This is a genomic window from Micromonospora sp. DT44, assembly GCF_049841635.1.
GTDB lineage: Bacteria > Actinomycetota > Actinomycetes > Mycobacteriales > Micromonosporaceae > Micromonospora.
Genome location: NZ_JBNCKS010000001.1, coordinates 131443 through 188355, shown reverse-complemented (window position 1 = coordinate 188355; position 56913 = coordinate 131443). Strand labels below are relative to the sequence as shown.

The window sequence follows — 56913 nt, the reverse complement described above, 5'->3', positions numbered from 1 at the left end:
CGCAGGGTCACCAGCACGTACGCCTCCTCCTCGGGCCCGCGGCGTCGGACGGCGCGACGACGACGCCCGCGACGGCCCGGCAGGACCGCACCGAGGCACCCTACCGGGTCACTCCCGGGTGAACCGGGCGGCCGTTGTTAACCTTCCGCTTCGCGGGTGTTCAGGGATTTCACCATCCGCGGCCACGTGTGGTTCCGGGGCTGGCCATCCGCGTCGTCGAAGGTGGCGACGTGGTCAATGAGCCGACGCACGCGCCGCTGCTGAGCATCGTCGTGCCCGTCTACGGCGTCGAGGCTTACCTGTACCAGTGCCTCGAGTCGGTCCGGGCGGACATCCCGGCGGGCGAGTCGGAGGCGGTCGAGCTGATCGCCGTGGACGACGCCTCGCCGGACGGCTGCGGCGCGATGCTGCGGTCCTACGCCACCGGGCACGACAACGTGCGCGTCGTACACCTGGAAGAGAACGTGGGTCTGGGCCTGGCCCGCAACGCGGGCCTCGACGTGGCGACCGGCCGGTACGTGTGGTTCGTCGACAGCGACGACTGGCTGCCGCCGGGCACGATCGCGGCGGTGCTGGACCGGCTACGTGAGCACCAGCCCGACGTCCTCATGCTGGACCACCTGCGCGTACACGAGGACGGCCGGCGGGAGGTCGACGCGAGCAGCCACCTGCTGCGCGGGGTGCCGGGCGTGGCCCGCCTGGCCGACCAGCCCCACCTGCTGCGGGTGCAGCACACGGCGTGGAACAAGGTGGTACGCCGGGCCTTCCTCGACGAGTTGGAGCTGCGCTTCTTCCCCGGCTGGTACGAGGACATCCCGTTCAGCCACCCACTGCTGATCGGCGCGGAGAAGATCTCGGTGCTGGACCGGGTCTGCTACCTGTACCGGCAGGGCCGCCAGGGCGCGATCACCTCCACCCGCAGTGGACGGCACTTCGACGCGTTCGGCCAGTACGAGCGGCTGATGGACTGGGTCGCCCGCCGGCACCCGGACGAGGGCCTGCGGGCCGAGCTGTTCGAGCTGATGATCAGCCACTACCTGGTGGTGGTCGGGAACGACGACCGGTTGCACCCACACCTGCGGCGCGCCTTCTTCCACCGGGTCGCCGAGCACTACCGCCGATACCTGCCCCCCGAGGGCTACCCGATGCCGTCGGGGGTCACCGGGCTCAAGCACCGCCTGGTGGGGCGGGGTGACTGGCTGGCGTACTCGGCGCTGCGGCAGGCGCACCGGGCCACCGGCCGGTGGCGACGGTCCGGCCCGACCGCTGGCGCCGACTCGTCGTCGACCGACGACCCCTCCCGAGCGGCGCGGTCGGCGAGCAGGTCGGACGGCGGGCACGCCGCCGGTATGCCGGGACGGTCGGACGCGCTGGCCGGTGGCCGCCTGCCGTGACATGTTCGGCGGGTGCCGGCGTTTTTCAGGTCGTCCACCCGGTCGGGGGACGACGACAGCACCACCGCACGTCGGTGCGGGCGTAAGGGAACAGAGGTCGGAATGACGGCGACAATCAAGATCGGACCGCACGCGGTCGGTGCCGGGGAGCGGCCCTTCGTGGTCGCCGAGATGTCCGGTAACCACAACGGCGACCTGGACCGGGCGCTGGCCATCGTGGACGCGGTCGCCGAGAGCGGCGCGCACGCGCTCAAGCTGCAGACGTACCGGCCGGACACGATCACGATCGACGTCGACACCCCGGCCTTCCGCATCTCCGGCGGACACGAGCTGTGGGGCGGGGAGAACCTGTACCGCCTCTACGAGCGGGCGCACACCCCGTACGAGTGGCACGCCCCGATCTTCGCGCGGGCCCGCGAGCGCGGGCTGACGGTCTTCTCGTCACCGTTCGACGCGACCGCCGTGGAGCTGTTGGAGTCGTTGGACGCCCCGGCGTACAAGATCGCGTCCTCGGAGCTGGTGGACCTGCCGCTGATCCGGTTGGTGGCCAGCACCGGTAAGCCGTTGGTGATCTCGACCGGGATGGCGACGGTCGCCGAGATCGACGCCGCCGTACGGACCGCGCGCGACGAAGGCGCGGCGGGCATCGTCCTGCTGGCCTGCACCGCGTCCTACCCGGCACCTCCCGCCGACAGCAACCTGCGCCGCCTGCCGGTGCTGGCCGGCGCGTTCGACGTGCCGGTCGGGCTCTCCGACCACACGCCCGGTATCGGCGTGGCGGTCGCCTCGGTGGCGCTGGGCGCCTGCTTCATCGAGAAGCACGTGACCCTGGACCGGGCCGATGGCGGCGTGGACTCGGACTTCTCGCTGAACCCGGCGGAGTTGACGGCGCTCGTCGAGGAGTCGGGCCGCGCCTTCGCGGCGCTGGGCGGCACCGCGATCGGCCCGACGCCGGCCGAGCGGGAAGGGCTGCGGTTCCGCCGTTCGCTGTTCGTGGTCGAGGACGTCCGGGCCGGCGACCCGGTGACGGCGCAGAACGTCCGGTCGATTCGCCCGGCCGGCGGCCTGGCCCCGATCGAGATCGACAGGGTGTTGGGCCGCACCTTCACCGCCGACGTCCCGCGCGGCACCCCGTTGAGCTGGGACCTGATCTGACCGCTGTGCGGCCGGGCACCCCGCGCCGGTAGAGCGCCGCGGGGCGCCCGGCTCTCCGGCCGGCAGCGCCCTGTGCGCCTCCTGTCGAGCTGCCCCGAAAATGGGGCGCGTGCCGTGGGTGCCATCCCGCCCCACCGATGGGGCAGCTCGACAGGCACCGCCGACGCCAGCAGGCACCCCCGACAACAGCGGCACCCTGGCGTCAGTCGCGGTCGATCAGCCCGGCGCCCTGCCCGGGGGCGAAGCCGACGGTGACCACCAGGTCGGCGACCCGCAGGGTGCGCCAGAGGATGGCGCCGTTCTCCCCAGTGCCCAGCCCGTGCCGGCGCCACCAGGTCGCGATCGGCACATCGACCAACTTGCAGCGGCACTCGGCCCGGGTCCATCGGGCCCAGAAGTCACCGGTACCGAAGCGGCGGGCCAGTGCCGGGGGCACCGGGGCGTTCGCGCGCTCCGCGTCGACGGCCACTCGCCATCCCGGCACCGGCGGACCGTACCAGCCGACGCAGCGCCCGTCGCCGACGTGACTGCGGGTCGTCGCCGAGGCCAGGTCGGCGGGCGTACCGATCCGTAGGTGCCGTTCGGCGGCGGCGAGCAGTCCCGGCACCGGCCGCAGGTCAGATGGAGGCGGCACCGTCCACCACGATGACCTGGCCGTTGATGTTGGTGTGCTCGCGCAGCAGCATCCGCACCACCGGTACGACCTCCTCCGGCTCGGTCAGGTGGCCGGTCGGGGTACGGCGCACGATCTGGTCGAGCTGGGTCGGACCGAGCACGGCGGACATCTCCGAGGCGAAGAAGCCGGGCGCGACCGCGTTGACCAGCATCCGACCGCCGAGTTCCCGGGCGAGCGAGCGGGTGGCGGCGTCCATGCCGCCCTTGGTGGCCGAGTACGCGACCAGGCCCGGGAAGCCGCGCTGCGCGCAGATTGAGGTGATGTTGACGACGCGGCCCCGCAGCCCCTTGCCGAGCATCCGACGGATCACCAGCCGGGTCAGGTGCAGCGGCGCGGTCAGGTTGGTCTCGATGATCCGGGCGATGTCGTCGGTGGCGGTGTGCACGTGCAGGGAGTCCTGCCCGACGGCGGCGTTGTTGACGATGCCGTCGATCGGGCCGAGGCGCTGCTCCACCTCGCGGACGAAGCCCTGCGCGGCGCGCAGGTCGGTGACGTCGACCGAACCGACGTGCACCCGGTCGGGGTGCTCGGCGGCGAGCTTCTCCAGCTCGGGGGTGACGGTACGGGCGAACGCGGCCACCCGTACGCCCGCGTCGAGCAGGTCGGTGACGACGGCCAGGCCCAGCCCCCGGGAACCGCCGGAGACGAGGACCACGGAGCTGGGGGGAACGAGGTTGGTATCGACGGGGTCAGACATCGCTCTTCAGGGTCTCCTTGACGGGAATCTCGGTCAGCACACGGATCCGGCGGGGCACGGCGTGCTCGGGCAGCCGCTCGGCGCACCAGCGGACCAGCGCGGCCTCGTCGGGCAGCGGGGCGTCCGCGTGCTCGGCGGGTGCGAGGACCACGTCGGCGACGACCATCCGGCCGAGCACCGGGGCGCGGCGTCCGGTGACGCGGGCCCAGGCCACGCCGGGATGCTGGGTCAGCACGCCACGGACCACACCGGCGGAGACCTTGCTTCCACCCACGTTGATCTCGTCGGTGTCCAACCGACCCGTGATCAGCACCCGCCCGTCGACCACCTGCACCCGGTCTCCGGTGCGGACCGGGCCGGACAGTCCGACCCCGTGGTACGGGGAGGTGACGACCAGCTCGTCGGCACGCACCGACAGGGTGGGTCGGCCCTCGGTTTCCCGGTCCAGCCACTCGGCGGGGAACCCGGCCCGCCCGTCGTGCACCACAATGGACGCGCCGACCTCCGAGGACGCGTAGATCCAGGAGATCCGCGCGGCGGGGAAGACCTCGCGCAGCTGGTCCAGGATCGCCTGGTCCACCGGCTCGCCGCCGAGGGTGATCTGACGCAGCGGCACTCGGGCCAACGCGGCGGCGTCCCGGTAGAGGGTGCGCCGCCAGAAGGTGGGCGTGCCGGACGCGGCGTCGACCCCGTGCGCGGCGGCGACCGCCGGCCAATCGTCCAGTTCGTCCGGCTCGATGACCACCAGGTGCTGACCGGGCTGGGTGAGCGACAGGGTCACGACCTGCCACCAGGCGTACGTGCCGGGGGCGTAGGGGCACAGCCAGGTCCGGTCCGGTTGGTCGGCCCGCACCGTGGTCAACGTGTCGAGGGTGTGCCCGACCCGCTTGGGACGGCCCGTCGACCCGGACGTCAGCAGCCACAGCCGGCCGGGTTCGGCGACGCGCGGGCGAGCGGGCGCGCTGGGGTGCGCGCCGTCGTCATCGAGGAGGGTCACGGTGAAGCCGGCGTCGTCCAGCTCCGCGCGCATCGCCGCGTCCACCCGGCTCGCGGTGCTGAGCAGCAGCTCGGTGCCGTGCACGGCGTGCTGCCGCGCGGCGGCGAGCGCGTGCCGGGCGGAGTGCGCCAGCACCGCGGCGGGGTCGGGCAGCTCCGGCGTCGGCAACGTCCGCCACGTCAGCGCAGCGCCGCCCACGACGATCCGGTTGTCGACGCCGGCCGCTTCCGGGCCCGCGGTGGCCGGATGGGGGGTCGCGACGGTCACTGCTGCTGTAGCTCGACGAGGAAGTCGAGGACGTCGCCGATGGTGGCGATGCGGCGCAGGCCGGGAGCGTCGAAGTTGAGCTCCTCCCCCGTCTCGTCCTCCACCCGCAGGGCCAGCTCGGAGAAGTCCAGCGAGCGGAAACCGATGTCCCGCAGCTGGGCCGCGTCATCGGCGGGCAGCTCCTTGTCCTGGTTCTTGAGCACCTGCGCCATGAGGTCGCGGATCTGCGCGCGACTCAATTCGTTCATGCGCCGGAGTCTACAACCCAAGGAATGGATAACTGCTTTCCCGGTGGGCCCGGGTAAGGTGCCGGGACCGGTTGTGTACAGACAGGAAAGCGGGAGCACGTGCTACGCGAAGCGACGGCGGACGACGTTCATCTGATGTTGTCCTGGCGTAATCAGGAAACCAACCGTCAGGTCAGCAAGACCAGCCACGAGATCACCCCCGAGGAGCACGCCCGGTGGTGGTCGGCGGTGCGCGACGACCCGACGCGGCGCGTCCTGACGTACGTCCACGACGACCGGCCCTGCGGTGTCGTCACCTTCTTCGACCTGCGGCTGGACGCCCCGCGTACCGGGGCGTGGGGCTTCTACCTGGACGCCGACGGGCTGGCCGGGCGGGGCGAGACGCTGCCGGCCTGGCTGGGGGTGATGCGGCAGGCCGTGGAGTACGCCTTCGACGGGTTGCACCTGACGCGACTCGACGGCGAGGTGCTGGCGCACAACACCGTCGTGCGGCAGATGAACCGGCGTTTTCGATTCGTCGAGGGCACGCCACGGCAGGAACTGTCCGACGGGCGGGAAATCACCGTCATTCCGATTTCCCTGGCGCGCGAGGATCGTCGCCAGCGCTGATTACCGCCGCTATTTTGCACGCTGGCCGATAAGCATTAACCCGGTGGACATCCGCCGTTCACGTAATTGCGGTGTCCACCGGGCGGAACGAATATCGGATCAGGCGCGTCGCCAGGCCGCCCAGTGCTGCTGCTCGTTGCCGCCGAGCCGGACGAAGCCGTACCTCGCGCCGTCCCAGTCGTCCGGCTGGCCGGGCGCCCAGCGGGCGAACACCACCTGCGCGGCGGCGGGTGGCTGTTCGCGGAACCACCGCACGTCGGTCCAGGTCACCTGGTGGCTCAGGTTGAACCGCAGGATGTAGTGCACGCCGGTGGAGGCCCAGACCCGCTCGCCGGGGCGTACGCCGACGTCGGCGACCCGGGGGGTCGGCGCGGTGCTCGCCGCCATCGGCCGCACCAGCCGTTGGTCGATCACCTGCATGGTGAGCAGGTTGACCACGACGAGGACGCCGAGCACCGGCAGCCGCAGCCGGGGTACCCCGACCGCGGCCACCAGCAGCACGCACGCGCCGATGCCGATCAGCGACCCGAGCACCGGACGCATCTCGCGCCAACCGTTGGTCAACGCCATCAGGTCCGGCGCGCCGAAGCCGCCGTAGCGCAGCGAGTGCCCCCGGCTTGCCACGTACGCGAGGCGACCGGCGACCAGCGCGCCGCCGGCGACCAGCAGGCCCACCGCGACCGCCGCCCGGCGCAGCGCCACCCGGCGCTCCTCGGTGAGCAGCACCCCGAGCCCGACCAGCAGCCAGAACGGGGCGAGCATCTGCACGTAGCGGCCGTAGATCGCGTCCAACGGCTTGCCGGTGATGCCGGCCAGGATCACCGACGCGCCGCTGGCGACCCCGACGCTCACGACCAGCGCCACACCCATCGTCCAGCGGGTGGCGTCACCGTGGCGTGGACGCCACAGCTCCTTGACGGCGGCGGCCCAGGCGATCCCGGCCAGTCCGAACGTGATCACCACGAGGTACCAGAGCTGGGTGGTGACGGCCGCCCCGACGCGGACCACCCCCTGGGCGGAGGCGACGGCGGCGACCGTGCCGCCGCCCGGGGTGCTGCCCAGCAGGTAGACCTTGTCCCCGAGGAAGCGGATGCCGGCCTCGTTGACCAGCGCCAGGGCCAGCACCGGCAGCAGCGCCGCGAGCACCGCGACGGGGGTGATCCGGCGGCGCACGAACAGCAGCAGGACCAGGCCGGCGTGCACGGCCACGATCACCAGACCGCGCGAGTGCAGCAGGTGGAACGCCCCCACCGCCAGGCCCACGGTAGCCGCGGCGAGCGGCCCGGGGCGTTCGATCCAGCGGTGTACGGCGAGCAGCCAGGCGACCACGAGCGGCGCCATCACCGTGTCGATCATCGCGACGCCGGCGTAGAAGGCGGTGGCCGGCAGCGTGGCCGCCGCCACCGCCGCGAGCAGCGCCGACGCGCGGGGCAGCCGGAGCACCCGCCGGCCCAGGAGGTACGCCAGCGGCAGCAGCGTCGAGTTGACCATCGCGTTGATCAGCTGGACAAGGCGGTAACTGTCGGCGAAGTCGTGGTGGCCGAGGAACGCGGGCGAGATGAGCATGGGGTACCCGACCCGGCGCAGCAGATCGTTCTCGCTGCTGAAGCCGCCCGGACCGCCGGCGAGGGCGCGGGCGGTGTTCAGATAGCTGTCCTCGTCGGTGTGGGCGATCGGCAGCGCGATGTGCCGCGACAGCCACATGCGCCAGGCGACGCTCAGCACCCAACCGACGAGCAGCAGCAGCGGCACCAGCCAGCGGCGTGCGGGTCTCGCGGGCGGTGTCCCGGCCGGGACCGCCGGCCGTTCGATCACGTCGCTGCCGGTTGCCATCAACGCCTCCTGAACCGCCGGCCGGACCGGCGCTGGGCACGCCGGACAGGCTGGTGACGCTCGGGGATGATCCGCTCGCACCGAGGCGGTGCGGATGTCGGGTGAACGCGGCAACCACGACGCGCTCAAGGCTGCCGGGTCGCTCGCGCGGCCACTGTAGCGACCGGATCTCCCCTGGTCAGCCCACTTCCGGGACGGTCGGAAATGTTCGCCTGCGCGGTGCCCGCCATTCACGACGGCAGGGGAAGCGGTTAACCCGCGAGCGCCGGTGCGTTAACCCGCCGCCGTTAGCGTCTCACCCCGGTCGGCCGGCCGAGGGCCGCCGGTTCATCCACGATCACGGGAGCACCAAATTGAGTGAGTTGAATGGATCGTCCATTCTGATCACCGGGGGAACGGGTTCCTTCGGCAGGACCTTCCTCCGGCACATCCTCACCGAGGCCGACCCCGCCCGGGTGGTGGTCTTCTCCCGCGACGAGCTCAAGCAGTACGAGTTGCGCCAGCAGCTCGGCGACGACCCGCGCCTGCGCTGGTTCATCGGCGACATTCGGGACCGGCACCGCCTCACGCGGGCGATGCACGGCGTGGACCACGTGGTGCACGCCGCCGCCCTGAAGCAGGTGGACACCGCGGAGTACAACCCGTCGGAGTTCATCGCCACCAACATCACCGGCTCGCAGCACGTGGTCGACGCGGCGATCGAGGCGGGCGTCAAGAAGGTCATCGCGCTCTCGACCGACAAGGCGTCCAGCCCGATCAACCTGTACGGCGCCACCAAGCTGGTCGGCGACAAGCTGTTCGTCTCGGCCAACCACTACGCCGCGCACCACCCGACCCGGTTCGCCGTCGTGCGCTACGGCAACGTAGTCGGCAGCCGTGGTTCGGTCGTCCCGCTGTTCCACCGGCTGGCCGCCGAGGGCAAGAGCCTGCCGATCACCGACAAGCGGATGACCCGCTTCTGGATCACCCTCGAGCAGGCCGTGCAGTTCGTCATGGACTCGTTCGACCAGATGCAGGGCGGCGAGCTGTTCGTGCCTCGCATCCCCAGCATGCGGATCCTCGACCTGGTCGAGGCCGTCGCCCCGGACGCCACCACCCACGAGATCGGCATCCGGCCCGGCGAGAAGCTGCACGAAGAGATGATCGCCCCGGACGACAGCCGGCGGACGCTGCGCGCCAAGGACCGCTACATCGTCCAGCCGACCATCGCCGGTTGGGGCTACCAGCCGCCGGTCGACTGCGAGCCGGTGCCGGACGGCTTCGCCTACCAGTCGGACACGAACGACGAGTGGCTCACCGTCGAGCAGCTACGCGAGATGCTCGGCCTGACCGCATGACAGGGATGCTCCCGTACGGCCGGCAGTCGATCTCCGAGGACGACGTCGCGGCCGTTGCCGGCGTGCTGCGCGGCGACTGGCTCACCACCGGGCCGCAGGTCGACGCGTTCGAGGCCGACCTGGCCCGGGTGACCGGCGCGGCAGGTGTCGCCGCCGTCTCCAACGGCACCGCCGCGCTGCACGTGGCGTACGCGGCGGCCGTTGTCGGACCCGGCGACGAGGTGGTGGTGCCGCCCATGACGTTCGTGGCGACCGCCAGCAGCGCTGTCGCCCTCGGCGCGAAGATCGTCTTCGCGGACGTCGATGAGGAGACCTTCTGCCTCGACCCGGCTGCCGCCGCGGCGGCGGTCACCTCGCGTACCAAGGCGGTTACCGCCGTCGACTACGCCGGCCACCCGGCCGACTACGACGCGCTGCGCAAGGCCGTCGAGGGCACCGACGCCCTGCTGCTCGCCGACGCGGCGCACTCCATCGGCGGGACTTACCACGGTCGGCCGGTCGGATCACTCGCCGACCTGACCACGTTCTCGTTCTTCCCGACGAAGAACCTCACCACCGCCGAGGGCGGCGGGGTCGCCGCGCTCGATCCGGGAATCCTGGAGCGGGCCCGCCGCTTCCGTGGCGTGGGCATGGTCCGCGAGCGCGACGACCTGCGCCGCCCCGACGAGGGCGGCTGGTTCTACGAGGTCCCCGAGTTCGGACTGAACTACCGCCTGCCCGACGTGCTCTGCGCCCTGGGCCGCAGCCAACTGCGCCGCCTCGGCGAGTTCGTGGCCCGCCGGGCCGCGCTCGTCGCCCGCTACAACGAGGCGCTCGCCGACCTGGACGGGGTACGCCTGCCCGTCCAGCAGCCGTGGGCCGAGCCGGCCTGGCACCTCTACCCGATCCGGGTGCTCGACGGCCGTCGCCGCGAGGTCTACGACCGGATGCGCGCGGCCGGCATCGGCGTACAGGTTAACTACATCCCGGTGCACTGGCACCCGGCCTTCGCCGACCTGGGTTACCGGCGCGGGTCGTGCCCGGTGGCCGAGTCGTTCTACGCCCAGCAGCTGTCGCTGCCGCTGTACCCGGGACTCAGCGACGCCGACCAGGACCGCGTCATCGACGCGCTGACCGCGATCCTGCGGGGCAGCGCGGTGCGTTCCGCCGCCTGATGGGAAGCTGATGCACCACGCGAACCACTTCTACGGCCACGCCCACGTGCTGGCCCGTTACGCCGGTCTCGGCGACCGGCATCCGCCACGGATCAACGGGTACGTGCAGCACGGCTGGAACATCGGCGACGGCCTCGCACCGGGTCACCCGTACGCCGACCGCACGCCCAGCCTGCTCTGGTCCGAGCAGACCCGCCGCCGGGCCTGGTCGGTGGGGCGGCGCAACGTCGTCGTGATCGGCGCCCCGTTCACCTACCTGCTGGCCATGCGTCCGGAGGACCCGCCGGAGCAGGAGCGGGAGGGCACCATCTGGTACCCGTTCCACGGCTGGGAGGGCCAGCACGTCAAGGGCGACCACCGGGAGCTGATCGCCCGCATCCGCGACACCGAGCCCGGCCCGGTGACGGTCTGCCTGTACTGGCACGAGTACGGCATGCGCCACGTCCGGCGGCTGTACGAGCGCGCCGGTTTCCGGGTGATCTGCCACGGCTACCGGGGACACTGGTGGAAGGACACCGACCCGGAGTTCCTCGACAAGCAACTGACCGAGCTGCGCCGGCACCGCCGGGTAGCATCCAACCGGCTGACCAGCGCGATCTTCTACGGCATCGCGGCCGGCTGCGAACCGGCGGTCTACGGCGACCCGATGATCCTGTCCAACGAGGACCCGACCTTCGGCGGCACCGCCCGCATCCGTCGGCAGTGGCCGGAGCTGCACGGCACCGCGGTCGACCTGCCCACCGCCGTCTCGATCGCCCGCGCGGAGCTGGGCGTCGACCACCGCTGCACCCCTGCCGAGCTGCGTGAGCTGCTGGGTTGGGCGAACCTTGGGGAAGAAGAGGACGACAGTGACGACTGAGACCGCACCCGCCGGCCGGATCAGCCTGCCCGGCGGCGAGATGCCGGCCTGGTCCGACCTGCCGAAGGAGCGGTCGGCCGACGGTGGGCCGCTCGCCGCGCTGGCCGCCCGCGTCGTGCCGTCCGGCGCGCGTGTCCTGCTGGCCGGCCCGCACGACCCGGCGCTGCTCGACCGGCTCGCCCACGCCGAGGTGACCTGCCTGCTGCGCAGTCACCCGGACGCGGTGGTACTCGCCCAGCGGGCCACCCGCGTCATCGTGGGCGGCCCCGCCGGCCTGCCCGACGACGAGACGTACGACGTGGTGATCGCCGCCGCCGGCCTGGACCCGATCGAGTCGGTGGAGGGCACCCGGCTCGGCTGGGACGGCGTGCTGGCCCGGCTGGTCGCGGCGGTACGCCCCGGTGGCGCGCTGCTGCTGCGCCTGGACAACCCGCTCGGGCTGCACCGGCTGGTCGCCACCACCCCCTGGTACGCCGCCCGCGACGACTCCGCCTGGGTCATCGGCGGCGTGCTCGACCCGGCCCACCCCGCCAACCGGGATCAGCTCCGGCAGCGGATCGCCGACAGCGGGCTCCGCCCGAGCGCCTGCTGGGCCGCGTACCCCGATGGTGCGACGGCGACGGCCCTGCTCGACGCCGACCAGCTCGACCGCGGCGCGGATCGAGGGCTGTTCGACGCGGTGCTGCACGGCGCCTGCGCCGGCGCCTTCGCTCCCGCCACGGTACTCCAGGACCCGGCCCGGCTGGCGGTGGACGCCCTGCACGCCGGGCGGGCCGCCGACCTCGCGCCGGCCTGGCTGATGCTGGCCCACCGGCCCGGTGGGCCCACGGACTCCCCCGCCGGCCGGGAGCTGCCGGTGGCGCTGGTGCAGACCGGCTCGTCCGGCCAGCCCGGAATCGGTGTGCTGGAGGTGCGCGACGGTCCGTCCGGCTGGCGGTGGGGGCACGTCGCCACCGCCGACACGAGCGCGCCGAGCGCGCCGTTCGCCAGCCGCGAGGCCGCGTACCGGGACCCCGACGCGCTGACCGGGCCGGTGCCGTCCGGGCGGCTGCTGCACACCCTGCTGCTCGACGCCGCGCTGCGCCGCGACCTGACCACGGTGCGCGCGCTGCTGCACGGGTACGCGGGCTGGCTCGCCGACCAGGCCGACGCTGACGGACGGCTCGTCGGCGCCGCCGCCCTGGCCAGCGCCGACAACATGGTGGTCGACGGGGAACGCTTCGCGGTACTCGACCCGAGCTGGCGGGCGGCCGACCGGCTTCCCGGCGACGTGGTGCTGGCCCGCGGGCTGTGGCGCTTCGCGGCGGCCCTGCTCACCGGCGGGTACGCCCACCCGTGGTCGTCCACCCTCGACGTCGCCGGCCTCACCGTCGTCCTCGGCGGGCTCGCCGGCCACGACCTGGACCGGACGACGGTGGCCGAGGCGGTCCAGGCCGAAGCGGCGATCACGGCCAGCCTGCACGGCCTGGACGCCGAGCACCGCACGGCCCTCGCCACCGACCTGCAGGCGGTCGAACCGACCGACCCACCGGTCGGGGCGCACAGCTACCAGCAGTTGCGCGAGGCGTGGCTGCGCCAACGCGAGGAGATCAGCCGGCTGGCGGCCCTGACCCGGTGGACCGACGAGCTGCTCACCTCCCGGGAGCGGGCGCTGCGCCGGGCCGAGGCGAAGATCGGCCTGCTCAGCGGGTCCATCAGCTACCGCGTCGGCCGGCTCGCCATCACCCCCGCCCGGCTGGCGAAGCGGGGTGCGCGTGCCGCGAAGCGGCGTGCCCGCGCGGCGCTCGCCCCGAAGCAGCTCGTCACGGAGCAGGAGGAGCAGCAGTGACCGACGGCGGCGGCGCTCCCGCGACGGCCGACCGACCCGATCCGGGCACCACCGTCGCGCCACGGATCGTCGGAATCGTGCAGGCCCGGATGGGCTCGTCCCGGCTGCCCGGCAAGGTGCTGCGCCCACTCGCCGGGCGGTCCGTGCTCGGCCGGGTCGTCCGCGCCGCCCGCGACAGCGGCGTCCTCGCCGACCTGGTGGTCGCCACGAGCACCGACACGGGCGACGACGCGGTGGTCGACGAGTGCCGGCGACTCGACGTGCCGTGCCATCGCGGCCCCGTCGACGACGTGCTGGGCCGGTTCGTGGGCGCGCTCGCCGCCCACCCGGGCGACGCGGTCATGCGGTTCACCGCCGACTGCCCGCTGCTCGATCCGGAGATCATCACGCTGGTGGCCTCGGTGTACCGGGCCGTACCCGGGTTGGACTACGCGAGCACGTCGATCGCGCGCACCCTGCCCCGAGGGCTGGACGTCGAGATCATCCGCGCGGACGCCCTGCGCACCCTGGACCGGCTCGCCACCGGCCACCACCGCGTCCACGTGACCTCGTACGCGTACACCCATCCGGAGCTGTTCCGGGTGCTCGGGGTGACCCTCACCCCGGACCGTTCGGCGCTGCGGCTGACCCTCGACACCGAGCAGGACTGGGCGCTGGTGAGCGCCGTCGCCGACCACTTCGGCGACGTCAGCGTGCCACTGGCCAAGCTCGCCGACTGGCTCGACGGGCAACCCCGGCTGCGCGCGCTCAACGCCGACGTACGCCAGAAGCGGCTGGAGGAGTCCTGAGCACGCTACGGGTCGGGCTGCGCTGCGACGCCGGGCCACGGCGCGGCGTCGGGCACCTCGTCCGCTGCCTGGCCCTCGCCGAGGAGTTCCTGGCCCGAGGCGCCCACGTCGCGGTGTTCGGCACGGTCGAGCGCGTCGGCTGGGCCAGCGCCGAACTGGCCGCGCGCGGCATCGAGCTGCACCCCGGTCCCGAGTCACCGAGCGAGCTGGTCGAGGCGGCCCGACGACACGACCTCGACGTGGTGGTCCTCGACTCGTACGAACTGGACCCGGCCGCCGCCGGTGCCCTGCGCGCAGCCGGCGTCCTCACCCTCGCCATCATCGACGGGGACAGCCGGGGCCAGGACGCCGACCTCTACCTCGACCAGAACTTCGGGGCGCGGCTTCCGGAGCTACCGGGACGGCTGCTCGCCGGCAGCGGGTACGCCCTGCTGCGCGACTCGGTCGTGACCGCCCGCCCGGCGACGCCCCGGCCCGCCACGACGGTCGGCCGGCCACGGGTGCTCGCCTTCTTCGGTGGCACCGACGCGGTCGGCGCGGCACCGGCGCTGACCCGGGTACTGCTGGCCACCGGCCACCCGATGGACCTCACGGTCGTCGTCGGGCGACCCGAGATCGAGGCCGAGCTGGAGGCGATCAGCCCCGGGCGGGGGCAGGTCGTGCGTCCCGTCCCGCCCACCGGCTCGCTGCCCACCCTGATCACCGAGGCGGACCTGGTGGTCAGCGCCGCCGGCACCTCCACCTGGGAACTGGGCTGCCTCGGCGCGCCTGCGGCGCTGGTCTGTGTGGTCGACAACCAGCGCGAGTCGTACACCCGGGTGGTGCGCCACGGCCTGGCCGCCGGCCTCGGCGAACTGCCGGAGTTGACCGCCGCCGGGCTGCCCGGGCGGACCGCCCGCGCGACGGCGGCGCGAACGCTGAACGGGCTGCTCAGCTCGCCGCGACGCCGGGCCGCGCTGGCCGCCCGAGCCTGGGCCGCCGTGGACGGCCAGGGCCGCGCCCGCGTCGTGGACGCCGTGCTGGAGGCCCTAACGCCAACCCCCGCCACCCCCTGATCCCCGCCCCCCGCTCCCCGCTCCCCGCTCCCCGCTCCCCGCTCCCCGCTCCCCGCGATCTTGCACTTACTGTGGCGACACAAGGGGTACCTACTCCCATATCGACAACCGAAACTGCAAGATCGGCGCGGCGTGGGGCGTGCGGCGTGACACTCGCACGGGTGTTCTAAAGTGCTGCTAGGGTGGCTGCATGGAGGTCGTCTACCAGCCGTCGATGCTCGATCTGACCGACGCGGAGCCGACCCTGGGGCCGCTGCCCGGCGCGATCCGGCGGCACGATCTCACCCGGGGCGCCTGGGTCGACCACCTCCCCGGCTGGGTACGCGGCTCGGACGCGGTCCTCGACACCCTGCTCGCCGAGGTGCCCTGGCGCGCGGAGCGCCGGACCATGTACGACAGCGAGGTCGACGTGCCCCGCCTGCTCTGCTGGTATGACGCCGACCGGCAACTGCCGCACCCCGTGCTCACGGCCGCACGCACGGCCCTGACCCGGCACTACGCACCCGAGCTCGGCGAACCTTTTGTCACCGCCGGAATGTGCCTCTACCGCTCCGGCCGCGACAGCGTCGCCTGGCACGGCGATACCATCGGCCGCTCCGCGCACACGGACACGGTCGTCGCGATCGTCTCGTTCGGCTCACCCCGACCGCTGCTGCTACGCCCGCGCGGCGGCGGCGACAGCCTGCGCTTCCCCGTGGGCCACGGCGATCTGATCGTCATGGGCGGCTCCTGCCAGCGCACCTGGGAACACGCCATCCCCAAGACCACCCGCCCAGTAGGCCCCCGGGTGAGCGTCCAGTTCCGCCCCATCAACGTCGCCTAACCCCACACCACCCCACCCCACCCCACCCGGCCCCCACCCCCGCAGGGTTGATCATGAAGTTATTGCCACGACACGCCGACGACGGTGGCAATAACTTCATGATCAACGGGGATCAGCGGGCCGGGGGGCCGGGACGGATCCGGGTGGGTGGGTTAGTCGCGTTCGATTAGGTGGCCTACTACCGTTGGGCCGAGCATCACGGCGAAGCCACTGCCGTCGCGGCGGGGGTCCGCCGCCGGCAGTTCGACCGGCTCGCCGGTGGCGGTCGCGCCGACCGGGCGCGGCCCCACCCAGGCCACGGCGACGTCCGTCTCACCCTTGAGGAACCGGTGGGCACGCACGCCGCCGGTCGCCCGGCCCTTCGCCGGGTACGCCTGGAACGGCGTGACCTTGACCGTCGCTCCGGTGGAGGTGACCACCATCGGCTCGCCGTGACCCGGATCGTCGGTGCGTACCGCGCCGAAGAAGACCACCCGCGCCCCGGCCGGCAGGTTGATGCCGGCCATGCCACCGCCCTTGAGGCCCTGCGGGCGCACCACTGAAGCCGCGAAGCGCAGCAACGACGCCTCCGAGGTCACGAACGTCAGCGTCTCGGTGTTGTCGGTCAGCCAGGTCGCCCCGACCACCTCGTCACCGTCCCGCAGGCCGATCACCTCGAACTCGTCGGAACGCACCGGCCACTCCGGGGAGCAGATCTTGACCACGCCCTGCCGGGTGCCCAGTGCCAGCCCGGCCGAGGCGTCGGCGGCGCCTCCGAGCGGGGCCAGACCGACCACGGTCTCCCCCGCCTCCAGCGGCACCAGCTCGGCCGCGGACATCCCGCCGCGCAGCGACACCGTGCCGGCCTGCTCGGGCAGCACCGGCAGCGGCAGCACGTCGATCTTGAAGGCGCGACCGGCGCTGGTGAGCAGTAGCACCCGACCACGGGCCGTGGAGTGCGCGATCGCGCGTACCGTGTCGTGCTTGACGCGGCCGTTGCGCCGACGCCCCTCGGCGCTCTCCTCCGACTCGGCCGCGGTCCGGGCGACCAGCCCGGTCGCCGAGAGGATCACCTGGCACGGGTCGTCCGCGACCTCCAGAGGGCCGGCCGGCGCGGACGCCGCCAGCACCTCCTTCAGGTCACCGTCGACAAGGGTCGTACGCCGTTCCGTGCTGAACTGCTTGACCACGGCCGCCAGCTCGTCGGAGACCAGCTTCTTGAGCACCCGCTCGTCGTCGAGGATCGTGGACAGCTCGGCGATCTCGGCGCGCAGCCGCTCCTGCTCGGCCTCCAGCTCGATCCGGTCGAATTTCGTGAGGCGGCGCAGCGGCGTGTCCAGGATGTAGGTGGCCTGGATGTCGGAGAGGCCGAACTGGCTCATCAGCCCGTCCTTGGCCGCCTGCGCGTCGTCGCTGCCACGGATCAGACGGACCACCCGGTCGATGTCGAGCAGCGCGATCAGCAGACCGTCGACCAGGTGGAGCCGCTCCTCGCGCTTACGGCGACGGTAGGAGCTGCGCCGGGTGACCACCTCGTACCGGTGGGCGAGGAAAACCTCCAGAAGGGCCTTCAACCCGAGGGTACGGGGCTGACCGTCGACCAGCACGAGGTTGTTGACGCCGAAGGACTGCTCCAACGGGGTCAACCGGTACAGGTCCGCGAGCAGGGCCTGCGGGTTGACGCCCACCTTGCACTCGACCACGAGACGGGTGCCGCTCTCCCGGTCGGTGAGGTCCTTGACGTCCGCGATGCCGGTCAGCCGCTTGGTCTTGGTGACCTCGTTGGTGATCGCCGCGATGACCTTCTCCGCGCCGACGCCGTAGGGCAGCTCGACCACGGTGATGGCCTGGCGACCCCGGCTGCCCTCGATCGGGCCGATCTCCGCCTTGCCGCGCATCCGCACCACGCCGCGCCCGGTCTCGTACGCCCGGCGCACCTCGTCGAGGCCGAGCAGCACGCCACCGGTGGGCAGGTCGGGGCCGGGGACGAACTCCATGAGCTTGTCCAGGGTGGCGTCCGGGTGGTTGATCAGCCAGCGGGCCGCCGAGACGACCTCGGCGAGGTTGTGCGGGATCATGTTGGTGGCCATCCCGACCGCGATCCCGGACGCGCCGTTGACCAGCAGGTTCGGAAAGGCCGCCGGCAGCACGGTCGGCTGCGTCAACGATCCGTCGTAGTTGGGCTCGACGTCGACGGTGTCCTCGCCCAGCTCACCGACGAGCAGCATGGCCTCGCGGGACATCCGCGCTTCGGTGTAGCGCGAGGCGGCCGGGCCGTCGTCCGGGGAGCCGAAGTTGCCGTGCCCGTCGATGAGCGGCACGTTGAGCGAGAAGTCCTGGGCTAGGCGGACCATCGCGTCGTAGATCGCCGTATCGCCGTGCGGATGGTACTTACCCATTGTATCCCCGACAATTCGGGCAGACTTCACGTGCCCTCGGTCGGGGCGATAGCCCTGCTCGTACATCGACCAGAGGATCCGTCGGTGCACGGGCTTGAGGCCGTCGCGGGCGTCCGGCAGGGCACGGGAGTGGATGACCGAGAAGGCGTACTCCAGATAGGAGTCGGAGACCTCGGTGACCAGCGGATTGTCGAAGACCCGCGCGCCGGCCTGGTCGAACGAGGAGAGGTCGACCTTGTTGTCCTTGCGGCGTGCCATGACTCAGCTCTCCACTCGAATGAAACGTCGGCTCATGCGTCGATCGCTTCCCGGTCGACCCGGTCGGCGGAGTCGATCAGCCAGTTGCGGCGCGGCTCGACCTTCTCGCCCATCAGCAGTTCGAGGATGCGCTCGGCGGCGTCCACGTCGTCGAGGGTGATCCGGCGGACCGCGCGGGTGGCCGGGTTCATCGTGGTGTCCCACAGCTCGTCGGCGTCCATCTCACCGAGGCCCTTGAAGCGCGGGATGGGCGTGACGATCTGCTTGCCGGCCTTCTCCAGCTTGCGGACCGTCGTCTCCATCTCGGCCTGGGTGTAGGTGTAGACGGTCTGCGGGTTCCGCCCCTTGGTGGTGATCTTGTGCAGGGGTGGCATCGCGGCGTAGAGCCGGCCGGCCTCGATCAACGGCCGCATGTAGCGGGCGAACAGGGTGATCAGCAGCGTACGGATGTGCGCGCCGTCCACGTCGGCGTCGGCCATGATCAGTACGCGGCCGTAGCGCAGAGCGGACAGGTCGAACGTCCGCCCCGAACCCGCACCGAGCACCTGGACGATCGCCGCGCACTCGGCATTGTCCAGAACCTGCTGGAGGTTGGCCTTCTGCACGTTGAGGATCTTGCCGCGGATCGGCAGCAGCGCCTGATATTCCGACGAACGGGCCATCCGGCTCGTGCCGAGGGCGCTGTCCCCCTCCACGATGAACAGCTCGCTGCGGTCGATGCCCGTCGCGCGGCAGTCGACCAGCTTCGGCGGCATGGACGCGCCCTCCAGGGCGGTCTTGCGCCGGGCGGCGTCCTTCTGCTGCTTCTGGGTGAGCCGCACCCGTGCCGCGTCGACGATCTTCTGAAGGACGACGCGCGCCTCGGCCTTGGTGCGCCGGTCTTCCAGCCAGGCCTTGACGTGCGCGTCGATCAAGGTCTGGATGACCTTGGTGATGCCGGTGGTGGACAGCTCGTCCTTGGTCTGGGAGGTGAACTGCGGCTCGGGGATCCGCACGTGCACCACGGCCGTCATCCCCTCCAGGACGTCGTCCAGGGTGGGTGGCTCCTCCTTGGCCTTGAGCAGGCCGCGGGTATTGCGGACGGCGTCGGCGAGCGTGCGCACCAGGGCCCGCTCGAAGCCCTTGCGGTGGGTGCCGCCGTGGGCGTTGCGGATGGTGTTGGTGAAGCACTCGACGGTGCGCTCGTAGCCGGTGCCCCAGCGGAACGCCACCTCGACCTCGGCGCGCCGCTGCACGTTGGACTGCATGACGCCGTTGGCGTCGGCGGCGTTCTCGCGGTACGTCCCCTCGCCGTTGACCAGCAGGATGCCGGAGACCGGACGGTCGCCGGCCGGCGCGAGGAACTCGACCATGTCGCTGAGCCCGTTGGGGTAGTGGAACCGCTCCTCGACGGGCGCCTCACCGGTCAGGTCACGCAGCAGGTACGTCACGCCGGGGACCAGGAACGCGGTGTTGCGCAGCTTCATCCGGACCGCGTCGACGTCCAGCGCCGCGCCGGTCTCGAAATAGCGCGCGTCGTGCCACCAGCGGATGGAGGTGCCGGTACGCTGGCCGCGCTTCACCGCGCCGACGACCTGGAGCCCGGGGCCGGCGGTGAAGGGCGCGTCCGGCCCGGCGCCGTCGAAGATCCCCGGCACGCCGTGCCGGAACGACATGGCGTGGATCTTGCCGGCGCGGCGGACGGTCACGTCGAACCGGCGGGACAGGGCGTTGACCGCCGAGGCGCCAACGCCGTGCAGGCCGCCGGAGGTCTTGTAGCCGGAGCCGCCGAACTTGCCGCCCGCGTGCAGGCGGGTCAGCACCAACTCGACGCCGGAGATGCCGGATTTGGCGTGCACGTCGGTGGGGATGCCCCGGCCGTCGTCGTCGACCTGGACCGAGCCGTCGGGGTGCAGGATCACCTCGACGTGGCTGGCGTGACCGGCGACGCCCTCGTCGGTGGAGTTGTCGAGGATCTCGTTGACGAGGTGACCCACGCCACGGCTGTCGGTGGAACCGATGTACATGCCGGGCCGCTTGCGAACGGCGTCCAGCCCCTCAAGGTGGGTGAGGTCATCGGCCCCGTACAGGGTGTCAGGCTCTGCGGTCAACTGGTTCGTACTCCCCGGTCTCGCGGTTGTGGTGCGGCGTCCCAACTGTCGGTCGGCCGGCGCGCGCCGCAGCGAGCCTAGCCCGAGACTGAGACAACTCCCGGAGCACCTACGCGACCCGCCGTGCTCGACTCGACGAACGTGAGCCACCGAACAGCCGAACGACAGCCGCACGGTGAGCAGGGAACCACGCAGAGATACCCACGCCGGTACGATTCCTCACTTGGGGGACGACGGACGCGGGGAGGCGGCCGGGGTGGACGACACGACACGCGATGCCCTGCGGCGCTCCCTCGGTACGCGTGCCCGGCGTTGGCTGCTCGCGGGCACCCTCCTGGCGGGGCTGCTCACCGCCGTGGCGCTCGTCGCGGCGGCGGCGCCCGCCGAACGTACGTTCGTCGATTTGTCGGGTGCGGTCCAGAGTGTGATGTCGGTGGCGACGCCACTGTTCGGCATCCTGCTCGTGCACGATTCGCGCCGGGAGTCCGCCGGTGTGGTCCCGACGGTGCCCGGAGTGCTGCTGCCGGCCGTCGTGATCGGGGTGGCCGGTGTGGTGATCTGCGCGGCGACGCTGGCGCTGAGCCCGGCCGACGGGGCGGCTGACCCGTGGCGGCACGCCGGCACGGTCGCGGTGGGCAGCGTGCTGGTGCAGGTGGTCGCCGGTCTGGTCGGCACCGGACTCGGTCTGCTGCTGCGCTCGCGGGTGGTCGCGTTCCTCGCCACGATCGTCCTCCCGCTGGGCCTGTTCGGGCTGTTGGACGCCGTGGACGCGCTGCGTCCGGCGCAGCCGTGGCTCACCCCGCTCGGCAGCGTCCGCAACCTGCTCTCCGGGGAGATGAGCATGCTGCGGTGGGCGCAGTGGCTGTCCGTACTCCTGATCTGGGGTGTTGGTCTGAACGCGCTCGGCGCGGCCGTGCGCGGCCGGCGTCACCCCTGACGTAGTCGACGATCCGGCGTTCATCCCCCATCCACAGTGGGCGCACACTGCTGCGCCGACATCCACGTGTCGATCGTCGAAAGATTCTGTTACGGGCCATTGACGCCCGTTGCACGGGGGTGATCTGATCGCGCTCTCAGAGAATCTTTCATCTTTCGATGGATGGGAGCCCCATGCCCAGGTTCCGCCGTACCGCGCTCGCCGCGGCACTCACGATCGTCACGGCCGCGCTGTCGACCGCCATCGCGCTGCCCGCCCCCGCGACCGCCGCGCTGCCCACCGCAGCCGTGGCGCTCGGTGACAGCTTCATCAGCGGGGAGGGCGCCGGCGCGTACACGCCGGTGGTCGACGCCAACGGCGTCACCCAGGGCTTCCCCGGCTGGACCGCCCCGAACAACAACGCGTACTTCTGCCACCGGTCGGCCAACGCCTCGCTGAACCAGGCGAACCTGCTGGGCATCCAGAACCGGTTCAACCTGGCCTGCTCCGGCGGCCAGCCGCACGACATCGCGACCGCCTCGCAGGCCCGGACCAACGGCCGCACGGTCTCGGCCCAGCTCGACCAGCTCCGTGCCGTCGCGCAGACCCAGGACATCGACCTGGTGCTGATCGGCCTTGGTTCCAACAACAGCTCGTTCACCTTCGGCAGCGTCGCGGAGACGTGCGCCAACCGGTTCATCGCCGATGCCTGGACCGGCTGGTGGGAGTTCTGGGCGTACCTGAACGGGCCGGTCGAGCAGAAGCCGTGCAGCGACGCCGACCTGGCCACCGCCGCGCAGCTCAGCGCCGCGACCGCGGAGACCACCGCCGCCGTACGCCAGATCCTCACCACCCTCGACCAGGTGGACGCGGACGGACAGCACCGGGTGGTGTTCCAGGACTACACCAACCCGCTGCCGCAGGAGCTGAACGCGGCGTTCCACGAGGAGGACGGCCGCGACGACACCCGGGACAAGTTCCGTGACCTCGGCGCCGAGCGGTACGCGGCCGGCTGCCCGATCCACCGGGCCAGCCTCGCCCCCGGGCACCGCTTCTCCCAGGGCCTCGGCGGCATCGTGAAGTCCACCCGGGACACCCTGGCCGCCGAGTTCCCCAACGACGACCTGGTCTACCTGAACGTGCAGCGGGCCTTCGACGGCGCGCGGTTGTGCGAGTCGACGTCCAGCCCGACCGGCGCGCTGGCCACCCCGATCCGGTTGCAGGACGGCGCGACGGGCACCTTCGTGACCAGCCTCGCCGGTAAGGACAAGATCGCCATTCAGCGGATCGCCAACACCTGCGTCAGCTACTTCCAGACGTGCCAGGAGTCGTGGCACCCCAACGCCACCGGACACCAGGTGCTCGGCCAGTGCCTCGCCGGCGCCGCCGTCACCGCCGCCCGCGCGGTGTCGTGTGTCCGCGCGAGCAACGGGGCGATCTCCGTCTCCTGACCGGTTTCGCCACCGGAGGCCCCGTCATCCGACGGGGCCTCCGTCGTGTCGACTCAGTCCTCCTGCTCCACCGGCGTCCGTTCGCCGTCGCGCTCCACCTCGATCGGCGCGTGGTCCTTTCGCGGCGCGACCTCGGCGGTGGTGCGGTGCGGATCGTTGTCCGGGTGCATGAGCACCGCGTCGGTCTTGGGGGTCTTCTCGCGGACCTCGTCCGGCTGCGACATGCCGTTCCCCTCTCCGTCGGCGTCCGCCTGACCTACCCACCGCCGCGCCGACGACTCCTCCCGAAGACGGTTCGGGCCCCCGAAGCCCGGGATGTCCCCGTCGCGGGGATCGACCGGCGGACGACGGGGTTAGCCGTCCGGGCGACGGGTAAGCCGCCTCGCCCGACACGGCGGAAGGGGATCACACATGTCCGAACGACACACCGCACTGCGCTCGATGCACGATCTGGGTCTGGCGGCCTGGTTCGGCGGCTCCCTCATGGGTGCCTTCGGCGTCAACGGCGCAGCAGCGAAGATCAATGACTCGACCCAGCGGCTCCCGGTCGCCTCGGCCGGATGGTCCAAGTGGACACCGGTCAACGCGGCCGCGATCGGCGCGCACCTCGCCGGCGCGGTCGGCGAACTGGTCACCGAGAGCCCGCGGGTGGCGGCCCAGCGTGGAGTTGGCCGGGCCAGCGCCATCAAGACGGCGCTGACGATCGGCGCACTGGCCGTCACCGGTTACAGCCGGTTGGTCGGTATGCGGTTGGAGAAGGCGGGCGGACCGCCGGTGAGCGGCCCCACCGAGCCCAACCACCAGACACCGGCCAGCGTCGCCTCCTCGCAGCGGCAGATGAAGCTGCTCCAGTGGGCGATCCCGGCGCTGACCGGATCGCTGGTCGTGGTCACCGCGTACATGGGTGAGCAGCAGAAGCCCGGTCAGGTGCTGCGGGGCCTCATGAGCCGCGCCGGCGGCATGCGCAGCGCCCCGATGGGCCTGGCGAAGATCGGCATGAGCGTCGGCGGCAAGCGCCAGATGGCGATGGCCGGACGCTGAGGGTCGGGCCGGCCGGGGCCCCGCCGGACCGTCGACGGCGGGACGCCGGCCGGCCCTGCGCCGCGCGGCACTTCTGGGTGGGCAGGGGTCGCACCGGCACCGGCCCACCCCGCGCCCACGTCCGGTGGACAGGACCGGGAGGGGCAACCCGTCCGTCGACAGCGGCGGACCGACCGAAGAGGTGGCCATGACGGCACACGAGGGACGCGGCGGTGACCGGCTCGAACCGGAGGCGACCAACCCGTGGGGAACCAGCGACGGCTTCGACGCCGACGCGCCCTGGGGCGCGGGCGACGACTCCCCGATGGACGAGGGCAGCGAGGAGACGGCGGTGCCCGAGGGGCGGCGTGGTGAACGGCGGGCCGGCGCGCCGGCCGGGCCGAGCGGCCCGGCCGGACGGCACGGCTTCGGCTCGGTCGAGCCCACCCGCACCACGGTGGCGGGGCCGGGCGCGCCGCCCGATCCCGCGCCCAGCGGGCGGACGTTCCCCGACGAGGCCGAGGTCACCGAGCGGTCCCAGGACGCGCTGCGCAGCCGGGGTCGCCGCTCCTGAGCAGCGGCCCCGTCGCGTGCCGGACGTGGGCACGCGCGACGGGGCCGGTCAGCCAGACGACGCCGCGACGGCCGGACCGTCGGACGTCCGACGCGGCCCGACGGGCACCGGCGTCCCGCCGAGCATGGTCTCGGCGAGCAGCTGCGCCAGCCGGGTCGCGTCCCGCTGGGCCTGCCCGGCGCAGCAGTTGTTGAACAGCACGTGCAGGTCGTCGACGTCCCCGGCCAACCCGGCCAGCCGTTCCGCCCAGGCGCGTAGCTCCTGCTCGGCGTACGCGTAGCGGAACTTTTCCTGCTTGTCGCCGTCGCGCCACGCGTCGCTGTGGCCGTGGAAACGGACGATCGCCGGCTCCGTCGTACGCGCCAGGATCGGCGGCACCGACGACGGGTGCCCCTGCGGCATGTCGACGCAGACCAGTGAGAGGTCGTGCGCGCGCAGCAGGTCCAGGGTCGCGGTCGTGGCCGCACCGTCGAACCAGGACCCGTGCCGCAGCTCCACCGCCACGCGCCACGGCCGGCACCGCTGCGCCAGCTCCACGATGCGCCGTTCGGCGGCGGCGCCACGGGCCAGCCAGGGCGGAAACTGCAGGAGGACAGTGCCCAACTTGCCGGCGGCCGCGATCGGGGCCAGTGCCTCCCGGAAGCGGGCCCACAACTCCTCGTACGCCTGCTCGGGCAGGTCGCGGCGACGGACCCGGCCCGAGCCGGCGGTCGGCCGCAGGTCGCGCGGCAGCGCGGCCACCGGCGTGGGATGCCCGGTGAAGAGGCTGAACGCCTTGACGTCGAAGGTGAAGTCGTCAGGCGTGGCGTCGACCCAGCCCTGTGTCGTCTCCGGGACCGGGACGGCGTAGTAGGAGGTGTCCACCTCGACCAGCGGGAACCGGCCCGCATAGAAGGCCAGCCGGCCGGCCGGCGTGTTGGCCGAACGGGGATACCAGCCCGAGCGCAGCAACGACTGGTCTGCCCAGGACGACGTGCCCACCTTGATGACACCCATGTCATTCAGTGGACAGTCCCGCGCGCCGATCGGCAACCGCTGGCAGCCGATGTCCCTCGACGTGTCGGTGCCCGGTCCTAGGCTGGCGCACGACGGACTTCGAGGAAAGGGCGACACCATGACCAGCACCGCGCAGCTCACCGGGGAACGGGCCGACCTGTTGCAGACGCTGCGCCGGCACCGGGGCTTCCTCCTGCAGACCGTCGACGGTCTGACCGACGAGCAGGCCGCCACCCGCAGCACCGTGAGCGAGCTCTGCCCCGGCGGGCTGATCAAGCACGTCGCGACCACCGAGGAGCGGTGGATGCTGTTCGCCGTGGGGGGCGCCGAGGAGATGCAGCGGGCCGAGATCGACTGGGTCGGCCAGTTCCAGATGACGCCGGGCGAGACCCTGGCCGGGCTGGTCGAGCGGTTCCAGGCGGTGGCCGCCCACACCGACGAGCTGATCGCCACCCTCGACCTGGACGCGGCGCACCCGCTGCCGCAGGCGCCCTGGTTCGAGCCGGGCGCGAGTTGGACGGTGCGTCGGGTCCTGCTGCACCTGATCGCCGAGACGTCCCAGCACGCCGGGCACGCCGACATCCTCCGGGAAGCGATCGACGGGGCGAAGACCATGGGCTGAGCCACGATCCGGCGGTCACCGGTCCGCGTTCACGTCGTGTTCCTCGTCCCCCCGGGCGAGCGGATGTGACATCGCTCGACAGGGCGGCGCTGAGGGACACGAGATGAACGCGGACCGGATGGACGGCGAAACCGCCGAGCTGCTGCTCGGCGGTCTTCCCGTCGACGAGTCCGCCGGCCCGCATCCGGTCGGGCTGCTGCTGACGGCGGCCCGCGCCGCTGCCCGGCCCGGCGAGCTGGCCGGTCTGGGCCACGCCGTGCAGGGCTTCCGCCATGTTCAGGCACAACGCCGCCGGTCTCCCCCTCCCCAGCGCGAGGCGCCCGTGGCGAAGGACGCGACGGCTGTCGATGTCAGGACCGGAACGGGGACGTCGGGGGCCTGACCGGCTGGGTGGAGCGCTCGCCGGCGTACGCGTCGGTGCGGCCCCAGCGCCCGGGAACGCCGAGCAGGTCGACACGGCCGAACCCCGCGGGCAGAGCCGGCCTGACCAACAGATCCTCACCGGTGGGCCGCAGACCCAGCACGGTGCCGAGCAACATCAGCAGGCCTCCCGAGGACCACGACTTCGGGCGTCCGCCCGACGGCAACTGGACCGGATACTTCGTCAAGCTCCGCTCGTAGCCGGCGATCAGCTCGGGTACCGCCCCGCCGAGCGTCTGGGCCAGGTCGAAGATGCCGTTGGCGATCCGGGCCGCGTGCGCGTCGAACCGGTAGTGCCGCAGCCCGGCGGCGATCAGGGCGTTGTCCGACGGCCACACCGCCCCCAGGTGCGACCCCACCGGGTTGTACGGGCGCTGACCGTCGGCGTACGTCCGCACGCCCCAGCCGTTGAAGAGCCGGGGCCCCAGGAGGTGCTCGGCGACCGCCTCGGCGCGATCGTCCGCGACGATCCCGCTCCACAGCAGGTGCCCGATGTTCGACGACAGGGCGTCGACCGGTTCGCCGTACGGGTCCAGCGCCAGCGCGTAGTACTCCCGGTGTGGCAGCCAGAAGTCCCGGTTGAACCGCTCTTTCAGCCCCGTGGCCTCCCGGTCGAGACGGTCGGCGTACTCCGGGTCGCCCCAGAACTCGCGGGCCAGCCGGGCGCCGCGCCGCTTCGCGTCGTACGCGTAACCCTGCAACTCGCAGGTGGCGCGGGGGAACTCGGGCAGCCGTCCCTGCGCGTCGATGATCGCGTCCGAGGAGTCCTTCCAGGACTGGTTGACCGCGCCGACACGCTCGTTGCGGCGCTGGTAGCGCACGTAGCCGTCGCCGGTCATGTCGCCGTACTCGTCGATCCAGTCCAGCGCCATCCGGGCCGGCTGGCGCAGCTCGCGGACGAGCTCGGCGTCACCGGACCAGCGCTCGTACTCGTCGATCAGGACGACGAACAACGGGGTGATGTCGGCGGCGGCGTAGTACACCGCGCTCGGTCGCTCACCGAAGACGCTCGACTCGCCGTAGCGGAGCTCGGAGACGATCTTGCCGGGCTCCTCCTCGCGTTCGTCGTCGAGGTGCCCGCCCTGCAGCAGGGCCAGCATCCGCAGCGTGGCCGGCGTCAACTCCGGGGTGAACGCCAGCGTCTCCAGGCAGGTGATGATGCTGTCCCGCCCCTGGAAGGCCATCGACCACGGGAGGCCGGCGACCGGCACGCGCTCGGGGGTCGACAGTGGCCGGTACCGCAGCGCGGCGAGGTCGGCGAGGCTCCCCCGGTACATCTCCTCCAGGCCCCCGCGCTCGGCCACCAACCGCGGCGCACGGTCCAGCCAGGCCGCCAGGTCCTCCCGCATCCCGGTGCGGACGGCCCGCTGGTGCGCCTGGAGGCTGTCGCGCATGTCCTGGCCGCCCTCCCCGACGACGGTCAGGACGACGTGCAGGTCGGTCTCCCACCGCCCGTGCGGGGGGATGCGGATCCGGAACGTCATTCCGCCCTCGTCGACGTCGACCGCGGCGGTGCTGCTGACCGTCGTCTCCCGGACGAACCGCTGCCGCTCGTAGCGCAGGGTGAGCCGTTGGCGCGCGGGGTCGACGTCGACCCGCACGTCCCGCCTCCGCAGGTTGCCGATCTCGGTGATGTCGGCGAAGTCGCTGCCCATCTCCATGCGTACGGTCAGCTCGGCGGGCTCTGGCGAGTGGTTGAGCACGGTGATCTTCTCGTGGAAGCACTCGTGGATCGAGCGGTGCCGGATGATCGACAGGTCGGCGTCGATGTAATGGCTCGCGGCGCCGGGCACCAGGAAGAACCGGGTCTCGAAGTACGTCATGTCGTCCCGCGAGAGGGCGTTGATCCGCTCCCCGTCGACGGTCAGCACCCAGTGCGAGAGGAAGCGCGTGTCGAACGCGAACAGCCCGACGGGCGCCTGCGGATCCACCTCGACGTCACCCTGCGCGTCGCTGATGGCGAACACGTTGCCGGCGAGGACGTGCACGAGCTCCTGCCTCATGGCCGGCCGTCCGGCCCGTCGACCGCCGACCGGCCGGCCGGCGCGTTCCGCCGGGCCAACGCGGCCCGCCCCAGCTCGCGCGGGTGCCGGGCGCCCCTCGGGCCCGGCAGGACACGGCGCAGCACCAGCAGGAGCCGCATGTCGCCCCGCAGGGTCAACTCGTTGCGCAGCAGCGCCGTGCCCGGGGGCAGATCACCGTTGACCAACTCGTCGAAGACCGCACGGGGCGCGCGGACGACCAGGTCCGCGTCGTCGGCCGAGCGGCTGACCCGGATGTGCTGGTCCGCCACGGTCAGAAACCAGTGCTCGGTGTACCCGTCGTCGCGCAGGTCCAGCCGGAGCGTCCCGGCCATCGTCTCGGGCAGGTCGAAAGGCCGGCCCGTGTCCAGGTGCTCCAGGTAGCTCGTCGCCGTCGTGCCCATCACATCCCCTCCCGCGTCCCCGCAGGATCCCTCGCGGCGGGGTGAGCGGGAGTCACCCGAATCGGGTGAACCGCGGGTCAGCGGGCTTCGACGAGGCCACGGACGTAGGCGGCCTGGCCGGCATGCTGGGCGTCGTCGTCGGCGATGCTGACCAGCCGTACGCCGAGGCTGACCGGCGGGTCCCACGACTCGTCGACAATGCGGTCCAGGTCCGCGGGGCGCAAGCCGGAGAGGAACGATCGGGTACGCGCCGAGACGGCGCCGTAGTAGTCGATGAGCGCCTGGGCGCTCTCCGGCCGTACCCCCGCGACCTGGGCCGGCGTGTGACCGTAGCCGGTGTCGTGCGGGTCGGCGACGAGCCCGAACCGCCCCGCCCAGTCGTCACCGGTCCAGATCTGCTCGGTGTCGAGCAGGTCGGCGATGTGGTGGTCCTGGACGCGGGTCAGGTGCCAGACGAGCCAGCCGATCGAGTTGGCCCCCTCGGCGGGCGCCCAGCGCAGCTGCTCCGGCGTGAGGCCGTCGACCGCCGCGCGGACGAGGTCGGGCAGCCGGTCGTACGTCTCGGTCAGCAGGTCACTCACGTCCACGGGTACGCCTCCTGGTGGGTCTTGGATCACCGTACCGCCGGCCACCGACGCCCGAACCTCGGCCGCTACCGTGATCACGTGGTCGCCGCGCTGGAGCTGTATCTGGACCCGGACGCCACGCGGCGGATCCGGGTGCTGTGGGACGCCCTGGAGGCCGAGGGCGTGCAGAGCATGCGCTCGCTGCTCCAGCAGCGCCACCGCCCGCACGTGTCCCTCGCGGTGGCGCCCCGCTTCGACCCGGAGCAGGTCGCCGAGGCGCTGAGCGGAACGGTCGTGGCGGCCCCGCTGCGCCTCGACTTCCAGCACGCCGGGCAGTTCGTCGGCCGGGTGCTGTGGCTCGGTCCGACGCCGACGGAGGAGCTGCTGGCGCATCACCGGCTGGTGCACGGCCGGCTCGCCGCCGCCGGTATCGAACTGGTCGAGCACTACCAGCCGGGTCGCTGGGTGCCGCACTGCACGCTGTCCATGCGGGTGCCGAACACGCTGATGGCCGCTGCGGTGCGCCGCTGTCTGGAGGTGCTGCCGCTGACGGCGACAGTGGTCGGCGCGGCGCTCACCGACCACGCCCGTGGTATCGCCCACCCGCTGCGCTGAGCGGGCCCGACCGCCGGGCAGGTTGTCCGGTTTGGCGGGCCTGAGTCGGGAAACCGAAAACAGGGGGTGCGGACGCGGCCCGACGTGGGATGGTTCGACGTGGATGCCGTACCGGTGGCGACCCGCCTGCGCGGGTCGCCACCGCCGGGCGCGCGGGGCACACCGCGTCGCCCGCGACGGCTTCGACGACGAGAGGCAGGGCCCATGCAGGCTCAGCGCAGGCCACCGCGGAGCGAGCGGAGCCAGACCAAGCACGACCGCACCGGCGGTGGCATGACCGGCGCCGCCACCCCGCTGACCATCTGGGCCGCCGCCGTGCTGCTCGGTCGCATCGGCGCCGGCGACGACGACCTCGAGGACGAGCGGCACATCCTGCGCGGCATCGAGTGAGCGTCGTTCACAGCCAGCCGCGGCGCTTGAACACCAGGTAGAGGGTGCCGCAGACCAGCACCATGAGCAGGAGCGCGAACAGGTAGCCGAAGCGCCAGTTCAACTCGGGCATGTGCACGAAGTTCATCCCGTACACCGTGCCGATCAGGGTGGGGGCGAACAGGATCGCGGCCCACGAGGAGACCTTCTTCAGCTCCTCGTTCTGCGCGTAGCTGGCCGCCGTCAGGCTGCGCATCTCCTCGTTCTGCTGCTGCGAGACCAGCGTGGCGTTGACGGTGAGGATGTTCTGCAGCAGGTGCCGGAACCCGTCCACCCGCTCCACCACCTGGGTGAGGTGGTCGATGACGTCCCGCAGGTAGCGGCGCAGCTCCTCGTCGGCGCCGTAGCTGCCGGCGCCGGCCGCCAAGGAGTCGAGCATGCCCAGCAGTGGACGGGCGGCCCGCTGGAACTCGATGACCTCCCGGCTGAGCCCGTAGATGCGCCGGCTGGCGTTCGGGTCACCACCGAACACCTGGGTCTCGATCTCGTCGATGTCGTTCTCCAACCCGGCGACCACCGGCGCGTACCCGTCGACGACCTGGTCCAGGATCGCGTACAGCACCGCCTCGGGACCCCGGGCGAGCATCGGCGCGTCGGACTCCATGCGACGTCGTACCGCGGCCAGGTCGGGCGCCTCTCCGTGCCGGACCGTGACCACGAAACCGGGCCCGATGAACAGGTGCAGCTCGGAGAACTCCACCTCCTCCCGCAGGTCGTCGTAGCGGGCGGCGCGCAGCACCACGAAGAGGGTGTGTCCGTACCGTTCCAGCTTGGGCCGCTGGTGGGCGTTGATCGCGTCCTCCACCGCCAGGTCGTGCAGACGGAACTCGCGCGCCAGCGAGGAGATCTGGTCGATGTCGGGCCGGTACAACCCGATCCAGGCCATCGCGTGGTCCTGGGTCTGCAGGCAGGCGTACGTCTCGGCGAGACCGGCCGGGGAGGCGAACCGATGTCCCCGGATGTAGACCGCGCTGTCCACCAGACGGCCGGCGGACGGGCTCCCCGGCTGCGTCGGTGGGACGGCCCCGACCCGCGCCTCGTGCTCGTCGAGCTGACGGCCGAAGCCGTCGCCCCGGCGGAAGCGGCGGCCACCAACCACGAGCCCGCTCCCCTCCCGGCGCTGCCCCGCCCGGCGTTCGGGACGGGGGCGCTGCTTCCCCGGTGCTTCCGACCCGAAACCCGGGGCCCCGGGCCGGTACTCCCCGGCGGGCGGGTTCCGCGCACCGCCGGACGGACGTCGAGCGGACGGCGGATACTCGCGGTGACCATGGGCGGGACGGGGGTGACGCCAGTGGAGGTCAACAGGCGTGCCGGCCGGCGGACCGACCGGGTACGGCGCTGGCTGCTCGCCGACGAGTCGCAGCAGCCCGTGCCGCAGGGCCTGCACGTGCGACCACGGGAGGAGCGGCACCACCCGTGGTGGAAGGTGATGTGCCTGACCGGCGTCGACTACTTCTCGACGCTGGGCTACCAGCCAGGGATCGCGGCGCTGGCGGCAGGGGCGCTCTCGCCGGTGGCGACCCTGGTGCTGGTGCTGGTGACGCTGCTGGGCGCGCTGCCCGTCTACCGGCGGGTGGCGGTGGAGAGCCCGCACGGCGAGGGTTCGATCGCGATGCTCGTACGCCTGCTCAGCTACTGGCCGGGCAAGCTGTTCGTGCTGGTGCTGCTGGGCTTCGCGGCCACCGACTTCATCATCACCATCACCCTGTCCGCGGCCGACGCGACCGCCCACCTCGACGAGAACCCGTTCCTGCCCAGCGGCCTCAAGGGTCACGAGGTGGTCGTCACGCTGCTGCTGGTGGCGCTGCTCGGCGCGGTGTTCCTCAAGGGGTTCGGCGAGGCCATCGGGATCGCCGTCGTCCTGGTGGCGGTCTACCTGACGCTGAACGCGGTGGTGATCGCCGACGCGCTGTGGCGGGTGGTGAGCCACCCGAGTGCGGTCGGGGACTGGACGAACGCCCTGACCACCGGACACGGGGATCCCCTGCTGGTGGTCGGGCTGTCCCTGCTCGTGTTCCCGAAGCTGGCGCTGGGCCTGTCCGGTTTCGAGACCGGGGTGGCGGTGATGCCGCACATCCGAGGAGACCGCCAGGACTCGGAGGACCGGCCGTTGGGCCGCATCCGGGGCGCGCGGCGGCTGCTCACCACCGCCGCCGCGACGATGAGCGTCTTCCTGATCACCAGCAGCGTGACCACCACCGTGCTGATCCCGCCCGAGGCCTTCCGGCCGGGCGGGGCCGCCAACGGGCGGGCGCTGGCCTACCTGGCCCACCAGCATCTCGGCGGGGTGTTCGGCACCGTCTACGACCTCTCCACCATCGCGATCCTCTGGTTCGCGGGGGCGTCCGCGATGGCCGGGCTGCTCAACCTCGTACCCCGGTATCTGCCCCGCTACGGCATGGCGCCGACGTGGGCCCGCGCGGTCCGACCGCTGGTCCTGGTGTTCACCGGCGTGGCGTTCCTGATCACGATCATTTTCTCCGCCAGCGTCGACGCGCAGGGCGGCGCGTACGCCACCGGGGTTCTGGTGTTGATCACCTCGGCGGCGACGGCCGTGACGCTCGCGGCGCGGCGGCGGCGTCAGCGCGGTCGCACGGTCGCGTTCGGGATCATCGCGGTGGTGTTCGTCTACACCACCGTGGCGAACGTGGTGCAGCGTCCGGACGGCGTGAAGATCGCCGCCTGTTTCATCGGCGCGATGATCCTGGTGTCGGCGCTCTCGCGGGTGATGCGGGCGTTCGAGCTGCGGGTCGACCACGTGGAACTCGACGAGGTGGCGACCGGGATGGTCGACGAGCGCGCCGGACGCCGGATCCGCCTGATCGCGCACGAGCCGGAGCGCCGCGACCTGGCGGAGTACCGCGACAAGCTGGCCCAGACCATGGCGGACAACGACTTCCCCGACGACAGTGACGTGGTCTTCGTCGAGGTCACGGTCACCGATCCGTCGGACTTCGAGACCGGGTTGCTGGTACGCGGCAGCGTGGCGCACGACCGTTTCCCGGTGCTCAGCCTGGCCAGCTCCTCGGTGCCCAACGCGCTGGCCGCGCTGCTGCTGGAGATCCGCGACCGCAGCACGCGCCGCCCCCACATCTACTTCGAGTGGACCGAGGGCGGCCCGGCCCGCAACGTGCTGCGTTACCTGGCGTTCGGGCAGGGCGAGATCGCCTCGGTGACCCGGGAGATCCTGCGCCGTCAGGAGCCGGACCAGACACGCCGACCCCACGTGCACGCCGGTTGACCGGCTCGCCGAGCGCGGGTCGCGGCCGGTGAGCGTGGTCATATCGGCTGGACGACCGACCGGTGGCTGCTGCTAGCCTCGGCGCAGGTCATGAGTGCCAGCGCGAAGCCCCGGCTCGCTGGCCGGCAACCCTCCTCCGCGGTGGGGTGCCCCGGGTGAGGACCAGGCACCGGCGGGACGTCGGTGCAAGCGTGGCCTGGCACCCAGGTCAGCACCAAGACCCGGGAGACCGTATGCACATCCTCAGCCCCACACCACCGGCCAGCCGGCGTACGCCGGCCCTGACCCGGCGCCTCCACGTGGACCTGATGCGAATGCGCAGCGCGGCGTGTACCGCCGCCTAAAGCGCTAACCCGCCCCACCCGCTCCACCCCCCGCCCCACCCTCCCCGCCCTACCCTCCCGACCCTTCTTCGCGTCGATCATGAAGTTGTTGCCCGCCCGACCGGCGTGTCGCGGCAACAACTTCATGATCGACGGGGTCGACGTATCCCTTTGGAGTTCGTTATGCGTATTTTCTCTCGTTTTGTTGTTGTTGGGGTTTCGTTGTTGACCGTTGGTTTGCTGGGTGCCTGCTCTGACGGGGGTGACTCTTCGGGGGGTGACGGCGGGAACCCGTACGATCTGGCGCAGCCGGGCGTGCTGCGGGCCGGCACGCTGACCGACGCCCCGCCCAACGTGTACCTCAAGGACGGCAAGTTCACCGGCTTCGACAACGACCTGCTGACCGCCGTGGCCGGCAAGCTCGGCCTGAAGGTGGAGTTCGTCGGCACCGACTTCTCCGCGCTGCTGTCCCAGGTCAACAACCACAAGTTCGACGTCGGCAGCTCCTCGATCACCATCACCGAGGCGCGCAAGAAGACCGTCGACTTCGGCAACGGGTACGACTTCGGCTACTTCGGGCTGGACGTGCCGGCCGGCTCGCCGATCAAGGGATTCGACCAGCTCACGGGCAAGCGCGTCGTGGTGGTTCAGGGCACCGTCCAGGACGACTACGCCACCGGCAAGCAGCTCGACCCGGTCCGCGTGCCGGACTACAACGGTGCGATCAACCAGCTCAAGGCGGGCACGGCCGACGCCTGGATCGCACCGGCCGAGATCGGCGAGAAGTCCGCCGCCGACAGCAACGGCAAGATCTCCGTGGCGGCCAAGCAGCTCAGCCCGGCACCGACCGCGTACGCCGTCGCCAAGGGCAGCGACAAGCTGCGCGAGGCGCTGAACAAGGCCCTCGACGAGGTCATCGCCGACGGCACCTGGAGCCGGTTGCAGGCGCAGTACTACCCGGGCCGGCCGATCCCGGCGGACTTCAAGCCGGGCAGCGGCACGGTCGCGGCGCCGTCGGCGTCCGCGTCGGCCGCGTCCTGACCTGGTGACGAGCGAGCAGGGCGGTAGGAGAGGCGAACGATGGATCCGTTGAGCACCCTCTGGGAAACGTTCTTCGACATCGACGCGATGCGCGAGGCGTTGCCCGAGATGCTGACCGTCGGGCTGCCCAACACGCTGATCCTGGCGGTCTCCGCCGCCCTGCTCGGCACGGTGTTCGGTCTGCTGCTGGCCGTGGCCGGCATCTCCCGCAGTCGGTGGCTACGCTGGCCGGCGCGTGTCTACACGGACGTGTTCCGAGGGCTGCCGGCCGCGGCGACGATCCTGCTGATCGGCGTCGGGTTGGCACCGCTGGGCATGCGGGTGTGGGGGCCGGACCCGTACCCGCTGGGCATCCTCGCGCTGTCGCTGATCGCCGCCGCGTACATCGGGGAGATCTTCCGCTCCGGCATCCAGTCGGTGGAGGCGGCCCAACTGGAGGGCGCCCGGGCGCTCGGCTTCTCCTGGACCGACGCGATGCGACTGGTGATCATCCCGCAGGGCATCCGGCGGGTGCTGCCCGCCTGGGTCAACCAGCTCATCGCGCTGATCAAGGACTCCAGTCTGGTGTACTTCCTCGGCCTGGTGGCGAGCCAGCGCGAGCTGTTCCGGATCGGGCAGGACTACGCGGCCACCACCGGGAACGAATCCGCGCTGCTGCTGGCGGGTCTGTTCTACCTGGCGTTGACCGTCCCGCTGACCCACCTCGTCAACTGGATCGACCGGCGGCTGCGCGACGGCCGGACCACCGCGGCGCCGGACGACGACGATGAGCCCACGCTGGCCCCGACCACGGAAGGAGATCGGCGATGACCACCGCCACGACCACCTCGGTCAGCCTGCGGGCACAGAACATCCACCTCGCCTTCGGATCCAACCGCGTGCTGCGCGGCGTCGACCTGAGCGTGCCGAGCGGCGCGACGGCCTGCGTGATCGGACCGTCCGGGTCGGGCAAGTCCACTCTGCTGCGTACGCTCAACCGCCTCATCGAGCCTGATCGCGGCGACGTGCTGCTGGACGACCGCAGCGTGCTGCGGGACGACCCGGACGCGCTACGCCAGCGGGTCGGCATGGTGTTCCAGCAGTTCAACCTGTTCCCGCACATGAGCGTGCTGCGCAACATCACGCTGGCGCTGCGCCGCCTGCGCAAGCTCGGCCAGGACGAGGCGGTCCAGGTCGCCCGCGCGCAGTTGGAGCTGGTGGGGCTCGCCGGCAAGGCCGACGCCCGGCCCGCCCAGCTCTCCGGGGGGCAGCAGCAGCGGGTGGCGATCGCCCGGGCGCTGGCGCTGCGGCCCGAGGTGATGCTCTTCGACGAGGCCACCTCGGCGCTCGACCCGGAGCTGGTCAAGGGGGTGCTCGGGGTGATGGCCGACCTGTCCGCCGCCGGGATGACCATGGTGGTGGTCACCCACGAGATGGGCTTCGCACGCCAGGTCGCCGACACCGTCGCCTTCATGGACCGGGGTGTGGTGCTGGAGGCCGGTCCGCCGGAGCGGATCTTCGAGGGGGCCGAGCATCCCCGGCTGCGTCGCTTCCTCGCCCAGGTGCTCTGAGGGCGTGGTGTCAGCCGGCCTGCAGGCGTAGGTGCGTGGCGAACGCCTTCAGGTCGCCGAGCAGTTCCAGGATGGCGTTGCGGTAGGCGACCGACGCCCACAGGTGCAGCTCCTCGTCGTCCAGCCCGCCGAACGCGAGCGACAGCGCCTTGCGGCGACGCCGGTCGAGCACCTTGTGCGGGCGCGCGAGCAGGTCACCCTCGCGCCGCAACGCCTGAAGGTAGGCGGCCACCGCCTCCTGGTAGTGCCGCCCGGCGACCCGTTCCAGCAGGGTGAACTCGAAGACGTTCAACGCCGCCTCGGAATCCCAGTACGCGCTGTCGCGCACCGGCGCGCTCGCCACGTGCCGACCCATGGCGTGCCGGGCCTCGTAGAGCAGCAGCACACCCCGCCCGGTGGTGCTCAGCGGCCGGCGCGGCGTCGGCAGCCGCAGCGTCCGCACCGGCGCGGCGGCGGTCAGGTCCACCGCACCGGCGTACGTCGGCATGCGCTGCGTCGTCGACGCCGGCTCGGGCAGCAGGCAGGCCAGCTCCTGGTACGGCACCGGGCCGCCGCCGGAGGGCAGGGCGCGTACGGTCGCCTCGTGCAGCTCGCCGAGCGGCCGGTCGTCCGGGGGGCGCCCCGGCGCCACGGTGAGCACGAGGCCGTTGGCGCCGGGCACGGGCACGCCCAGCACGCAGGAGTTACGCAGGAACGCCCAGGTCGCCGCCGCTTCGCGGATGCCACTCGCCACGGCCTGCGCGTCCGCGCGCCAGTCCTGGGCGATCCGTAACCGCCGCGCCAGGTCGGCGGTGGCCGCGCCGTCATGCGGATACAGCTCCCGTACGGCCCGGGGCAGCGAACCCGGGGGCAGCGCCAACGGGTCTCCGGTGGGCGCGGGAACGGCGTGCCTCGGGCAGTCGGCGTCGGAGTGCGGGTCACCGTCGACCGCGTGGCAGTCGCCCAGCCAGCTCGCCCGGGGTGCCCCCGCCGGACGGGCGAACGCCAGGTGGGGCAACCGGCCGGTACGCAGGACCGTCTCGTACTGCGGCCGGGCGCGACCGGCCCGCAGCCCGTCCAGTGGCAGCACGGGGGCGAGGGTCACCACGGCGGCGAGGACGACGCAGTGCGGGCAGGCGTCGCGGACGCGGTAGCGGCGGAGGTGGTCGACGCCGGGCTGTTCCCACTGGACGCCGACGACGGCCCCTTCCTGCGCCATCAGGTAGAGGAACTGGGTGGCGACACGCTCGCGGGTCACCGCGGCCAGCTCGTCGAGGAACTGCCGTTCGGTGACCACCCGCGGCTCGGCCGCGCTCGCTCCGGTGGTCATGGGCCCCCTCACCGGCCGAGCACATCGACAGACGCCGAACCGGCCTTCACCGTACCCGCCGGCGACCTGCCCGAATGCCCCGCACCTGGCCGAACCCATGTCACCAATCCGTCACGGGGTAACGCCGCTGGTCACTCGCTCGGGCCGCGGCCGAGCAGCCGGATCTCCTCGTTGTCCAGCGCCGACTGGAGCTCCTGGAGCACCAGGTCGTCGATCTCCCGGTTGTCGCGCAGCCGCGTCAGCTCCCGTCGCTTGTGGGCGAGGACGCCGAGACGCAGCCGGAGCTCCAGCTTGCGCTCCTGAGAGGTCCGACCACCGGTCTCGTTGAGGTCGGCCAGGTGTCGCTGGTACTCGGCCCGCAGCCGGCGTACGGCCTCCTCCTCGGCCCCCACCTCCTCGGCGACTCCGGGCAGGGCGTCCAGGCCAGCCTGGGTGGCACGCCGGCGGGCGTGTCGGGCCTCGTCGACGCGCTCGGGGTCGCCGGACAGCCCCGCCCAGCGCACCACCAGCGGCAGCGTGGTGCCCTGCACCAGCATGATCAGGACGATCACCAGCGCCGTGACGAAGATGATCAGATCTCGCTCGACCACCGGGCGGCCGGAGACCGTCATCGTCGGCACGGCCAGCGCGGCGGCGAGCGACACGGCGCCCCGGAAACCGGACCATCCCGCGACCGTGCCGACCCGCCAACTCGGCATGCCGCCCTCCTGCTCCGCCATCTGACGACGCCGCAGCCGCACCGACTGCGACGTCAGGTAGACGAAGCCCAACCGGGTGACCACCACGGCGAGCGTGACCGCGAGCACGATCAGCACGGCCCTCGGGGGCGAGGTGCTGACGATGCCGCGAACCGCGCGGGGGATCTGGGTGCCGAGCAGCACGAACAGGCCACCGTTGATCAGGAAGGTGGACAGGTCCCAGAACGCGTACGCCAGCACCCGGGAGCGGGCGCGGATCACCCGGGGGCCGGCGTACGCGAGCACCAGACCGGCGACCACGACGGCCAGCACACCACTGGCGTGCACCGCGCTGGCGAGCAGGAAGGCGGCGAACGGCGTCAGGACGCTCAGCGCGCCCTCGCGCAGCGGATCGTCGAGCCGCTTGCGGATCAACACCACGACGACGCCCACCAGCAGACCGGCGACCAGGCCGCCGAGGCTGGCCCCGACGAACTCCTCGCCGATACCCAGCGCCCCTGGCTCCGCGCTCTGGGTGAGCAGGCCCACGGCCACCGCGAAGACCACCAGGGCGGTTCCGTCGTTGATCAGGCTCTCCGCGTGCAGGGTGGTGAGGAGCTTGCGGGGCAGCCGCTTGGCCAGACCGGTGACCGCGGCGGCGTCGGTCGGCGCGAGGACCGCGCCGAGCACCCAGGCGGCGGCGGGGTTCACGCCGAACGCCTGCGCGGTAAACGAGACGGTGACCATGGTGAGGACCACGAGCACCACGGCGAGCAGCCCGATCACCGGCAGGTTGGCCCGGATCTCCCGCAGGCTGATGGTCAGGCTCTCCCGATAGAGGATCGCCGGCAGGAAGATCAGCAGCACCAGGTCCGGTTCCAGGACCAGGTCCGACAGCGGGGGCGCGAGCCCGAGCAGCACTCCGAACGCGATGAGCAGCACCGGCGGCGCGACCCGGTAGCGGCCGCCGAGGGTGGTGCCGATCAGGACGGTGACGCCCAGCACCACGATCAGCACGAGCCCCTGCACGGCGTACCCCCTAGATCCCCGATTGGCGGCGCAGGCCGGTGGTTCCATCTGACCGCACCGGTCGGCTCGATCCGGGAGAAACCGGCAAGTCGCCGGGGAGCGTGAGCTGTACGTGATCAGAACCGGACTACACGTCGACTCGGCGCCAACAGTGATCAGTAAACCGGGGCGTATGGAGCGCCACTGGGCGCGTACGAGCCAAAAGGGCTGGTAAATATGCCGCCGCAGCGGCCACACGTTGGCCGATGCCGGTTTCGGCATCGGCCAACGTTCACAACCTCGTCCCGCCGGCCGGCCACCAGGCCGATGCCGGGCAACGCCTTCACCCAGTTACGAGACGTCCCTTAATAACACACATCGACGTACCACACCGGCGTCCAGTTGACCGACAGACTGGCGTCGTAGGCGAAGCTCTGGACGACCACGCTCAAGTTTCGATTCAGCAGGTAGGCATCCGTGTTGTCACTCTGATTGTTGATCCACGAGCCGGTGCCTGCCCACGGCATGTTGTAGCGACCGCAGTTGTACCACTGAAGTTGGTCGCCCTGGAAGCCGGCCGAGCGGTAAGCGCAGAACCATCCGGAGTAGAGCGGCGCCGCGCCCGTGCAATGATCCACCGATGCGGCGGCGGCTGACAGGTTCCGCACGGCCGGTTCACCAGGAACCGTAGCCGTGTACAGACCGCCGTCGAAGTCCACCTGATTGGCGGAGATCTGGCGACCGCCGTACGTCTGGACGTAGTTGTCGATCTTACCCTGCAGCCCGTTGGCCTGCGTGCGGCTCAACCCGGCAGACAAGGCCTGTCTGGTGAACGAGCCGACAGGGGCGGCTACGGCGGGCGTGGGCACCGCGATGGCGACGAGCACGACGCCGACAGCGAGTAGTGCGGACATTCTCGTACGGAGGCATTGCGGCATAGTGGTCCATTCAGCCTGGACCCGATCGTCACGATCGCGGTCGTACGAACAGGAGTTTTTGCCCGACATCCCGCTGACCAGCGTCCGAAGAGCTCGTCGCAGCCCGAATGTGATGTCAGCTCACAATAGTGCCGGTAATATATGTCCGTCAATTACGGACCGCCCACCTCCAGCCGAGACAAGATCCGTCAGACCCGCCATAAGATATTTGCCGTTAACCCTGGCTTCTGTCTTTTGATGATGGTTGGGCAGGATTGCCTGGGTGCCGATGATCACCGGCTGGTCGCCTTGCCTGGCGGTGACGGCACGCTGGTTCCCACCCGCGATCGTCCCAGCGGCCAGCATGCGCCCGACGGCGTTCAGATTCGGTCGGCGCGGACACGCGCGGTGAGCACCCGGGCGGTCCGGCGGTGCTCGGCCGCTTCCGCATCGCGACGCAGAGCGGTGGCCAGGTCGGCGAGGTACGCGGCCACTGGGCCGACGCTGACCATCCCGCTGCCGGCCGCCAGTTCGGCGGCGGCCGGGCGGAGCGCGACGGCGACACGTTCCATCGTGGGCCGGTCGCCGATCGCCAGCGCCGCCCGAGCGGCGAGGCAGAGCCGCACCTCCCGCAGCAGGTCGTGCGGCCCGTCCGGCAAGGCCCGAAGCGCGGCTCGGGCGGCGGGCCGGTCGCCGTCGGCGGCGAGCAGCAGCGGTCGGATCCACGGCTCGTGCGGGCCCCAGTCCAGTCCCGCCCAGTCCTCGTCGTCCGGCCCCGGAATCGGCCGGTCGTCGTGGGCCAACCGGTCGCCGACAGCGTCGGCCAGGCGCAGGCCGAGCAGGGCGAGCGGCAGCAGCCCCTGGGCCAGGCCCGGCATGCCGTCGGTCGGCAGCCGCTCGGCGGCGGCCCGGTACGCGGTCGCCGCCGCGTCCCGGTCACCGACCCACGCCTGGCGCAGCGCGGCGTACCAGCCGGTGAAGACACCGACGAGCGGCAGCTCGTACCGCTGCGCGAGGCGGTCGGCGGCGCGTGCGTGCTCGTCCGCGCCGGTCCGGTCGGCCCGCGCGCAGCACGCCTGGAGCAGGATGAGGTGTCCCAGCACCTCGAAGGTCACCAGGTGCCGCGCGGCGGCGAGGTCGACCAGCTCGGCGCCGATCCGGGCCCGCGCGTCGGCCAGCCCGACGCGGTCGAAGGCGTGCATGAAGCGCGCGTTCAGCGCGAAGGCCAACAGCCCGGGGTCATCGAGGGTCCGGGCGATCCGTTCGGCCTCGACGGCGGCCCGGCGGCCACGGTCATCGGTGACGCCCCGCAGTTCCAGCGCGAGCGTGCTCAGCAGCCGACTGCGGTGCGCCGCCTCGGACGGGCCAAGGCCGGTCAGGGCGTGCTCGGCGGCCCGGACGATCCGCTCGGAGAGCAGGTCGTCGTCGTTGCGGGTCCAGATCGCGGGCACGTCGAAACCGGCCAGCACCTGGGCGGTCAGCCGGGCGTCACCGAGCGCCTCGGCGTCGGCGATCGCCTCGGCACGGTGACGCCGCGCCTCGGCCAGCCGACCCGTCACCGCCAGCGAGCGCCCGAGGCCGAGCAGAGCCGTCAGCCGCTCGCGCCGCTCGGTCCCCCCGGCCCGGTCGACCGCCTCGACGACCTGCGCCCACAGCCGACTGGCCTCGTGCGGATTGCCGCCACGTTCGGCCCGTTCGGCGGCCGTACGGGCGTAGTCGGCGGCCCGTCGGGCGGCTGTCGGCCCCCCGGCGGACAGCAGGTGGTGGGCGAGCGTGGCGGGGTCGACGAGCTGATGGCGCTGCAACGCCTCGGCCACGGCGGCGTGCCAGGCCGCGCGGCGCGGCGCGGACAGGTCGGCGTAGAGCGTGTCGCGGACCAGGATGTGGGTGAACCGTAGCCGCCCGTCGGGTGCCTGCTCGGTCAGGAAGCCGGCCTGCAACGCGCGGTCGACGGCGTCCAGCAGCGCGGCCGGGTCGTCGGTCAACGCGCCGAGCACGGCGGGGTCGACGTCCCGGCCGAGCACCGCCGCCTGCCGCAGCACGGTACGGGTTGATGGGGGCAGCTGCGCGAGGCGGTGCCGGATGACGTCGCGCACCCCGGCCGGTACCGCCTCCAGCGCCGCGCCGCCCGCCTCGGCGTAGAGCTGGGCCAGCTCCCGGACGAAGAACGGGTTACCCGCGCTGCGGCGGTGGATCAGCGCGACGGCGGGCGGGGTCAGTTCCGTGCCGGCGACGGCGCGGGCCAGTTCGCCGGTGGCCTTCGGGGACAGGCCTGCGAGGTACTCCCGCGCGGGTTCGAGCCCGGCGGCGCGGGCCAGGGCGGCGGTCAACCCCTCGGTGATCTCGGTGGCCCGGTACGTGCCCAGGACCAGTACCGGTCCGGTGGCGGGTTGCGGCCCGGCGAGCAGCGCGGTGAGCAGGTCCAATGTGTCACCGTCGGCCCGGTGCAGGTCGTCCAGGACCACCAGCAGCGGGCCCCGGTCGGCGACGGCGGAGAGCACCGACGCCACCGCGCGGTGTCGGCGGAACCGGGCCAAGGCGGGATCATCGACGCTGTCGGCGCCCGCCGCCCCGCCGTCGGACGACACGCCGCCCGGAGAGGACGACACGCCGCCCGCTGAGGACGGCACCTCCGAGCCGGTGAGCGCCTCGGTGATCTGGGTCCACGGCCAGGCGGCCGGGGCGCCCTCGTACTCGGGGCTGCGCCCCCATGCCGTGGTCCAGCCCTCGGCGGCCAACTGTCGCGTCAGCGCCTCGGCCAGGGCCGTCTTGCCGGCGCCCGGATCGCCGCTGAGCAGAGCGAGCGTGGGCCGCCCGGAACGGGTGGCGGCCTCGGCGGCACCCCGCAGCCGCTCCCGCTCCGCGTCCCGCCCCACGAACGGCCGCCGTGACGTCAACCCGCCGTCGGAAACGGCTCCGGCCCGGTCCGCAACGGCCACCGTGGGGGTGTCGATGAGGTGGGGGGCCTGCGCGAGGATGTCCGCCTCCAGCCGGCGCAACTCGGGGCCCGGGTCCACCCCCAGGTCCGCCACCAGGACGGCGCGGGCCTCGCGCAGGGCGGCCAGCGCCTCGCCCTGCCGACCGGCGCGGTAGCGGGCCAGGGCGAGCAGCCGCCAGGCGTCCTCGCGCAGCGGATGGGCGGCGAGGTGGCCGGGCAGGTCGGCGGCGGCCTCGTCCGGCCGACCCAGCCCGAGCAGCGCCTCGGCCCGCCGTTCCACGGCGAGCATCCGCAGCTCGTCCAGCCGGTTGACCTCGGCCACGGCCCAGCCCTCGCCCACGCAGTCCGCGTACGCGGGCCCGCGCCACAGCCCGAGCGCCCCGTCCAACGCCGCGAGGGCCGGCGCGGGCAGCTCCGCCGTCAGGAGCCGACCGGCCTCGCCGACCGCCGCCTCGAAACGGTCGGCGTCCACCGCGTCCGGGGTGGTCCGCAGCGCGTACCCCGAGGGCTCGGTGACCAGGAGGCCAGATGGCTGCCGGGGCGGCCGGTCGGGCTCCAACGCCCGGCGGAGGTCGGCGACGAACGTCCGGATCGCGCCCACCGCGCGCTCCGGCGGAACCTCCCAGAGGTCGTCGACGAGACGTTCCACCGGCACCACCCGGCCACCGGCGATGAGCAACCGGGCCAGCACCAGGCGCTGCCGGTGCCCCCGCAGCGGAACCGGACCGGTCCCGGCGATGGCGGTCACCGGCCCGAGCACGCCGAACGTCACCGGTGCCGTCGGCTGCCTGGTCATGGCCTCAATCTAGCCCGCACTGATCAGACACTGACCGTCCACTGATCACCCCCGGGCAGGCTCGATGACGTACGCCGGCGACGGGCATTCCCCGCGCCGAACCGCTCACCAGGAAGGCTCACCCGTGCAGCCGAGGATCAACGGATTCGACTACCAGCGCGTCACCGTCGCCGACGGCGTGACGCTCAGCGCCGCCGTGGGCGGCTCCGGGCCACCGATCGTGCTGTTGCACGGTTTTCCGCAGACCCACCTCATGTGGCGGCACGTCGCGGCCGACCTCGCCGCCGACCACACCGTCATCTGCCCGGACCTTCGCGGCTACGGCGAGAGCGACAAGCCCGTGGACGGCGACGGCAGCGCGTACTCGAAGCGGACCATGGCCGCCGACGTCGTGGCGCTGGCCCGCGCGCTCGGCCATGACCGCTTCGCCCTGGCCGGGCACGACCGGGGCGCTCTCGTGGCGTTCCGCGCCGGCCTCGATCACCCGGCGGCGATCAGCCGGCTCACCCTGCTCGATGTGCTACCCACCCTGGACATGTGGGACGTGCTGCACGGCGTTGACGCCTCCGTCGCCTTTCACCTGTATCTGATGGCGCAGCCGCCCGGCCTGCCCGAGAAGTTGATCGGCGGCAGCCCGGACGCGTTCTTCGGCCACTTCCTCGACGTCTGGACCCGGGACCCGGACGCGCTGCCGGCGGACGTACGCGCCGCCTATCTGCGCGCGTCCCGCGACGCGGTGACCTGGATCGTCGCCGACTACCGGGCGTCCGCGGGGATCGACGTCGCGCACGACGAGGCCGACCGGGCGGCCGGCAACCGGCTGCGGATGCCGGTGACCGTGCTTCAGCAGGACTGGGGGGCCGCTCTCGGCTACGACGCCGCAGCCGTGTGGCGGGCCTGGGCGCCGGATCTCACGCACCGGACCGTCACCTGCGGGCACTTCATGGCCGAGGAGGCGCCGGCCGTCGTGGTGGGGGCGCTGCGCGACCACGAGGAGTTGGATATCCGACACTTAATGTAACGAGCGGCCGAAGGGCGGCCGGGTTGCCGCAGACCGCCCGGCCGCGCCCCGCAAAACGGCCTGACCTGCGGGAATGCGACGTTACACCAGGTGGACGCAAACCGGTTGGCGGTGATACACAGGCAGATATCGGCGACCAACGACGGCACGTCGGTCCCCCTCTCGACCATCGACCGTTCCTCCACCGCCCCGGCTGAGGGCTGGTGCCATGCGGCAGCAGTGGGCACGTCACCCTCAGCGGGCACCGACCACGGTCGCTGGCGGACTCGGGGGTCTTCGACCAGGGAGTCGCCGTGAGGTATCTGCGTATCCGTTCCCGCCACCAGCCGTACGAGGTCGCTGTACTGATCACGGCACCCCTCTGCGGCATCATGATGATGCTCCTCGACGTCCGGCCGACCTCCATCCAGACGTCCATGCCGGCACCCGTCCAGGCCGCCTGGGAGGTCGGTCTGATCGCGGTGGGCGTGTGCGGGCTGCTGGGCATCCTGTGGCCCGGCCGGCTCTCCACCGGGCTCGGCATCGAGCTCGCGTCGGTCCTGGTGCTCGGCACGATCACCGGCATGTACGCGGTGGCCCTGTTGGCGCTGTGGAGCCAGCAGTCGCTGGTCGCCGCGTCGTTCGTCGTGGCGGTGGCGGTGGGATCGCTGTGGCGGGCCGCGCAACTCGCCGTCGACCTACGCCGCCTCGTCCGAGCATGTGAATGTGTGAGCTACGAAGAACTACAGGGAAGTGTCCCGTGAACACCTCGCCGGCCCCTGCCGCGCCACACTGGGTGCAGGTGGCGCTCAGTGTGTTCGGCATCCTCGGCGGTTCGACCGGTCTCGCCGCGATCGCCACCGTGCTGGTGCAGCGGGGCAAGTTCAAGGCCGACGCCGCCGACACCCTCACCGAGGCCGCCCTCACCCTGGTGCAGCCGCTACAGACCCGGATCACCGAGCTGGAGGGCGAGGCGCTGCACGCCCGCACCGAGCTGGGGACGCTGCGCGAGCAGGTCAACCAGTTGCAGTTCGTCGTCCGCGTGCTGACCCGCACGTTGGACCGGTGGCGGGCGGCGATCCGCGCGCCGGACGCCACCCTGCGTAGGGTGCGCGCGGTGGTGGCGGAGTCCGACCGGATTCCCGAGTAACGGGCACTTCCTTCACGTCGCGTCGGAGCTGCGGAGCCGGCCGACGAGTTCGCGTACGGCCGCCCGGAACGCCGGATCGGACTCGCCCGGGTGGTGCCCGCGCAGCGGCGGAGGCCGGCGCTCGCCGGGTGCCGGCAGCAGGCCATCCGGATCCCGCAGCCGCCGGTCGACGTGACCGGCAGGGTCGGTGGGGTCCGGCGAAGGATCTCCGGGGCGGTGCGCGGCGAAGATCCAGCCACCGACCGGATCGGTGTCCCGCCACAGGTTGACCCACCGCCATCCGACCCGCTCCCCCACCTGACGCAGCGTCCTGTCGTCGACGTAGGCGGGGAAGAGCCGGGCGTAGAGGCGGTCCAGTGGGGAGCCGTAGGTCAGCAGCGCGACCCGTCGCCGCGCGGCCGGCGGCAGCCGCAGCACCGCGAGCGCCAGCAGCGCCGAGCCGTGACTGTGCCCGCACAGCAGCACTCCGGCGTGCCGCTCGGCCAGGTGGCCGATCCGGTCGGCCAACTCCGGTACCGCCCGGTCGGCGTAGCTCGGCGGGGCGAACGGGTGGGCGGCCCGGGGCCAGAAGGTGCCCAGGTCCCACAGGATCCCGACGTGCCGGCGGAACCACGCGGTCCGGTACGCGAAGAGTCCGCCGGACAACAGCGTGAGAGCCACGGCGGCGACGAGGTAGGTGCCTCCCACCAGACCCATCCCGACCACACCGGCCGGCAGCCCGAGAACCCGCCACGCCACCTCGTCGGGTTCGCGTCCGAACTGCCCGAGCAGACTCGTGGCCAGCCCGATCAGGGCGAGCACCGCGTAGGTGACGGCCAGCAGGCCCAGCCACTCGGTGAACCGCGCACGGGCCACGGCCTTCGTGACCTGTCGCAACCGCACGGTCGCCCCCGGCGGCGGCGCGGGAAAGTCGCGGTTGGTGATCGTCGCCGCCGCGCGGCGGCGACGTCGGCGCGACAGGACGGTCAGCGCCGCGCCCAACAGCACCGCCGCGTCGACGTGCAGGAAGAAGGCCAGCAACGTCCAGCGGTACGGCAACGGCGGCCCGCCGTCACCGCGATATCCGCCGAGCAGCACCCCGCTCTGGTAGACCAGGCCGGAGGCGAGAGCGCCGGCCAGGCCGACCGCGATGGCCGCGATGACCGCGGCGCCCGCGCCCCCCGGCAGCGCCCGGCGACCGCGAGCGCGACCCCGTTGCCCCAACACCAGTCCACTGAGCAGCACCAGCAACGCCATCTGGCCGAACAGCGTGCCGCCCGCGATCGCGCCGTAGCCGGGAAGCCCGGCCGACGTCGGCCAGCCCCGCCCGTCGCCCGCGACGACGACGAGGGTCGCCACGGTCAGGCCGGCCGCCACCACGGCGGTGGCGCGTGCGGTCACGGTGGCCGTCCGCGCGGTCGCGGCCCGGTCGATCAGGCCGGGGACGGCGAGCAGACCGACGCAGGCCACCAGGACCGCCGCGGTAAGCGCCAGCAACAGGTTCGTCCCGGCCGTCGCGCCGCCGGCCCGGCGGGCCGTGAGCAGCAGCAGATCGAGTACGCCGAGCGCGGCGGCGACGTGGATCGCCCGCAACCGCTCCACCAGCGGCTCCACGGCCCACAGCGGATTGCCGGACGGTCGGCGACGGCGGGTCCCCAGCAGTCGCAGGAGGCCCACTGCGGCGATCGGCAGCAACGCCAGCACCGCCAGCCGCTGCCCGACGTGTCGGTCGTCCAGCCCGAGCAGCGTGTCGAAGGGCGCCCGGCAGGGTGTCGCGCCGAGACAACGCCAGGCGAGCAGGTCGAGGGCGACCCCGGCGATGGACACCACGTACACCAGGGTGAGGTTGAGCGCGAGGAGCCGGCTGAGGACGGTGACGCTGGCGGCGCGCTCGCCGGTGGGTCGCATCCACGCCGCCGCGTTACTGAGCATGAACGGCAGCAGCAAGACCATGGAAATCGTCCGAGCCACCGTGCCCGAGGGCAGATCACCCCAGCGGTACGCCTCGAGCGTCAACCCGTCGGGGGCGTCGCGGCCCGGCCCGTCCGGCCGGTAGAAGCCGCCACGAGCGTCACCCGCGACCTGGCGCGCCGACGCCGAGCCCAGGACGACCGAGGGTTCCGCCCCCGACACGCCGTGCACGCGCAACTCCACCACGTCGGCGCTTCGCGGTGGGGCATCCGGTCGCGGTGCTGACATCGGCGGGTTACCCGGCCCGCCGGGGATCGGGCGCGCCGTCCCGCCTGCTTCTGGCGGCGTAGCGCCGGAGGCCGGGCATCCCATCGACCAGGACGATCAGCACCAGCACCCCGGCGACGACGGCGTTGTTGGCGACGTGCGGAAGCCGCTGGGTCGCGAACCCGCAGCCGATGATGGCCGGCACACCGACCAGGCGCGCCCAGGGCCGGCTGCCGTCGACCACCCACGCGAGCAGGATCCGGGCGGTCAGGAACAGCGCCGGACCGACGATGCCGAGGGCCAGTTGCGCCGTCTCCTCGGTGCGGGGGTCCTCGATTGTCATCTCCATGGCGACCGAGGTGGCCAGGACGCCGGCGATCATGAGCAGGTGCAGGTAGCCGGCGAGCAGCGCCAGCTTGCTGCCGGACGGACCGGCCGCCATGATGCTCGCGCCCAGCCGCGAGCCGGCCGGCGCCAGGTAGAGCCGGGCGAGAGCCACCGCGGTGACGAACGCCAGGACGAAGGCCAACGTGCTCTCGAGGTGCAGGCCGGCGTCGCTGTAGGCGATGCCGGCGAACAGGATCAGCTCACCCAACGCGATGATGAAGATCTGCTGGTACCGCTCGGAGAGGTGATCACCGTTGACCTGGAGGTCCGGCCACGAGCTGCGCCCGAGCCACGGAAACGGCCACCGCAACCGGGCCAGGGAGTACTCCAGCACCAGGGCGAGGGTCCAGAGCACCTCCCGGGCCGGCGCGACGGCCACGCCCACCAACCACATCGCACCGGAGATCGCGAACCAGATCGCCACCCGCAGGCTCCGCAGTTGCAGCGGGTGCCCGCGCAGCGCCGGGATCAGCAGGACGCCCCGACCCACGTGGATCGCCACGTAGGCGCCGGCGAACAGCGCGGCGTGCGAGCCGAACGCGGTGGGCACCGCCGCGGCCATCAACAGGCCGCCGAACATCACCCAGAGCAGGAGTACGACGATCAGCGGCGCCCGGGGATCGAACCAGTCCGCCGACCACGCGGTCACGAACCACACCCACCAGATCGCCGCCAGCATCACCATGACCTGGAAGCCACCGTTGACGCTGGGGTCGTCGACCACCGCCCGGGACAGCCGGGTCAACGCGAAAATGAAGGCCAGGTCGAAGAAGAGCTCCAGGAACGAGGTCCGCCGGGGGTCCTCCCGCTTCTGGAGCAGCCGCCCGGGAAGCCCGTTCGCCATCGCCCCCCTTCCCGGACGTCACCCGCCGACCCAGTCGTACCATCCACAGGGCCCTGCTCGGGCGGGTTCCGGGGTCAGCGGGCGATGAGGTCCGCCGCCACGTTCCAGAGGCGCTCGGCGTTGCCCGGGTCGACGGCGTACGCCGCCACGCCGGTGTAGTCGGCGGGTCGCTCGGTCCGGACCGGGGCCTCGGCGCAGTCCTCGAAGTAGCGACCGCCGACGCCGTCGAGCAGCGGGGACGCGGCGAGCAGCACCGAGGTGGCCGCACCCTGCTGCGGGGTCTTCTGCCGCTCCTTCGGCGTACGCAGCCCGCCGGTGTGCTTCTGCAGCCCGGTCGCGATCGCGCCCGGGTTCAAGGCGTTGGCGTGGATGCCCTCGGCGGCCCAGCGACTGTTGGCCTCGACGGCGAGCAGGGCCTCGGCGCTCTTGGACTGCCCGTACGCCAACAGGGGGTCGTACGGCCGGAACGCGAAGTGCAGGTCGTCGAAGATCACCGGGGAGAAGAGGTTGCCGCTGGAGCTGACCGACACGACCCGGGCGCCACCGGCGGCGGCGAGAGCGTCGTGCAGGCCGACGGTCAACGCGTAGTGCCCCACGAAGTTGGTGGCGAACTGCATCTCCCAGCCCTCGGCCGTGCGCTCCAACTCGGGCAGAGCCATGATCCCGGCATTGTTGATCAGGATGTGCAGCGGCCCGTCCCAGCCGGCGACGAACCGGCGTACCGAATCCTGGTTGGCCACATCCAACTCGCGGACCGTGGCCCGGTCCGCGCCGACGCTGGCCGCGATGTCCCTCGCGGCCTCCTCGCCGGCCGGGACGCGACGCACCGCGAGCACCACCTCGGCGCCGGCGGCGGCCAGCGAGCGGGCGGTCTCGACGCCGATGCCGGCGGCGCCGCCGGTGATGACCGCCCGCCTGCCGGTCAGGTCGACTTCGGCGAGCACCTCGTCGGCGGTCGAGGCGAAACCGAATGGCGTCGTGATTCGCTCGGTCATCTCTGTCCCCTCTCTCGATCACGCTTACCTGACCCACTGTCGCCCGGCCGGTCGGCGATATCCGGGTTACCGGTTTTCCTGGTAGTGGGAGGACCAGGCTGGGCGGCGGCGGCCGCTCCTACGATGGGCTGGTGAGCACGGCCGGCCCGCTGGGCGAGTACCTGCGTGCCCGGCGCGAGCTGGTCGGGCCGGGTGACGTCGGCCTGCCGGCACGTGGTCGCCGGCGGGTGCCCGGTCTGCGACGCGAGGAGCTGGCCCTGCTCGCCGGCATCAGCGCCGACTACTACCTGCGGTTGGAGCAGGGCCGGGACCGCAACCCGTCGGCCCAGGTGCTCGAAGCGCTGGCACGGGCGCTGCTGTTGGACACGGAGGCCACCGCGCACCTGCGCCGCCTCGGTGGACACGCCCCGGCCGGCCGCCCGGCACGACGCCCGGAGCGGGTACCGGTGGGCATCCGGCAGTTGGTGGGTTCATGGGCGGAAACGCCGGCCTTCGTGCACGGCCGACACCTGGATGTGCTCTTCGCGAACCGGATCGCGACCGCGCTGACACCGATCTACCGGGTCGGGGTGAACCTGCTGCGCGAGGTCTTCCTGGGCCCGCGCGTGCCGGCGCTCTACCCGGCCCCGGAGGCGGTCGCCGCCAGCGCGGTGGCGGGCCTGCGCGCGCAGGTGGGGGCGGAGGTGGACGATCCACGGCTCACCGAGCTGGTCGACGAGTTGACGGCCGGCAGCGAGTTGTTCCGGCGGCTGTGGGCGCGCCACGACGTCACCGCTCGCGCGGGCGGCGGGTTGCGCGTGTTCCACCATCCGCAGGTGGGCGAGTTGGAGCTGCGCTACGAGAAGCTGACGATCAGCGGCACGACCCAGTCGCTGGTCGTCTACCACGCCGAGCCGGGCAGCCCGTCCGCCCGCTCCCTCGCCCGGCTCGGCAACGCCGTCCCCCCGCCGGAGGCGGACGGATAGCACCGGACGTCGAGGGCTAGGCCGCCCGCTCGGCGACCACCACCGAGATGCCGTCGAGGACGCGTTGCAGGCCGAACTCGAAGGCGTACTCCGGGCCGTAGGCGGCGCCGTGCTGCTGGCCGGCCGCGGTGCCGACCCGCGACGCGGTCGGGTAGCTGTCGGGGTTCAGGAACGTCTCCAGCCAGGGCGCGTGCGACTGCCACCACTGGCCGTCGGTCATGCCGGTCTCCCGTTCCAGGTCGACCACCTCGGAGGCGGCGCGCGCGGAACTCTTCACGTGCCCGAGCACGAGGGTGAGCACCGCGTCCATCTCGACGTCGGTGAGCCCGATGTCGGCGACCGCGCCGAGTTCGTGGTCGTACTTGGCCATCAGGTGTGGGCCGAGCACCGGGCGGGTGCTCTCGGCCCGCACCATCCACCGGTGCCGCTGGTACAGCGCCAGGTTGTCGCGGGCGATCCGTTCCAGCCGCGCCCGCCAGTCACCCTCGACGACGGGACGTGGCATCTCGCCGTACGCGGTGTCGATCATGACGTCGACCAGTTCGGCCTTGCCCGGCACGTACGTGTAGACCGACATGGTGCCCACACCCAGCGCCTCGGCGACCCGACGCATGGTCACCGCGTCGAGCCCTTCGGCGTCGGCGATGTCGATGGCGGCCCGGACGATCCGGTCGACGGTGAGCCCCTGCCCGGCGCCGCGGCTGGTCGGTTCCCGGGTGCGCCAGAGGATCGCCAGGCTGCGGGCCGGGTCCGCGGTCGGCTTGCGCTCAGTCGCCATGGTGCGGCAATCCTAGCAACGCGGGCGTACGCGGTACGCCGGCCGGCCGACGCCGGCGGGGCCCACGTGCGGTCCCTCGCCGGCGTCGAGCCCGTCACGGCTTGAGCACGACCTTCTCGCAGTCGTCCTGCTTGTTCTTGAACAGGTCGAAGCCGCGTGCCGCGTCGTCCAGCGGCAGCGTGTGGGTGATCACGCGGGTGGGGTCCAGCGCACCGTTCTCGATGTGGCGCAGCAGCGGCGTCATGTACCGCTGGACGTGGCACTGACCGGTGCGCAGGGTCAGCGACCGGTTCATCCAGGCGCCGGAGGGGAACTTGTCGAGGAAACCGCCGTAGACGCCGATGACCGACACGATGCCGCCGCTGCGGCAGGACAGGATGGCCTGGCGCAGCGCGTGTGGCCGCTCGGTCTCCGACCGCACCGCCTGCTTCACCCGGTCGTACGCGTGCAGGTGCGCGCTGCCGTGGCTGGCCTCCATGCCGACGGCGTCGATGCACTTGTCCGGCCCGCGTCCGCCGGTCAGCTCCAACAGCCGGGACCGGACGTCCACCTCCTCGAAGTTGATCGTGGTGTGCCCGGCCTCCTCCGCCATCCGCAGCCGGTACGGCTCCTTGTCGATCGCGATGACCGTGGCCGCGCCGAGCAGGCGGGCGCTGTCCATGGCGAACTGCCCGACCGGGCCCGCGCCCCACACGGCGACGACGTCGGTGGGCTGGATGTCGCACATCTCCGCGCCCATGTAGCCGGTGGGCAGGATGTCGGACAGGAACAGCACCTGCTCGTCGGTCAGGTCGGACTCGATCTTCAGCGGTCCGACGTCGGCGAACGGCACCCGCACGTACTCGGACTGGCCACCGGCGAACCCGCCGGTCAGGTGGGAGTAGCCGAAGATGCCGGCCACCGGGTGACCGAACATCTTCTCCGCGATCCCGGCGTTGGGGTTGCTGTTCTCGCAGCACGACCACAGCTCGGCGGCACACGCCGCGCACGCGCCGCAGGCGATCGGGAACGGCACCACCACCCGGTCGCCGACCCGCAGCCGGCCCGGATCGACGCCGTCGCCGACCTCCACCACCTCGCCCATGAACTCGTGGCCCAGCACGTCACCGTCCTGCATGGTCGGCACGTACCCGTCGACCAGGTGCAGGTCCGAGCCGCAGATCGCGGTCGAGGTGACCTTCACGATGGCGTCCCGCCGGTTGAGGATGCTCGGGTCCGGCACGTCGCGGACCTCGACCTTGTTCCGGCCGGCCCAGGTGTTCGCCCTCATGCCGCCTCCCCCTTGGACAACTCGTCGCTGGACAGCGGCTGCGCCGGCCGCTGCGGGAACTCCCGGCGGGCGCGCTTACCCCACGGCGCACCGTCGGAGCGCACCACCTCGCCGGTCTCCAGCACCTGCTTGAGGCGGCGCAGGTCGTCGTCGAGCTGCTGGTGCGGCTCCTCGCCGAAATACTTCGCAACGGCCTGGCCGAGCTTGCCGCCGGGGATGTCGTAGACCAGCAGCACGTGCACCTCGGTGCTGACGCCGTCGGGCGCGGGCACGAACCAGACCTTGCCGGTGTTCGGCACGTCGGCGTCGCCGGTGGAGCGCCAGCCGATGCGTTCGCCGGGCACCTCCTCGGTGATCTCCGCGTCCCACTCGACGCTGCGGTCGAACGGCGCGCTCGCCGTCCAGTGGCTCGTCCGCTCCCCAGTGATCCGTACCTCTTGCAGGTGGGCCATGAACGTCGGCAGGTTCTCGAGGCGACGCCAGAAGGCGTACACGTCGGCAGCCGGTTGACGGATGGTCGTCGTGGCCAGCAGATCCATGATTCCCTCCCCTCTCTCGAGCCTCACCTACCCCGACAGTCACGTCCTGCACGTACGAAGGGCAGAATTCGGTCACGAGTTGGGCGTACGGGAGTTCAGACCCCTTCGCGGGCGTCGGACAGGCGCGGTCCGGCGGCGGCCGGCACGAGGTGGCGTACCTGCGGGATGCCGTCGGTCAGCTCCCGGGCCCGCTCCTCGGCCTCGCGGTCCGCGCCGGTCAACCGACCGCCGTGCTGGCGCAGGTGCTCGTCCCACGACGGCACCAGGTACACCTCGACGAACCGGCCGGTCGTCTCGGCCGGCCGGAACAGCCCCCAGCGCATCGCGCCGGTGCGCTGCCGGGCCCCGCGCACCGCGTCCATGGCCGCGAGGAACGCCTCCATGCGCTCCGGCCGGACGGTGTACTCCACAGTCACCAGCACCGGTCCCACGCCCGGGTCCGGCTCGTGCGCCAGGTGCAGTTGCGGCCAGTAGGCCGCCGGTTCGCGGTCCACCGAGCGCAGGTCCGGCAGCGGCCAGATCCGGCTCGTCACGGTGCCGACGAACATCAACCCCGCCGCCGCGAGGAAGGCGAAGACCAGCCCGCCCATGTCGGCCACCAGACCCCACGCCAGCGCGCCGACGGCCTGCCCGCCGGCGAAACACACCTGGTAGACGGCCAGCCCTCGGGCCCGTACCCAGCTCGGCAGGAAGAGCTGCATCTCGGCGTTGACGTTGGCCAGCACCGTCACCCAGGCCATCCCGGCCGGCAGCAGGGCGAGGAGCACCAGCGGCACCACCCGCACCGTCCCGAGGACCGCCAGCACGATGGTGAACAGCACGCCGGAGATGAGCAGGAGCTGGTTGGCGGACAGCCGGGTACGGATCACGGCCAGCAGCACACCGCCCGCGATGGCGCCCACCCCGAGGGCCGCCAGCAGCAGTCCGTACCCGCCGGAGCCCAGCCCGAGCCGCCGGGCCGCCACCAGGGGCAGCAGCGCCCACAGCGCGCTGGCCGGGATCACGAAGACCAACGCGCGGCGCAGCAGCCGGCGCACGATCGGCGAATGGCGTACGTACCTGCTGCCGGCCCGCAGCGCGGCGGCGAACCGCTCGGGCACCTCGACGGCGCGCGCGGTGCCCGGCCGCCAGCGCCAGAGCGCGGCCGCGAAGATGGCGAACGCCACCGCGTTGATTCCGAAGACCGGGGCGACGCCGGTCCGGGCGATCAGGACACCCGCGACCGCCGGCCCCACCGCCCGCGCAACGTTCACGCTGATCGAGCCGAGGGCGGACGCGGACCGCAGTTGCTCCTGCGGCACCAGCTCCGGGATCACCGCAGACCAGGCCGGCAGGGTGAGCGCCTGCCCGACCCCGAACGCGAAGGTGAGGGTGAGCAGCAGGGCCGGCGGCATCCGATCGGTCACGGTGAGCAGGGTCAACGCCACCGCCACCGCGACCAGGAAGAGCTGCACGGCGATCAACAGGTGCCGACGGTCGAAGCTGTCGGCCAGCACCCCGGCGGGCAGCGCCAGCAGCAGGATCGGCAGCAGGCTGGCGGTCTGCACCAGCGCGACAAGCGTGGAGGCGTTGGAGTGGTGGATCAGCAGCCACTGCGCGCCGACGGTCTGCATCCACGTGCCGATGTTGGCGGCGAGCAGGGCCAGCCACAGGTTGCGGTAGACGGCGCCGCGCAGGGGCGCCCACGCGGAGACCGGACGGTCCCCCGGTCCGGCAGCCGCCGTCACCACCGCCCGTCCGCGCGCAGCACGCGCTCACCGGAGACGTAGAGGTCGTCGGGTTGCAACAGCAGCAGCCGGACGACCTCGGTGGCGACCTGCTCGGGCAGGGCGTACACCTCGTCGAGGAACTCGGCGCCGACGCGTTCCTGCAAGCGGGTCGGCATCGGCCCGGGGTGCAACTGCATCACCTTGATCCGGTTGCTGTGCTGGGCCTCGCCCAGTGAATCGACCAGGCTGCTGCCGTAGCTCTTGGTCGCCCGATAGACGGGGATGCCGGGCCGGGGCGCGGCGAGCGCCATCGCGCCGATATACACCACGTTTCCGTAGCCCTGCCGCTGGAGATGCTCCAGCGCCTCCCGCAGCAGGTACGTCGTCCCCAGCACGTTGATGTCCACGGCCCGCCGGATGTGCTCCACCGGCAGGTCCCCGAGGTCACCGCCCGCCCACATCGACGCGCACGCCGCGACCCCGTCGACGGTGCCGTAGCGCCCCACCACCTCGGCGAACGCGTCTCGGACCTGCTCGTAGGAGGAGATGTCGCAGACCGCGCCGTCGCACCCCAGCTCGTCGGTCGTCGCCGCGACCTCGGCCGGCTCGTTGCCGAACACCACGACGCGGTGCTCGTCGAGCAGCAGCCGGGCCACCGCGAGGCCCAGCCCGCTGGTCCCGCCGACCACCACGAAGGTTCTCACACCCATGTCACTCCAGCCGCCGCAGGTCACGCCCCGCGCGTCCTTCCCGTTTCCGGACTCCGCACACCACGCCGGTAGTGCTGGGCCTACCTCGAAGAGGGGATCTGGACGGCTGGGGCGGCGCCTGGCCGCCGA

General features: G+C 72.3%; 51 protein-coding genes and 1 riboswitch. Of the genes, 26 read left to right on the top strand and 25 right to left on the bottom strand.

Translation table 11 applies throughout. From position 1 onward, the window contains the following. Positions 1-230 precede the first annotated feature (230 nt). Together ACLQ25_RS00845 and pseI are read left to right on the top strand one after the other, a co-directional pair. The gene (locus ACLQ25_RS00845; RefSeq protein WP_425728136.1) at positions 231-1394 is read left to right on the top strand and encodes a glycosyltransferase family 2 protein; all 1164 of its coding nucleotides are present in this window, start codon (positions 231-233) and stop codon (positions 1392-1394) included. A 102-nt stretch (positions 1395-1496) separates the two neighbouring features. Beyond that, positions 1497-2549: a pseudaminic acid synthase gene (gene pseI, locus ACLQ25_RS00840; protein ID WP_425728134.1), complete on the top strand. Its 1053-nt coding sequence runs from the start codon at positions 1497-1499 to the stop codon at positions 2547-2549. 202 nt (positions 2550-2751) lie between these two features. Here the strand turns inward: pseI and ACLQ25_RS00835 are convergent, their stop codons facing one another. The 4 genes from ACLQ25_RS00835 to ACLQ25_RS00820 are packed head-to-tail and all read right to left on the bottom strand — an operon-like array spanning position 2752 to position 5434. Next, the gene (locus tag ACLQ25_RS00835; RefSeq protein WP_425728132.1) at positions 2752-3183 is read right to left on the bottom strand and encodes a hypothetical protein; all 432 of its coding nucleotides are present in this window, start codon (positions 3181-3183) and stop codon (positions 2752-2754) included. Continuing rightward, positions 3167-3922, bottom strand: coding sequence for an SDR family NAD(P)-dependent oxidoreductase (locus ACLQ25_RS00830; RefSeq protein WP_425728130.1), 756 nt, complete (start codon positions 3920-3922; stop codon positions 3167-3169). Before ACLQ25_RS00830 ends, ACLQ25_RS00835 begins: the two co-directional genes overlap by 17 nt. Further along, a complete protein-coding gene (locus ACLQ25_RS00825; RefSeq protein ID WP_425728128.1) occupies positions 3915-5186 on the bottom strand; it encodes an AMP-binding protein in 1272 nt (423 codons plus the stop codon). The genes ACLQ25_RS00830 and ACLQ25_RS00825 overlap by 8 nt, the downstream gene beginning before the upstream one ends. After that, positions 5183-5434, bottom strand: a complete 252-nt coding sequence (locus ACLQ25_RS00820; RefSeq protein WP_355050342.1) for an acyl carrier protein — start codon at positions 5432-5434, stop codon at positions 5183-5185. The genes ACLQ25_RS00825 and ACLQ25_RS00820 overlap by 4 nt, the downstream gene beginning before the upstream one ends. A 99-nt stretch (positions 5435-5533) precedes the next feature. Here ACLQ25_RS00820 and ACLQ25_RS00815 point away from each other — a divergent pair, with 99 nt between their 5' ends. After that, positions 5534-6043 carry a GNAT family N-acetyltransferase gene (locus ACLQ25_RS00815; protein WP_425728126.1) on the top strand — a complete coding sequence of 170 codons (510 nt, stop codon included), beginning with the start codon at positions 5534-5536 and terminating at the stop codon, positions 6041-6043. A 99-nt stretch (positions 6044-6142) separates the two neighbouring features. Here the strand turns inward: ACLQ25_RS00815 and ACLQ25_RS00810 are convergent, their stop codons facing one another. Beyond that, positions 6143-7876, bottom strand: a complete 1734-nt coding sequence (locus ACLQ25_RS00810; RefSeq protein WP_425728124.1) for a hypothetical protein — start codon at positions 7874-7876, stop codon at positions 6143-6145. Positions 7877-8229: 353 nt separating this feature from the next. On the opposite strand from ACLQ25_RS00810, the gene pseB reads away from it, so the two are divergent. From pseB to ACLQ25_RS00775, 7 genes are all read left to right on the top strand, one after another. Continuing rightward, the gene (gene pseB, locus ACLQ25_RS00805; protein ID WP_355050345.1) at positions 8230-9213 is read left to right on the top strand and encodes a UDP-N-acetylglucosamine 4,6-dehydratase (inverting); all 984 of its coding nucleotides are present in this window, start codon (positions 8230-8232) and stop codon (positions 9211-9213) included. Beyond that, complete coding sequence (locus ACLQ25_RS00800) at positions 9210-10367, top strand: DegT/DnrJ/EryC1/StrS family aminotransferase (protein WP_425728122.1); 1158 nt, start codon at positions 9210-9212, stop codon at positions 10365-10367. The genes pseB and ACLQ25_RS00800 overlap by 4 nt, the downstream gene beginning before the upstream one ends. 10 nt (positions 10368-10377) lie before the next feature. Continuing rightward, entirely contained in the window at positions 10378-11226 is an 849-nt protein-coding gene (locus ACLQ25_RS00795; RefSeq protein ID WP_425728120.1) for a hypothetical protein, read from the top strand. After that, positions 11216-13054, top strand: a complete 1839-nt coding sequence (locus tag ACLQ25_RS00790) for a class I SAM-dependent methyltransferase (RefSeq protein ID WP_425728118.1) — start codon at positions 11216-11218, stop codon at positions 13052-13054. Before ACLQ25_RS00795 ends, ACLQ25_RS00790 begins: the two co-directional genes overlap by 11 nt. Positions 13055-13119: 65 nt before the next feature. Further along, entirely contained in the window at positions 13120-13842 is a 723-nt protein-coding gene (locus tag ACLQ25_RS00785; RefSeq protein ID WP_425728309.1) for a cytidylyltransferase domain-containing protein, read from the top strand. Beyond that, on the top strand, positions 13839-14897 hold the full coding sequence (locus tag ACLQ25_RS00780) for a PseG/SpsG family protein (protein WP_425728307.1): 1059 nt from the start codon (positions 13839-13841) through the stop codon (positions 14895-14897). Before ACLQ25_RS00785 ends, ACLQ25_RS00780 begins: the two co-directional genes overlap by 4 nt. 190 nt (positions 14898-15087) lie before the next feature. After that, positions 15088-15720 (top strand): alpha-ketoglutarate-dependent dioxygenase AlkB, encoded by a 633-nt coding sequence (locus ACLQ25_RS00775; RefSeq protein ID WP_425728116.1) that lies wholly within the window; start codon positions 15088-15090, stop codon positions 15718-15720. Positions 15721-15872: 152 nt separating this feature from the next. On the opposite strand, the gene ACLQ25_RS00770 is transcribed toward ACLQ25_RS00775, so the two are convergent. Both ACLQ25_RS00770 and ACLQ25_RS00765 read right to left on the bottom strand, forming a co-directional pair. Then, the gene (locus tag ACLQ25_RS00770; protein WP_425728114.1) at positions 15873-18356 is read right to left on the bottom strand and encodes a DNA gyrase/topoisomerase IV subunit A; all 2484 of its coding nucleotides are present in this window, start codon (positions 18354-18356) and stop codon (positions 15873-15875) included. A gap of 32 nt (positions 18357-18388) precedes the next feature. After that, positions 18389-20446, bottom strand: coding sequence for a DNA gyrase/topoisomerase IV subunit B (locus tag ACLQ25_RS00765; RefSeq protein WP_425728112.1), 2058 nt, complete (start codon positions 20444-20446; stop codon positions 18389-18391). A 223-nt stretch (positions 20447-20669) separates the two neighbouring features. Between ACLQ25_RS00765 and ACLQ25_RS00760 the strand changes: the two genes are divergently transcribed. Continuing rightward, positions 20670-21383 (top strand): hypothetical protein, encoded by a 714-nt coding sequence (locus ACLQ25_RS00760; RefSeq protein WP_425728110.1) that lies wholly within the window; start codon positions 20670-20672, stop codon positions 21381-21383. Positions 21384-21556: 173 nt separating this feature from the next. Next, positions 21557-22813 carry a hypothetical protein gene (locus tag ACLQ25_RS00755; protein ID WP_425728100.1) on the top strand — a complete coding sequence of 419 codons (1257 nt, stop codon included), beginning with the start codon at positions 21557-21559 and terminating at the stop codon, positions 22811-22813. Positions 22814-22866: 53 nt separating this feature from the next. On the opposite strand, the gene ACLQ25_RS00750 is transcribed toward ACLQ25_RS00755, so the two are convergent. Continuing rightward, positions 22867-23037: a hypothetical protein gene (locus tag ACLQ25_RS00750; RefSeq protein WP_355050353.1), complete on the bottom strand. Its 171-nt coding sequence runs from the start codon at positions 23035-23037 to the stop codon at positions 22867-22869. Between the two features lie 187 nt (positions 23038-23224). On the opposite strand from ACLQ25_RS00750, the gene ACLQ25_RS00745 reads away from it, so the two are divergent. Together ACLQ25_RS00745 and ACLQ25_RS00740 are read left to right on the top strand one after the other, a co-directional pair. Then, positions 23225-23854 carry a hypothetical protein gene (locus ACLQ25_RS00745; protein WP_425728098.1) on the top strand — a complete coding sequence of 210 codons (630 nt, stop codon included), beginning with the start codon at positions 23225-23227 and terminating at the stop codon, positions 23852-23854. Between the two features lie 187 nt (positions 23855-24041). Beyond that, complete coding sequence (locus tag ACLQ25_RS00740; protein WP_425728096.1) at positions 24042-24407, top strand: hypothetical protein; 366 nt, start codon at positions 24042-24044, stop codon at positions 24405-24407. Positions 24408-24455: 48 nt separating this feature from the next. Here the strand turns inward: ACLQ25_RS00740 and ACLQ25_RS00735 are convergent, their stop codons facing one another. Further along, positions 24456-25403, bottom strand: coding sequence for a DUF72 domain-containing protein (locus ACLQ25_RS00735; protein WP_425728094.1), 948 nt, complete (start codon positions 25401-25403; stop codon positions 24456-24458). Here ACLQ25_RS00735 and ACLQ25_RS00730 point away from each other — a divergent pair. Together ACLQ25_RS00730 and ACLQ25_RS00725 are read left to right on the top strand one after the other, a co-directional pair. Beyond that, positions 25402-26025, top strand: coding sequence for a DinB family protein (locus tag ACLQ25_RS00730; RefSeq protein WP_425728092.1), 624 nt, complete (start codon positions 25402-25404; stop codon positions 26023-26025). The genes ACLQ25_RS00735 and ACLQ25_RS00730 overlap by 2 nt on opposite strands. Positions 26026-26128: 103 nt before the next feature. After that, positions 26129-26407, top strand: a complete 279-nt coding sequence (locus tag ACLQ25_RS00725; protein WP_425728090.1) for a hypothetical protein — start codon at positions 26129-26131, stop codon at positions 26405-26407. On the opposite strand, the gene ACLQ25_RS00720 is transcribed toward ACLQ25_RS00725, so the two are convergent. The 3 genes from ACLQ25_RS00720 to ACLQ25_RS00710 all read right to left on the bottom strand — a co-directional run bounded on the left by ACLQ25_RS00720 (position 26376) and on the right by ACLQ25_RS00710 (position 29457). Next, positions 26376-28448, bottom strand: coding sequence for a glycogen debranching N-terminal domain-containing protein (locus tag ACLQ25_RS00720; protein ID WP_425728088.1), 2073 nt, complete (start codon positions 28446-28448; stop codon positions 26376-26378). The two genes, ACLQ25_RS00725 and ACLQ25_RS00720, sit on opposite strands and share 32 nt — an antisense overlap. Continuing rightward, entirely contained in the window at positions 28445-28870 is a 426-nt protein-coding gene (locus ACLQ25_RS00715) for an SCP2 sterol-binding domain-containing protein (protein ID WP_425728086.1), read from the bottom strand. The genes ACLQ25_RS00720 and ACLQ25_RS00715 overlap by 4 nt, the downstream gene beginning before the upstream one ends. A 77-nt stretch (positions 28871-28947) precedes the next feature. Then, positions 28948-29457: a mycothiol transferase gene (locus tag ACLQ25_RS00710; protein ID WP_425728084.1), complete on the bottom strand. Its 510-nt coding sequence runs from the start codon at positions 29455-29457 to the stop codon at positions 28948-28950. A gap of 78 nt (positions 29458-29535) precedes the next feature. Between ACLQ25_RS00710 and ACLQ25_RS00705 the strand changes: the two genes are divergently transcribed. Together ACLQ25_RS00705 and ACLQ25_RS00700 are read left to right on the top strand one after the other, a co-directional pair. Next, positions 29536-30051: a 2'-5' RNA ligase family protein gene (locus ACLQ25_RS00705; RefSeq protein WP_425728082.1), complete on the top strand. Its 516-nt coding sequence runs from the start codon at positions 29536-29538 to the stop codon at positions 30049-30051. A gap of 204 nt (positions 30052-30255) precedes the next feature. Beyond that, on the top strand, positions 30256-30441 hold the full coding sequence (locus tag ACLQ25_RS00700; RefSeq protein ID WP_355050364.1) for a hypothetical protein: 186 nt from the start codon (positions 30256-30258) through the stop codon (positions 30439-30441). Between the two features lie 7 nt (positions 30442-30448). Here ACLQ25_RS00700 and corA read toward each other — a convergent pair whose 3' ends face one another. Next, a complete protein-coding gene (gene corA / locus ACLQ25_RS00695; protein WP_425728080.1) occupies positions 30449-31579 on the bottom strand; it encodes a magnesium/cobalt transporter CorA in 1131 nt (376 codons plus the stop codon). Between the two features lie 192 nt (positions 31580-31771). On the opposite strand from corA, the gene ACLQ25_RS00690 reads away from it, so the two are divergent. From ACLQ25_RS00690 to ACLQ25_RS00675, 4 genes are all read left to right on the top strand, one after another. After that, positions 31772-33721: an amino acid transporter gene (locus ACLQ25_RS00690; RefSeq protein ID WP_425728078.1), complete on the top strand. Its 1950-nt coding sequence runs from the start codon at positions 31772-31774 to the stop codon at positions 33719-33721. An 86-nt stretch (positions 33722-33807) separates the two neighbouring features. Further along, positions 33808-33919: riboswitch (SAM riboswitch) on the top strand. 440 nt (positions 33920-34359) lie between these two features. Further along, positions 34360-35085 carry an ABC transporter substrate-binding protein gene (locus ACLQ25_RS00685; RefSeq protein ID WP_425728076.1) on the top strand — a complete coding sequence of 242 codons (726 nt, stop codon included), beginning with the start codon at positions 34360-34362 and terminating at the stop codon, positions 35083-35085. Positions 35086-35124: 39 nt separating this feature from the next. Continuing rightward, entirely contained in the window at positions 35125-35895 is a 771-nt protein-coding gene (locus ACLQ25_RS00680) for an amino acid ABC transporter permease (protein ID WP_425728074.1), read from the top strand. Continuing rightward, positions 35892-36635 (top strand): amino acid ABC transporter ATP-binding protein, encoded by a 744-nt coding sequence (locus ACLQ25_RS00675; protein WP_425728072.1) that lies wholly within the window; start codon positions 35892-35894, stop codon positions 36633-36635. Before ACLQ25_RS00680 ends, ACLQ25_RS00675 begins: the two co-directional genes overlap by 4 nt. A 10-nt stretch (positions 36636-36645) precedes the next feature. Here the strand turns inward: ACLQ25_RS00675 and ACLQ25_RS00670 are convergent, their stop codons facing one another. The 4 genes from ACLQ25_RS00670 to ACLQ25_RS00655 form a co-directional block, all read right to left on the bottom strand. Further along, positions 36646-37944 (bottom strand): hypothetical protein, encoded by a 1299-nt coding sequence (locus tag ACLQ25_RS00670; RefSeq protein ID WP_425728070.1) that lies wholly within the window; start codon positions 37942-37944, stop codon positions 36646-36648. 131 nt (positions 37945-38075) lie between these two features. Continuing rightward, complete coding sequence (locus ACLQ25_RS00665; protein WP_425728068.1) at positions 38076-39650, bottom strand: Na+/H+ antiporter; 1575 nt, start codon at positions 39648-39650, stop codon at positions 38076-38078. Between the two features lie 344 nt (positions 39651-39994). Then, positions 39995-40543: a hypothetical protein gene (locus ACLQ25_RS00660; RefSeq protein ID WP_425728066.1), complete on the bottom strand. Its 549-nt coding sequence runs from the start codon at positions 40541-40543 to the stop codon at positions 39995-39997. Positions 40544-40926: 383 nt separating this feature from the next. Continuing rightward, complete coding sequence (locus tag ACLQ25_RS00655) at positions 40927-44280, bottom strand: BTAD domain-containing putative transcriptional regulator (protein WP_425728064.1); 3354 nt, start codon at positions 44278-44280, stop codon at positions 40927-40929. Positions 44281-44404: 124 nt separating this feature from the next. Between ACLQ25_RS00655 and ACLQ25_RS00650 the strand changes: the two genes are divergently transcribed. The 3 genes from ACLQ25_RS00650 to ACLQ25_RS00640 all read left to right on the top strand — a co-directional run bounded on the left by ACLQ25_RS00650 (position 44405) and on the right by ACLQ25_RS00640 (position 46430). Next, positions 44405-45301: an alpha/beta fold hydrolase gene (locus ACLQ25_RS00650; protein ID WP_425728062.1), complete on the top strand. Its 897-nt coding sequence runs from the start codon at positions 44405-44407 to the stop codon at positions 45299-45301. 293 nt (positions 45302-45594) lie between these two features. Then, positions 45595-46044, top strand: a complete 450-nt coding sequence (locus tag ACLQ25_RS00645) for a hypothetical protein (RefSeq protein WP_425728060.1) — start codon at positions 45595-45597, stop codon at positions 46042-46044. Next, positions 46041-46430 (top strand): hypothetical protein, encoded by a 390-nt coding sequence (locus tag ACLQ25_RS00640; RefSeq protein WP_425728058.1) that lies wholly within the window; start codon positions 46041-46043, stop codon positions 46428-46430. Before ACLQ25_RS00645 ends, ACLQ25_RS00640 begins: the two co-directional genes overlap by 4 nt. Before the next feature lie 12 nt (positions 46431-46442). On the opposite strand, the gene ACLQ25_RS00635 is transcribed toward ACLQ25_RS00640, so the two are convergent. The 3 genes from ACLQ25_RS00635 to ACLQ25_RS00625 form a co-directional block, all read right to left on the bottom strand. Continuing rightward, complete coding sequence (locus ACLQ25_RS00635) at positions 46443-48608, bottom strand: hypothetical protein (protein WP_425728056.1); 2166 nt, start codon at positions 48606-48608, stop codon at positions 46443-46445. 7 nt (positions 48609-48615) lie between these two features. Further along, on the bottom strand, positions 48616-49818 hold the full coding sequence (locus ACLQ25_RS00630) for a low temperature requirement protein A (RefSeq protein ID WP_425728054.1): 1203 nt from the start codon (positions 49816-49818) through the stop codon (positions 48616-48618). Positions 49819-49892: 74 nt separating this feature from the next. Further along, entirely contained in the window at positions 49893-50813 is a 921-nt protein-coding gene (locus ACLQ25_RS00625) for an SDR family NAD(P)-dependent oxidoreductase (protein WP_425728052.1), read from the bottom strand. Between the two features lie 131 nt (positions 50814-50944). Here ACLQ25_RS00625 and ACLQ25_RS00620 point away from each other — a divergent pair, with 131 nt between their 5' ends. Next, positions 50945-51778 (top strand): helix-turn-helix domain-containing protein, encoded by an 834-nt coding sequence (locus tag ACLQ25_RS00620; RefSeq protein ID WP_425728051.1) that lies wholly within the window; start codon positions 50945-50947, stop codon positions 51776-51778. A 16-nt stretch (positions 51779-51794) separates the two neighbouring features. Here the strand turns inward: ACLQ25_RS00620 and ACLQ25_RS00615 are convergent, their stop codons facing one another. From ACLQ25_RS00615 to ACLQ25_RS00595, 5 genes are all read right to left on the bottom strand, one after another. Beyond that, the gene (locus ACLQ25_RS00615) at positions 51795-52556 is read right to left on the bottom strand and encodes a TetR/AcrR family transcriptional regulator (RefSeq protein WP_425728050.1); all 762 of its coding nucleotides are present in this window, start codon (positions 52554-52556) and stop codon (positions 51795-51797) included. A gap of 94 nt (positions 52557-52650) precedes the next feature. Beyond that, complete coding sequence (locus tag ACLQ25_RS00610; protein ID WP_425728049.1) at positions 52651-53826, bottom strand: zinc-dependent alcohol dehydrogenase; 1176 nt, start codon at positions 53824-53826, stop codon at positions 52651-52653. Then, positions 53823-54365 (bottom strand): SRPBCC family protein, encoded by a 543-nt coding sequence (locus ACLQ25_RS00605; RefSeq protein ID WP_425728048.1) that lies wholly within the window; start codon positions 54363-54365, stop codon positions 53823-53825. The genes ACLQ25_RS00610 and ACLQ25_RS00605 overlap by 4 nt, the downstream gene beginning before the upstream one ends. Before the next feature lie 95 nt (positions 54366-54460). Next, the gene (locus ACLQ25_RS00600; protein ID WP_425728047.1) at positions 54461-56095 is read right to left on the bottom strand and encodes an MFS transporter; all 1635 of its coding nucleotides are present in this window, start codon (positions 56093-56095) and stop codon (positions 54461-54463) included. After that, positions 56089-56784, bottom strand: coding sequence for an SDR family NAD(P)-dependent oxidoreductase (locus ACLQ25_RS00595; protein WP_425728046.1), 696 nt, complete (start codon positions 56782-56784; stop codon positions 56089-56091). The genes ACLQ25_RS00600 and ACLQ25_RS00595 overlap by 7 nt, the downstream gene beginning before the upstream one ends. Between the last annotated feature and the right edge of the window lie 129 nt (positions 56785-56913).

Bases quoted from the DNA above. Each gene is read 5' to 3' on its own strand.
- pseI (WP_425728134.1), top strand. From the start codon at position 1,497: ATGACGGCGACAATCAAGATCGGACCGCACGCGGTCGGTGCCGGGGAG.
- ACLQ25_RS00830 (WP_425728130.1), bottom strand. From the start codon at position 3,922: ATGTCTGACCCCGTCGATACCAACCTCGTTCCCCCCAGCTCCGTGGTC.
- ACLQ25_RS00820 (WP_355050342.1), bottom strand. From the start codon at position 5,434: ATGAACGAATTGAGTCGCGCGCAGATCCGCGACCTCATGGCGCAGGTG.
- ACLQ25_RS00810 (WP_425728124.1), bottom strand. From the start codon at position 7,876: ATGGCAACCGGCAGCGACGTGATCGAACGGCCGGCGGTCCCGGCCGGG.
- ACLQ25_RS00800 (WP_425728122.1), top strand. From the start codon at position 9,210: ATGACAGGGATGCTCCCGTACGGCCGGCAGTCGATCTCCGAGGACGAC.
- ACLQ25_RS00795 (WP_425728120.1), top strand. From the start codon at position 10,378: ATGCACCACGCGAACCACTTCTACGGCCACGCCCACGTGCTGGCCCGT.
- ACLQ25_RS00775 (WP_425728116.1), top strand. From the start codon at position 15,088: ATGGAGGTCGTCTACCAGCCGTCGATGCTCGATCTGACCGACGCGGAG.
- ACLQ25_RS00770 (WP_425728114.1), bottom strand. From the start codon at position 18,356: ATGGCACGCCGCAAGGACAACAAGGTCGACCTCTCCTCGTTCGACCAG.
- ACLQ25_RS00755 (WP_425728100.1), top strand. From the start codon at position 21,557: ATGCCCAGGTTCCGCCGTACCGCGCTCGCCGCGGCACTCACGATCGTC.
- ACLQ25_RS00750 (WP_355050353.1), bottom strand. From the start codon at position 23,037: ATGTCGCAGCCGGACGAGGTCCGCGAGAAGACCCCCAAGACCGACGCG.
- ACLQ25_RS00745 (WP_425728098.1), top strand. From the start codon at position 23,225: ATGTCCGAACGACACACCGCACTGCGCTCGATGCACGATCTGGGTCTG.
- ACLQ25_RS00740 (WP_425728096.1), top strand. From the start codon at position 24,042: ATGACGGCACACGAGGGACGCGGCGGTGACCGGCTCGAACCGGAGGCG.
- ACLQ25_RS00730 (WP_425728092.1), top strand. From the start codon at position 25,402: ATGTCATTCAGTGGACAGTCCCGCGCGCCGATCGGCAACCGCTGGCAG.
- ACLQ25_RS00735 (WP_425728094.1), bottom strand. From the start codon at position 25,403: ATGGGTGTCATCAAGGTGGGCACGTCGTCCTGGGCAGACCAGTCGTTG.
- ACLQ25_RS00725 (WP_425728090.1), top strand. From the start codon at position 26,129: ATGAACGCGGACCGGATGGACGGCGAAACCGCCGAGCTGCTGCTCGGC.
- ACLQ25_RS00720 (WP_425728088.1), bottom strand. From the start codon at position 28,448: ATGAGGCAGGAGCTCGTGCACGTCCTCGCCGGCAACGTGTTCGCCATC.
- ACLQ25_RS00715 (WP_425728086.1), bottom strand. From the start codon at position 28,870: ATGGGCACGACGGCGACGAGCTACCTGGAGCACCTGGACACGGGCCGG.
- ACLQ25_RS00700 (WP_355050364.1), top strand. From the start codon at position 30,256: ATGCAGGCTCAGCGCAGGCCACCGCGGAGCGAGCGGAGCCAGACCAAG.
- ACLQ25_RS00680 (WP_425728074.1), top strand. From the start codon at position 35,125: ATGGATCCGTTGAGCACCCTCTGGGAAACGTTCTTCGACATCGACGCG.
- ACLQ25_RS00675 (WP_425728072.1), top strand. From the start codon at position 35,892: ATGACCACCGCCACGACCACCTCGGTCAGCCTGCGGGCACAGAACATC.
- ACLQ25_RS00670 (WP_425728070.1), bottom strand. From the start codon at position 37,944: ATGACCACCGGAGCGAGCGCGGCCGAGCCGCGGGTGGTCACCGAACGG.
- ACLQ25_RS00660 (WP_425728066.1), bottom strand. From the start codon at position 40,543: ATGTCCGCACTACTCGCTGTCGGCGTCGTGCTCGTCGCCATCGCGGTG.
- ACLQ25_RS00655 (WP_425728064.1), bottom strand. From the start codon at position 44,280: ATGACCAGGCAGCCGACGGCACCGGTGACGTTCGGCGTGCTCGGGCCG.
- ACLQ25_RS00635 (WP_425728056.1), bottom strand. From the start codon at position 48,608: ATGTCAGCACCGCGACCGGATGCCCCACCGCGAAGCGCCGACGTGGTG.
- ACLQ25_RS00630 (WP_425728054.1), bottom strand. From the start codon at position 49,818: ATGGCGAACGGGCTTCCCGGGCGGCTGCTCCAGAAGCGGGAGGACCCC.
- ACLQ25_RS00625 (WP_425728052.1), bottom strand. From the start codon at position 50,813: ATGACCGAGCGAATCACGACGCCATTCGGTTTCGCCTCGACCGCCGAC.
- ACLQ25_RS00615 (WP_425728050.1), bottom strand. From the start codon at position 52,556: ATGGCGACTGAGCGCAAGCCGACCGCGGACCCGGCCCGCAGCCTGGCG.
- ACLQ25_RS00610 (WP_425728049.1), bottom strand. From the start codon at position 53,826: ATGAGGGCGAACACCTGGGCCGGCCGGAACAAGGTCGAGGTCCGCGAC.
- ACLQ25_RS00605 (WP_425728048.1), bottom strand. From the start codon at position 54,365: ATGGATCTGCTGGCCACGACGACCATCCGTCAACCGGCTGCCGACGTG.
- ACLQ25_RS00595 (WP_425728046.1), bottom strand. From the start codon at position 56,784: ATGGGTGTGAGAACCTTCGTGGTGGTCGGCGGGACCAGCGGGCTGGGC.